This is a genomic window from Paenibacillus lignilyticus (assembly GCF_017942085.1).
GTDB classification, from domain to species: Bacteria; Bacillota; Bacilli; order Paenibacillales; family Paenibacillaceae; genus Paenibacillus_Z; species Paenibacillus_Z lignilyticus.
Window position 1 is genome coordinate 1 of record NZ_JAGKSP010000010.1, and the last position, 57349, is coordinate 57349.

52 protein-coding genes, 19 tRNA genes and 1 rRNA gene (1 of these 72 cut by a window edge) are annotated in these 57349 nt (G+C 51.7%); 56 read left to right on the plus strand and 16 right to left on the minus strand.

The features are described from left to right. The 20 genes from I8J30_RS21355 to I8J30_RS21450 form a co-directional block, all read left to right on the plus strand. Positions 1-123, plus strand: a 23S ribosomal RNA gene (locus I8J30_RS21355); the annotation flags it as partial. A gap of 135 nt (positions 124-258) precedes the next feature. Next, positions 259-335 (plus strand) — tRNA-Ile (locus tag I8J30_RS21360). A gap of 8 nt (positions 336-343) precedes the next feature. Beyond that, a tRNA-Ala gene (locus I8J30_RS21365) sits at positions 344-419 on the plus strand. Positions 420-435: 16 nt separating this feature from the next. Further along, positions 436-511: transfer RNA gene (locus I8J30_RS21370), tRNA-Asn, on the plus strand. Between the two features lie 7 nt (positions 512-518). Then, positions 519-609, plus strand: a tRNA-Ser gene (locus I8J30_RS21375). Between the two features lie 5 nt (positions 610-614). Next, positions 615-689: transfer RNA gene (locus tag I8J30_RS21380), tRNA-Glu, on the plus strand. Between the two features lie 11 nt (positions 690-700). Then, positions 701-776 (plus strand) — tRNA-Val (locus I8J30_RS21385). A 21-nt stretch (positions 777-797) separates the two neighbouring features. Further along, a tRNA-Met gene (locus I8J30_RS21390) sits at positions 798-874 on the plus strand. Positions 875-884: 10 nt separating this feature from the next. Next, positions 885-961 (plus strand) — tRNA-Asp (locus tag I8J30_RS21395). Positions 962-976: 15 nt separating this feature from the next. Continuing rightward, a tRNA-Phe gene (locus tag I8J30_RS21400) sits at positions 977-1052 on the plus strand. A gap of 22 nt (positions 1053-1074) precedes the next feature. After that, positions 1075-1150: transfer RNA gene (locus I8J30_RS21405), tRNA-Thr, on the plus strand. A 4-nt stretch (positions 1151-1154) separates the two neighbouring features. Further along, positions 1155-1239: transfer RNA gene (locus I8J30_RS21410), tRNA-Tyr, on the plus strand. Between the two features lie 13 nt (positions 1240-1252). Next, positions 1253-1328 (plus strand) — tRNA-His (locus I8J30_RS21415). A gap of 27 nt (positions 1329-1355) precedes the next feature. Continuing rightward, positions 1356-1430 (plus strand) — tRNA-Gln (locus I8J30_RS21420). A 5-nt stretch (positions 1431-1435) separates the two neighbouring features. Next, positions 1436-1508 (plus strand) — tRNA-Lys (locus I8J30_RS21425). 14 nt (positions 1509-1522) lie between these two features. Continuing rightward, positions 1523-1609 (plus strand) — tRNA-Leu (locus I8J30_RS21430). Between the two features lie 9 nt (positions 1610-1618). Next, a tRNA-Gly gene (locus tag I8J30_RS21435) sits at positions 1619-1693 on the plus strand. Positions 1694-1697: 4 nt separating this feature from the next. Further along, positions 1698-1768 (plus strand) — tRNA-Cys (locus I8J30_RS21440). Between the two features lie 22 nt (positions 1769-1790). Continuing rightward, a tRNA-Pro gene (locus I8J30_RS21445) sits at positions 1791-1867 on the plus strand. Between the two features lie 8 nt (positions 1868-1875). Then, a tRNA-Gly gene (locus I8J30_RS21450) sits at positions 1876-1946 on the plus strand. 173 nt (positions 1947-2119) lie between these two features. Here I8J30_RS21450 and I8J30_RS21455 read toward each other — a convergent pair. Together I8J30_RS21455 and I8J30_RS21460 are read right to left on the minus strand one after the other, a co-directional pair. After that, positions 2120-2515 (minus strand): VOC family protein, encoded by a 396-nt coding sequence (locus I8J30_RS21455; RefSeq protein WP_210661583.1) that lies wholly within the window; start codon positions 2513-2515, stop codon positions 2120-2122. A 125-nt stretch (positions 2516-2640) separates the two neighbouring features. Then, positions 2641-2829 carry a hypothetical protein gene (locus I8J30_RS21460; protein WP_210661585.1) on the minus strand — a complete coding sequence of 63 codons (189 nt, stop codon included), beginning with the start codon at positions 2827-2829 and terminating at the stop codon, positions 2641-2643. Between the two features lie 161 nt (positions 2830-2990). Between I8J30_RS21460 and I8J30_RS21465 the strand changes: the two genes are divergently transcribed. The 3 genes from I8J30_RS21465 (at position 2991) to I8J30_RS21475 (ending at position 5727) form a co-directional block, all read left to right on the plus strand. Next, the gene (locus I8J30_RS21465; RefSeq protein WP_240548269.1) at positions 2991-3821 is read left to right on the plus strand and encodes a serine/threonine protein kinase; all 831 of its coding nucleotides are present in this window, start codon (positions 2991-2993) and stop codon (positions 3819-3821) included. Positions 3822-3936: 115 nt separating this feature from the next. Beyond that, entirely contained in the window at positions 3937-5070 is a 1134-nt protein-coding gene (locus I8J30_RS21470; RefSeq protein WP_210661589.1) for a YecA family protein, read from the plus strand. 3 nt (positions 5071-5073) lie between these two features. Continuing rightward, a complete protein-coding gene (locus tag I8J30_RS21475) occupies positions 5074-5727 on the plus strand; it encodes a M48 family metallopeptidase (RefSeq protein WP_210661591.1) in 654 nt (217 codons plus the stop codon). A gap of 70 nt (positions 5728-5797) precedes the next feature. Here the strand turns inward: I8J30_RS21475 and I8J30_RS21480 are convergent, their stop codons facing one another. Then, positions 5798-10174 carry an endo-1,4-beta-xylanase gene (locus I8J30_RS21480; RefSeq protein ID WP_210661593.1) on the minus strand — a complete coding sequence of 1459 codons (4377 nt, stop codon included), beginning with the start codon at positions 10172-10174 and terminating at the stop codon, positions 5798-5800. 218 nt (positions 10175-10392) lie between these two features. Here I8J30_RS21480 and I8J30_RS21485 point away from each other — a divergent pair, with 218 nt between their 5' ends. From I8J30_RS21485 to I8J30_RS21580, 20 genes are all read left to right on the plus strand, one after another. Continuing rightward, entirely contained in the window at positions 10393-11076 is a 684-nt protein-coding gene (locus I8J30_RS21485; protein ID WP_210661594.1) for a PspA/IM30 family protein, read from the plus strand. After that, positions 11073-12116, plus strand: coding sequence for a TFIIB-type zinc ribbon-containing protein (locus I8J30_RS21490; RefSeq protein ID WP_338044912.1), 1044 nt, complete (start codon positions 11073-11075; stop codon positions 12114-12116). The genes I8J30_RS21485 and I8J30_RS21490 overlap by 4 nt, the downstream gene beginning before the upstream one ends. Then, positions 12113-12919, plus strand: coding sequence for a TPM domain-containing protein (locus tag I8J30_RS21495; protein ID WP_210661596.1), 807 nt, complete (start codon positions 12113-12115; stop codon positions 12917-12919). Before I8J30_RS21490 ends, I8J30_RS21495 begins: the two co-directional genes overlap by 4 nt. Positions 12920-12962: 43 nt before the next feature. Continuing rightward, entirely contained in the window at positions 12963-13961 is a 999-nt protein-coding gene (locus tag I8J30_RS21500) for an SPFH domain-containing protein (RefSeq protein WP_210661598.1), read from the plus strand. 146 nt (positions 13962-14107) lie between these two features. Then, positions 14108-14767 carry a GGDEF domain-containing protein gene (locus I8J30_RS21505; RefSeq protein ID WP_210661601.1) on the plus strand — a complete coding sequence of 220 codons (660 nt, stop codon included), beginning with the start codon at positions 14108-14110 and terminating at the stop codon, positions 14765-14767. A gap of 201 nt (positions 14768-14968) precedes the next feature. After that, a complete protein-coding gene (locus tag I8J30_RS21510; protein ID WP_210661603.1) occupies positions 14969-16273 on the plus strand; it encodes an ABC transporter substrate-binding protein in 1305 nt (434 codons plus the stop codon). A gap of 75 nt (positions 16274-16348) precedes the next feature. Beyond that, complete coding sequence (locus I8J30_RS21515) at positions 16349-17278, plus strand: carbohydrate ABC transporter permease (protein ID WP_210661605.1); 930 nt, start codon at positions 16349-16351, stop codon at positions 17276-17278. Between the two features lies 1 nt (position 17279). Next, the gene (locus tag I8J30_RS21520; protein WP_210661606.1) at positions 17280-18107 is read left to right on the plus strand and encodes a carbohydrate ABC transporter permease; all 828 of its coding nucleotides are present in this window, start codon (positions 17280-17282) and stop codon (positions 18105-18107) included. A 32-nt stretch (positions 18108-18139) separates the two neighbouring features. Next, the gene (locus tag I8J30_RS21525) at positions 18140-19315 is read left to right on the plus strand and encodes a trans-sulfuration enzyme family protein (protein WP_210661607.1); all 1176 of its coding nucleotides are present in this window, start codon (positions 18140-18142) and stop codon (positions 19313-19315) included. Positions 19316-19360: 45 nt separating this feature from the next. Continuing rightward, positions 19361-20038 carry a FadR/GntR family transcriptional regulator gene (locus tag I8J30_RS21530; RefSeq protein WP_338044913.1) on the plus strand — a complete coding sequence of 226 codons (678 nt, stop codon included), beginning with the start codon at positions 19361-19363 and terminating at the stop codon, positions 20036-20038. A gap of 79 nt (positions 20039-20117) precedes the next feature. After that, positions 20118-20492, plus strand: a complete 375-nt coding sequence (locus I8J30_RS21535) for a PH domain-containing protein (RefSeq protein ID WP_210661608.1) — start codon at positions 20118-20120, stop codon at positions 20490-20492. A gap of 204 nt (positions 20493-20696) precedes the next feature. Then, positions 20697-21800: a glycosyltransferase family 2 protein gene (locus I8J30_RS21540; protein WP_210661609.1), complete on the plus strand. Its 1104-nt coding sequence runs from the start codon at positions 20697-20699 to the stop codon at positions 21798-21800. After that, positions 21797-22405, plus strand: a complete 609-nt coding sequence (locus I8J30_RS21545) for a glycerol-3-phosphate acyltransferase (RefSeq protein WP_240548270.1) — start codon at positions 21797-21799, stop codon at positions 22403-22405. The genes I8J30_RS21540 and I8J30_RS21545 overlap by 4 nt, the downstream gene beginning before the upstream one ends. Before the next feature lie 108 nt (positions 22406-22513). Continuing rightward, the gene (locus I8J30_RS21550) at positions 22514-22741 is read left to right on the plus strand and encodes a MerR family transcriptional regulator (RefSeq protein WP_091224597.1); all 228 of its coding nucleotides are present in this window, start codon (positions 22514-22516) and stop codon (positions 22739-22741) included. A 183-nt stretch (positions 22742-22924) separates the two neighbouring features. Continuing rightward, entirely contained in the window at positions 22925-23161 is a 237-nt protein-coding gene (locus tag I8J30_RS21555; protein WP_210661610.1) for a cold-shock protein, read from the plus strand. Positions 23162-23360: 199 nt separating this feature from the next. Further along, positions 23361-25364: a glutaminase family protein gene (locus I8J30_RS21560; protein ID WP_210661611.1), complete on the plus strand. Its 2004-nt coding sequence runs from the start codon at positions 23361-23363 to the stop codon at positions 25362-25364. 99 nt (positions 25365-25463) lie between these two features. Further along, on the plus strand, positions 25464-26309 hold the full coding sequence (locus I8J30_RS21565) for an SDR family oxidoreductase (protein ID WP_210661612.1): 846 nt from the start codon (positions 25464-25466) through the stop codon (positions 26307-26309). Positions 26310-26456: 147 nt separating this feature from the next. Next, on the plus strand, positions 26457-28214 hold the full coding sequence (locus tag I8J30_RS21570; protein WP_210661613.1) for a methyl-accepting chemotaxis protein: 1758 nt from the start codon (positions 26457-26459) through the stop codon (positions 28212-28214). 191 nt (positions 28215-28405) lie between these two features. Continuing rightward, positions 28406-29566, plus strand: coding sequence for an S-layer homology domain-containing protein (locus I8J30_RS21575; RefSeq protein WP_210661614.1), 1161 nt, complete (start codon positions 28406-28408; stop codon positions 29564-29566). A gap of 62 nt (positions 29567-29628) precedes the next feature. Then, the gene (locus tag I8J30_RS21580; RefSeq protein ID WP_210661615.1) at positions 29629-31323 is read left to right on the plus strand and encodes an S-layer homology domain-containing protein; all 1695 of its coding nucleotides are present in this window, start codon (positions 29629-29631) and stop codon (positions 31321-31323) included. A gap of 68 nt (positions 31324-31391) precedes the next feature. Here I8J30_RS21580 and I8J30_RS21585 read toward each other — a convergent pair whose 3' ends face one another. Then, positions 31392-32006, minus strand: a complete 615-nt coding sequence (locus I8J30_RS21585; protein WP_210661616.1) for a TetR/AcrR family transcriptional regulator — start codon at positions 32004-32006, stop codon at positions 31392-31394. A gap of 179 nt (positions 32007-32185) precedes the next feature. On the opposite strand from I8J30_RS21585, the gene kynU reads away from it, so the two are divergent. Genes kynU through kynB form a run of 3 tightly spaced genes read left to right on the plus strand, consistent with a single transcriptional unit; the run spans position 32186 to position 34999 of the window. Continuing rightward, a complete protein-coding gene (gene kynU / locus I8J30_RS21590) occupies positions 32186-33472 on the plus strand; it encodes a kynureninase (RefSeq protein ID WP_210661618.1) in 1287 nt (428 codons plus the stop codon). 24 nt (positions 33473-33496) lie between these two features. Further along, positions 33497-34348 carry a tryptophan 2,3-dioxygenase gene (gene kynA / locus I8J30_RS21595; RefSeq protein ID WP_210661620.1) on the plus strand — a complete coding sequence of 284 codons (852 nt, stop codon included), beginning with the start codon at positions 33497-33499 and terminating at the stop codon, positions 34346-34348. 30 nt (positions 34349-34378) lie between these two features. Continuing rightward, positions 34379-34999 (plus strand): arylformamidase, encoded by a 621-nt coding sequence (gene kynB / locus I8J30_RS21600; protein ID WP_210661622.1) that lies wholly within the window; start codon positions 34379-34381, stop codon positions 34997-34999. Positions 35000-35078: 79 nt separating this feature from the next. On the opposite strand, the gene I8J30_RS21605 is transcribed toward kynB, so the two are convergent. The 3 genes from I8J30_RS21605 to I8J30_RS21615 form a co-directional block, all read right to left on the minus strand. Further along, positions 35079-36116 (minus strand): CapA family protein, encoded by a 1038-nt coding sequence (locus I8J30_RS21605; RefSeq protein WP_210661624.1) that lies wholly within the window; start codon positions 36114-36116, stop codon positions 35079-35081. Positions 36117-36492: 376 nt separating this feature from the next. Beyond that, positions 36493-37488 (minus strand): Gfo/Idh/MocA family protein, encoded by a 996-nt coding sequence (locus tag I8J30_RS21610; RefSeq protein WP_210661626.1) that lies wholly within the window; start codon positions 37486-37488, stop codon positions 36493-36495. Position 37489: 1 nt separating this feature from the next. Then, a complete protein-coding gene (locus I8J30_RS21615) occupies positions 37490-38491 on the minus strand; it encodes a Gfo/Idh/MocA family protein (RefSeq protein WP_210661628.1) in 1002 nt (333 codons plus the stop codon). A 283-nt stretch (positions 38492-38774) separates the two neighbouring features. Here I8J30_RS21615 and I8J30_RS21620 point away from each other — a divergent pair, with 283 nt between their 5' ends. Continuing rightward, positions 38775-39170: a hypothetical protein gene (locus I8J30_RS21620; protein ID WP_210661630.1), complete on the plus strand. Its 396-nt coding sequence runs from the start codon at positions 38775-38777 to the stop codon at positions 39168-39170. Between the two features lie 129 nt (positions 39171-39299). Here the strand turns inward: I8J30_RS21620 and I8J30_RS21625 are convergent, their stop codons facing one another. Both I8J30_RS21625 and I8J30_RS21630 read right to left on the minus strand, forming a co-directional pair. Continuing rightward, on the minus strand, positions 39300-39743 hold the full coding sequence (locus tag I8J30_RS21625) for a DUF3888 domain-containing protein (protein WP_210661632.1): 444 nt from the start codon (positions 39741-39743) through the stop codon (positions 39300-39302). Positions 39744-39828: 85 nt separating this feature from the next. After that, positions 39829-40275: a DUF4395 domain-containing protein gene (locus I8J30_RS21630; RefSeq protein WP_210661634.1), complete on the minus strand. Its 447-nt coding sequence runs from the start codon at positions 40273-40275 to the stop codon at positions 39829-39831. A gap of 156 nt (positions 40276-40431) precedes the next feature. Here I8J30_RS21630 and I8J30_RS21635 point away from each other — a divergent pair, with 156 nt between their 5' ends. From I8J30_RS21635 to I8J30_RS21650, 4 genes are all read left to right on the plus strand, one after another. Beyond that, positions 40432-40923 carry an HPP family protein gene (locus tag I8J30_RS21635; protein WP_210661636.1) on the plus strand — a complete coding sequence of 164 codons (492 nt, stop codon included), beginning with the start codon at positions 40432-40434 and terminating at the stop codon, positions 40921-40923. A 131-nt stretch (positions 40924-41054) separates the two neighbouring features. Next, complete coding sequence (locus tag I8J30_RS21640) at positions 41055-41909, plus strand: patatin-like phospholipase family protein (protein WP_210661638.1); 855 nt, start codon at positions 41055-41057, stop codon at positions 41907-41909. A gap of 150 nt (positions 41910-42059) precedes the next feature. Beyond that, entirely contained in the window at positions 42060-43445 is a 1386-nt protein-coding gene (locus tag I8J30_RS21645) for an MATE family efflux transporter (RefSeq protein ID WP_240548271.1), read from the plus strand. A 120-nt stretch (positions 43446-43565) separates the two neighbouring features. Further along, the gene (locus I8J30_RS21650; RefSeq protein WP_210661640.1) at positions 43566-44420 is read left to right on the plus strand and encodes an aldo/keto reductase; all 855 of its coding nucleotides are present in this window, start codon (positions 43566-43568) and stop codon (positions 44418-44420) included. 56 nt (positions 44421-44476) lie between these two features. Here the strand turns inward: I8J30_RS21650 and I8J30_RS21655 are convergent, their stop codons facing one another. Together I8J30_RS21655 and I8J30_RS21660 are read right to left on the minus strand one after the other, a co-directional pair. Beyond that, entirely contained in the window at positions 44477-45394 is a 918-nt protein-coding gene (locus tag I8J30_RS21655; protein ID WP_210661642.1) for an aldo/keto reductase, read from the minus strand. Between the two features lie 83 nt (positions 45395-45477). Beyond that, positions 45478-46317 carry an AraC family transcriptional regulator gene (locus I8J30_RS21660; protein WP_210661644.1) on the minus strand — a complete coding sequence of 280 codons (840 nt, stop codon included), beginning with the start codon at positions 46315-46317 and terminating at the stop codon, positions 45478-45480. 112 nt (positions 46318-46429) lie between these two features. On the opposite strand from I8J30_RS21660, the gene I8J30_RS21665 reads away from it, so the two are divergent. Further along, on the plus strand, positions 46430-47248 hold the full coding sequence (locus tag I8J30_RS21665) for a phytanoyl-CoA dioxygenase family protein (protein ID WP_090982727.1): 819 nt from the start codon (positions 46430-46432) through the stop codon (positions 47246-47248). A gap of 97 nt (positions 47249-47345) precedes the next feature. On the opposite strand, the gene I8J30_RS34305 is transcribed toward I8J30_RS21665, so the two are convergent. The 5 genes from I8J30_RS34305 to I8J30_RS21690 all read right to left on the minus strand — a co-directional run bounded on the left by I8J30_RS34305 (position 47346) and on the right by I8J30_RS21690 (position 51190). After that, positions 47346-47624, minus strand: a complete 279-nt coding sequence (locus I8J30_RS34305) for an ArsR/SmtB family transcription factor (protein ID WP_210661646.1) — start codon at positions 47622-47624, stop codon at positions 47346-47348. A gap of 393 nt (positions 47625-48017) precedes the next feature. Further along, positions 48018-48386 (minus strand): DUF6220 domain-containing protein, encoded by a 369-nt coding sequence (locus I8J30_RS21675; protein WP_210661648.1) that lies wholly within the window; start codon positions 48384-48386, stop codon positions 48018-48020. Beyond that, positions 48383-48916 carry a hypothetical protein gene (locus I8J30_RS21680; RefSeq protein WP_210661650.1) on the minus strand — a complete coding sequence of 178 codons (534 nt, stop codon included), beginning with the start codon at positions 48914-48916 and terminating at the stop codon, positions 48383-48385. Before I8J30_RS21680 ends, I8J30_RS21675 begins: the two co-directional genes overlap by 4 nt. Before the next feature lie 22 nt (positions 48917-48938). Next, entirely contained in the window at positions 48939-49643 is a 705-nt protein-coding gene (locus I8J30_RS21685; protein WP_210661652.1) for a response regulator transcription factor, read from the minus strand. Beyond that, positions 49640-51190 (minus strand): sensor histidine kinase, encoded by a 1551-nt coding sequence (locus I8J30_RS21690; protein WP_210661654.1) that lies wholly within the window; start codon positions 51188-51190, stop codon positions 49640-49642. Before I8J30_RS21690 ends, I8J30_RS21685 begins: the two co-directional genes overlap by 4 nt. Before the next feature lie 184 nt (positions 51191-51374). Here I8J30_RS21690 and I8J30_RS21695 point away from each other — a divergent pair, with 184 nt between their 5' ends. From I8J30_RS21695 to I8J30_RS21710, 4 genes are all read left to right on the plus strand, one after another. After that, positions 51375-52361, plus strand: coding sequence for an ornithine cyclodeaminase family protein (locus I8J30_RS21695; RefSeq protein WP_210661657.1), 987 nt, complete (start codon positions 51375-51377; stop codon positions 52359-52361). Between the two features lie 15 nt (positions 52362-52376). Beyond that, on the plus strand, positions 52377-53540 hold the full coding sequence (locus I8J30_RS21700; RefSeq protein ID WP_210661659.1) for a dipeptidase: 1164 nt from the start codon (positions 52377-52379) through the stop codon (positions 53538-53540). 11 nt (positions 53541-53551) lie between these two features. Continuing rightward, positions 53552-55681, plus strand: a complete 2130-nt coding sequence (locus I8J30_RS21705) for a CocE/NonD family hydrolase (protein WP_210661661.1) — start codon at positions 53552-53554, stop codon at positions 55679-55681. A gap of 270 nt (positions 55682-55951) precedes the next feature. Next, positions 55952-57349, plus strand: partial view of a bifunctional diguanylate cyclase/phosphodiesterase gene (locus I8J30_RS21710; RefSeq protein WP_210661663.1) — the 5' portion only. It continues 1377 nt past the right edge of the window; 1398 of the gene's 2775 nt are visible here — the first part of the coding sequence; it begins with the start codon at positions 55952-55954; the stop codon falls past the right edge of the window.

The window sequence follows — 57349 nt, forward strand, 5'->3', positions numbered from 1 at the left end:
CCCCTCAAGATGAGATTTCCCAGTATGTAAGACCCCTGAAAGACGATCAGGTTGATAGGTTCGAGGTGGAAGTGCAGCAATGCATGCAGCTGACGAATACTAATCGGTCGAGGGCTTATCCTACGAATATTCGCTCGGATGTTCAACTTCGGACAAAATCAGCTAAAACAAAACCTTCGCAAAGGTTCGTATCCAGTTTTCAGGGTGTGATCTTCACCTATATTGAATAAACACCCCACCTAGCAGTGGGTTTTTTATTGGCCTTTAGCTCAGCTGGTTAGAGCGCACCCCTGATAAGGGTGAGGTCGGTGGTTCGAGTCCACTAAGGCCAACCATTCCCTTTGGGGCCATAGCTCAGCTGGGAGAGCGCCTGCCTTGCAAGCAGGAGGTCAGCGGTTCGATCCCGCTTGGCTCCACCAAGCTATTTTAACCTATTCCCTGATAGCTCAGTTGGTAGAGCACTCGACTGTTAATCGAGTTGTCACAGGTTCGAGTCCTGTTCGGGGAGCCATTCATCTGGAGAGCTGTCCGAGTGGTCGAAGGAGCACGATTGGAAATCGTGTAGGCGCTAACCGCGTCTCGAGAGTTCGAATCTCTCGCTCTCCGCCAGATAGGGCCCGTTGGTCAAGTGGTTAAGACACCTCCCTTTCACGGAGGTAACAGGGGTTCGAGTCCCCTACGGGTCACCATTTATTTCCCCGGAGGCTTAGCTCAGCTGGGAGAGCATCTGCCTTACAAGCAGAGGGTCGGCGGTTCGATCCCGTCAGCCTCCACCATATATGTTTTACTTGTACTATCGCGGGGTGGAGCAGCTCGGTAGCTCGTCGGGCTCATAACCCGAAGGCCGCAGGTTCAAATCCTGCCCCCGCAACCAATTTTACTGCGGAGCCGTGGTGTAGTGGCCCAACATGCCTGCCTGTCACGCAGGAGACCGCGGGTTCGAATCCCGTCGGCTCCGCCATTTCTTCAAAAGTTCGGCTCGGTAGCTCAGTCGGTAGAGCAGAGGACTGAAAATCCTCGTGTCGGCGGTTCGATTCCGTCCCGAGCCACCATTTTTAAACTGCAAGTTCATATGCCGGTGTAGCTCAGTTGGTAGAGCAACTGACTTGTAATCAGTAGGTCGTGGGTTCGACTCCTATCGCCGGCACCATTATGGAGGATTAGTGAAGTGGCTAAACACGGCAGACTGTAAATCTGCTCTCCTTGAGTTCGGTGGTTCGAATCCATCATCCTCCACCATATTTTTTTCATGGCGATCGTGGCGAAGTGGTTAACGCACCGGTTTGTGGATCCGGCATTCGTGGGTTCAATTCCCATCGGTCGCCCCATTTTTAACTAAACCAAATGCTTCATGTTGGGGATTAGCCAAGCGGTAAGGCAACGGACTTTGACTCCGTCATCCCTAGGTTCGAATCCTAGATCCCCAGCCATTTATGAGCCATTAGCTCAGTTGGTAGAGCACCTGACTTTTAATCAGGGTGTCGTAGGTTCGAGTCCTACATGGCTCACTTTATCTTGTTACGCGGTCATGGCGGAATTGGCAGACGCGCTAGATTCAGGTTCTAGTGTCAGCAATGACGTGGAGGTTCGAGTCCTCTTGACCGCACCATCACCATCTGCGGAAGTGGCTCAGCGGTAGAGCATCGCCTTGCCAAGGCGAGGGTCGCGGGTTCGATTCCCGTCTTCCGCTCCATCATGGCGCCATAGCCAAGTGGTAAGGCAGAGCTCTGCAAAAGCTTCACCCCCAGTTCGAATCTGGGTGGCGCCTTGTATGTTTGTTTCACGAATCGCGGGATGTAGCTCAGCTTGGTAGAGCACCTGGTTTGGGACCAGGGGGTCGCATGTTCAAATCGTGTCATCCCGACCATATTTTCTGCGGGTGTAGTTCAATGGTAGAACTTTAGCCTTCCAAGCTAATAGCGTGGGTTCGATTCCCATCACCCGCTTACTTTTATAGAGAAAAACCTTTTGTTCCTTCGCGGATAAAAGGTTTTTTGTGTTTCGGCGGCGGTAAATAGCCGTTGTTGTTTTCCTTTCATCCTCCGGGACACGGTCGCTGCGGCGAGTGCTGTCTTTGCAATAGATAGAAAAAAGACACCGCAGAGGTGTCTTTTTCTAATTACTTGGCATTCACATCCGGCTGATGAATCCCAATGATATTGCCTTCGGTATCGATATAATACCCCTGCCAGGCCATGCCGGGCAGCGCGTATTTCGGTAACGCGATGGTGCCGCCGTGCTCTAGAATTTTCGCTTCAGTCGCATCGTAGTCGCCGACTCCCATTGTGCAGGCAAATCCATTCACGGGCTGCCCCGGTTGTGGGGCAGCACCATGGCGCTGCATCAAAGCACCGTTGATTCCCATGGCATCAGCATCGCCTGTCACGGCTCCAAAGTAAGGCATGCCGGCAAAGCTGCTGTAGTCCTCAAATGTCCAACCGAACACTTCTCCATAAAACTTCTTAGCGCGGTCCATGTCATCGACATGGATCTCGAAATGAATGACTCTTCCCATGATAACCTCCAATGATCTGGCTTCATTACTTGATTCTTGTAATAGGGTTTCCTTTCCTACTTGATCCATAACAAATTACAAAAAAAAATAAAACCCGATCCATGAAGATCGGGTTCCAGAGGTAGTTAGCTGCTATAGCTGCCATGTTTCTTCTTGTAATGTCCATGGCCATAATTGGAATGATGCGGCGGGTAATGGCCGCCTTTCTTATAATCGCTGCTGCTGTGATGCTGGTGGCCGTAATGACCGTGCGAGCCGTAATGCTTGCGGCCAAGCAGGGAGCTGATGAGGCGATTCAAAAGATGTCTCAACATACGTGTGGGACCTCCTATATGGAACTAATGTGGAAGCGTTTTAGACTTGTAAAATAATACGCAGCTCGATGAATCAGGTTTCGTTATAAATCACCCATTTGCAAATCGATTAGGAACCGAGTGGGGCACGCAGCCGTAAGTGAAAGCAGGGAGGGATGCGGATGTTAGGTGCATGGTGGCGGGAAAGGTGGCTCGGTTGGCTGGATTATCCGCTCCGGGAGGGTGCGGTTTGGGCAGACAGGTATCGAGTTGAGGAGCTCCTGGGAATGGGCAGCTATGGTCAAGCTTATCGCTGTACGGATTTGAGAAGCGGAGCCGTTGTGCTGATGAAGCGAGGCAAGCCGAGCAAACGAAGCTTGGCCCGCGAGATGCTGGAGCGAGAGAGCGAGATTCTTAAAGGACTCCATCATCCGCAAATTCCGCAGTGGCTGGATTATGCCGCGCATGGCAGAGAAATGGGGCTCGTCATGGAGCTGGTTGAGGGATATAGTCTAGAGCACGCTGTAATGGGAAGCGAGAAGATATATAGTCAGCAGGAAGCTTTGCTCGTTATTCGGCAATTGCTGCATCCGCTGCGGCATATGCATGAAGCCGGGTATGTTCATCGGGATGTGCGGATCCCGAATGTTCTGGTTAGCGGCGATAAGCTGGTTATTATCGACGTTGGCTTAGCTTGCCGAATAGGCGATGAGTCTGCTTATGAAAAGGAGGAGTGGGGCGGCGGATTTGCGGACAGCTGGGGAGCCGTGAAGCAGCGGATGCGTGTGCCGGAACCGACAAGCGACCTGTATGGACTCGGCCATCTGTTCTTGTTTCTCATGTATGCAGGTTACATGCCGCATGAAGGACAGGAGGAGCGAGGCTGGGAGGAAGAACTGAAGCTTGATCCCGCGGTACAAGACTTTGTACAAGGATTGCTGGAGAACAAATGGCAGTCGGCGGAAGCGTGCGAACAGGAACTAGAGCAGACATTGAAGTCGTTGGAAGGGTGAGCCAGCAGCGATTAAATACATGAACGAAATTGCTTAATCCTACCATTCCCTTCAATTGAGGGCCGGGTTAGGGTACAATCTATATATATTGGTTGAATTGTAAAGGGGTTTAGGTATGGATTTGCAAAAAGAAATGCTGCAGTTGAACGTGAATAATGCCATTAAAGGTTCGGTAAAGACCAGCTTGAAGGATATCCTCGGACAGCTGACCAAGGATCGGTTGAATTTCATTGCTGCCAATTGCGCGCTGTCAGGGCGCTCCAAGCTGAAGAAACAGGAGCTCGTAGATGCGCTATGCGATAGAATTACAAGTGTGTCGAAACTATATTCGGCTTTCCTTACAGCTGAGCCGCAAGAATGGGATCTTGTGAACCGGCTTCTCAAAGTACCGTACATTCAGGATAATGCGGTCTATGCCGATGCTTACTTGTTTTTGATGGATAAAGGGTTGATATTCAGCTTCCTCGAAGGGGACAAGTTGTTTTTTGTTATGCCGGAAGAAGTCAAAGCCGCGTACAACATGCTGGACAAGAACGCCTTCCAAAAACAACGCAATGCAAATCAACTGGTGCTGCGATACATGGAAGCGGCGGCTAACTTGTATGGAATTATCCCAATGACTAAGCTCATTGCGATTATTAATGACCAGAACGGTATTAACATAACGGAGGAGAAGCTCCTGGATATTCGTTTATCCGTCTCCGATAAGGTGCTGACTTGGGATATTCAGCGTGGATTCCTATTTAGCGACAGCCTGGATGGAGAAGACTTGGACGATTATGAAGCGTTCTTGGAGAGCGTGAAGGACAAGCCGTACTACATTCCCGCTAAGGAAGAACTGCTGCTATATGCGGATATTGATTATTTCGAGAAGACGCCTCAGCTGGAGGCATTGAAGACCTACATCATGCAGGAATTAGGCAAAGTGGAGAAGCTGGCGGAGGCGCTCGTGGACGATATCCAGCTCGCATGTGCGATGGAAGAGCCGCTTAGCGTCATTATGGAAGAGTTCGATCAGCGCAAAATTCGCTTGAACAAGAAGCAGCTAAAGGAAGTTACGCCGTTAATTATTAACGTGCATAACCATACGAGAATGTGGTCCAATCGCGGGTTTACACCTGATGAATTAAGTCCGAAACCGGCTCGGAATTCGAATGTGGTCCAGTTCCCGGCGGCATCCGCGAAAATCGGAAGAAACGAACCGTGCCCATGCGGCAGCGGGAAAAAACATAAGAAGTGCTGCCTGTAGGTTATGGAGATTCAACTCGAACGGCGAACGATTGACGTTCATGTCGCCTATGGGGCTGGTAAGAAGCTTTCCATCCAGATCGAGCCTTCGGGTTTCATTACGGTGAAGGCGCCTAACGGCACCAGCGACGAGATGATCATACGCGAAGTGAAACAGCATGGGCAAGCGATTGCGGCACAGCTCGATTGGATTGAGAAGTCTCGTGATGCGTTGTCGTTAAAGGAGTATCAAGAACAGGGCAAGTTCCTCCATCTGGGCAAATATTGTTCGTTGAGCGACTTAATCGATACAACGGCGGAGAACGAGGAAGAGCTTCGGCAGCGGCTGAAAAAGTTTTATTTTGCAAGCTGCAAGAAGGTTGTATCGGAACGTATTCCAGCCTTTCAGAAGCACCTGAAGGTGGCGCCAAAGTCGATCGAGATTGTAGAGTCCAGCACCAAATGGGGAAGCTGCAGCTCGAAGAAACAGCTTACGTTTAACTATCGTCTCGCCATGGCTCCGATCGAAGTCATCGACTATGTCATTATTCATGAGTTATGCCATCTTTCGCATATGAATCATGATCGGTCGTTCTGGCGACTGGTCGGGAGTGTCATGCCGGACTACAAAGAGAAGGAAGCGTATCTGGCGCGGTATGGGCAGGCTATGACGCTGTAGGATTTTACCGTCTTCGATAAAAATAAAACCACATCCTCCATGGGGGATGTGGTTTTTGTTGTATAAGGAATTACAGATTCCAAATGCGGTACAGAATAACCGCCGCTTCGGCGCGGGTGAGTGACGCGTGCGGTGCGAGGTTGCCGTTCTTGCCGTTAACAATTCCGGATTTGACCAGAGCGGCGGCGCTGTCCTGCGCATAGCCGGAAATCGTAGCGGCGTCGGCATATGCGTCCAGAGCCCCGCCGGTTCCAACCGGCTTGCCGGCAGCGGCCAGTGCACGTGCGGTCAGCACCATCATATCTTGGCGGGAGATCGTGCTGTCCGGTTGGAAGGTGTTATTTTCAAAACCGGTTGCGATTCCCAGTTCCTTAGCGATCAACAGCTCGTTGTAATAATAAGCGGATGGTTCGATATCGCCGAACATGGTGCCTTCTTTGCCCGTGCCATGCAGTTCAAGCGCTCTTACGAGAAGAGCTATAAAGTCTGCTCGCTTGATGGAAGCTGCCGGAGAGAAGTTGTTCGCAGTTGTTCCTTTGATAATGTCGTGCGACGCCATAGCATCTACGGCTTGTTTGGCCCAAGGCACTTGCGCCAGGTCACCGAAGGTCCTGAATACGGAGCCTACCGCATAGGTGCTGAAGTGAGACGTTTGGAAAACAACCGTTTGGCTTGCCGCATCATAGCGAGCATTCGGAACCTGTGTCGCGATACCTTTGCCGTCGATGTACCAAATGACGATATGATCCGGATTGCTAAGCTCTTCCGCTGTTGGCTTGTAAGGGATCGCAACCGACACAGGCGCGGCGGGATTGCTCCATGCAAGGACATTGCTGCCCGCTACTAAGCTCAGTTCGATAACCGGACGGTTGCCGATCAACTCGCGGTTTGCGGCGTTCAAACTGTCTGGTGCGGGTTTGCCGACACGGATCGATACTTGCTCGGCTTTGTCTGTCACGCCAGACAGCATGTTGCTTGGAATTTGAATCGTTGCATTCTCGGTCTTCACCGAAAGGACGAAGGCCTCTTGACCTTTCAGACTTTGCGCAGGCAGCTGCACTTCATACGACGACGCGTTCGCTTGCTTCGGCAGCTCGATGACGACTTGTTTCTCGCCGTTAGCTGCCGGAGCGGCCAGCTCCAGCGCCTTCTTCAAGTTGTCGCCGGAAATCGTGCCGATGGCGCGTCCGTTGTCCGTCTTCATCTCGGGATGAATCGAAACGACGCCGTTCCGGTTCTGGACGCTGCCTGTTTGCAGGACGACATTGCTGCCACCGCTCGGATAGGTCGCAGCAGTGGTAAGCGTAAGTACTCCGTAAACGGACGTGTCCATATAGCCGTTGCCGGTTGTATCGTTCCAGGCGGTAACGCTTTGGCGGGCACCGTCTTTCGCGTCATTAATCTGTACGTCAAAACCGAGCTTCTTGCCGTCAACCGGCGTCACCGATGTCAACGGGATTTTCACTTCAACCGTGTAGTTGGTTCCGGATACCTTCGTTGCGGATTCGAAACCCGCTGCAAGGCTGATCGGATTGAACGATGTCTCATTGTCAAAGTTTACTCTGTACTGACCGTCATCATCTTGATAGAACGATGTCTTCGCATTGTTTTGATCCACGAAAATTTCGACGGAATCTTGCTCATAGTTGTTCACGCTTGCTTTGTCGAGCTGCGCGTCGCTAACCTGTACCAATACATACAGATTCTGCTCATCCCAGAGCGCTTTGGCAACTCCGCTCGCTCCTTGCCAAGCCGTCTGATACCGGTTGATCGGGATTTCCGGGGTCTGGCCCCAAATCGCGTCAACAGTGCCGTCGACTAGCGGCGTAGCGAATTTAGCCGCAGCTTGGTTGGCTTCCGCCAGTTCAGGCTGATGTTCCTCCATGAATGCAGCCGGATCGCTTACGCCGTAATATGCCGGTTTGGCCTGCAGGTTCTTATCGAACAACAGCGGGTTGGAAGCGGCTCTCCAGCTCGTATTGTCATCCATGCCCCAGAAGGTAACGCGTACGATCGCTGCAGCATGGGCTTGGAAGATTTCGAACAGCTGCGCGTAGAGATAGCCTTGAGCATTGGCAAGCGGCTCGGAAAGCTGATAATTGCTTCCGGCCTGAATATCGAGCTCCGTAACGCTGATTTCTACGCCTAATGAAATGAACTTCTCCAAGGACAGTTCGACATTGTCCGGGTTCGTGTTCACGCCGTAGTGCGCCTGCATCCCGACGCCATCGATCAGCAGCTTGCCGGGGTGCGTCAGCGCATAGCGATCATTGATTTCTTTGACCATGTTGTAGATGGCCAGCGCTTTGTTCTGATTATCTTCGTTGTAATCATTGTAATAGAGCTTGATGTCCCAAGCCGGATGCGCGTCCAGTACTTCTCTTGCTGCCAAGAACGCCTGCTCTACATAGTCCGTTCCGATCGCATTACTCCACGGTGTTTGGCGAAGTGATGCCTTCCAGTCTGCCGGATTGGAGGGGTTATCGTTCATCGCTTCGTTGACGACATCCCATGAAATCACCTTGCTGCCGAAATGCTCCATGACCGTTTGGATATGGGTCTTCAAATTCGCGAGCGCTTCTTCGCGGCCCAGTGGAATCGTGTTGTTATCGCCATCCTTAGTCGTATTCAGCCACGCAGGCGATTGCTGATGCCATACCAGCACATGCCCGTGCATCTGCATCCCTTCAGCCAGCACTTTATCGACAAGCGCATCGGCCGCGGTAAAGGTGAAATTGCCCTTCGTAGGCTGAAGCGCGTCAGGCTTCATCGCGTTTCCTGCTGTGACGACGTTGAAATGCTGCTTCAGCAGCTCGAGTCTAACGCCATCCAGATCCTCCGCCGAGATCGCGTTGCCGATTAGAAAATCGTCTTGGTAAGTGTCCTTAATCGGAGGCAGATCCTTCTGGATGGAAATCGGGCCGGATCCCGTGCTTTCAAAGCTGATGTCATCGATATAGAAAGAAGCCGTTTTGTTAGAAGAGCTCTCTATATAGATGGTTAAGAACTCGCTGCTTACATTGTTGTATCGGTAGGTGCCTTCATACTTCACCCAGCCGTCGCTTGCGCTGATTGTTTTGCCTGCAAGCTGAACATAGTTGGCACTGCTTCCTTGACCAACCTGCGTAGAGAGCTGGAGCTGCGAGCTTGCGGGAGAGATCAGCTTCACCCAGGCCGTAATTTTATATTCGGAGCCCTTATCTACATACTTCTCCACGCGCAAGGTCGGTCCGTGCCACGAATCTGTTCGACCTTCCACTTTCAAAGCATAGGAACCTTCTTCGGAATGATTGGCCTCATTGGTGACGGTCAGCGTTTCCGTACCTGCGCGGCCTTCAAAGCCGCCTGCAGCTTGATCCTCAAAAGTAACGGTGTTGAAATCCAAAGCCGGAGGCCGCGGTTCTTCTACTTCCGGCTCTTCCGGGGTCGTATTCGCTTTCTGAGTAATGAGAATATCGCCAACGTAGAACGGAACGGTTTTACCGGTTTCGTTCGATTGAACACGCAGGCTTGCATCCTTGCTCGTATCCACCGTAAACTCTTTCGTCAATGTGAAAGCGGCACCGGCGACTAAGTTAGCGCCAGCCAAGAAGCCGTAGCTGTTAACCGTCTGCAAATAGGCTTGCGAGCCGTCAGGCACAACCGTATCCGGGTCGACATACCCCTGAACGGTTACGGAGTAGGTTTTACCGTTCTCCAGCCCAATTTCGCTGAATTTAAAATCTACCGCGTCCCAAGTATTCGCTCTGTTGCTTACGGACAGAGCGGCACCGTCGGCGTTGCCGTCGAAGACTTTGCCGTTCACTTGCGTCAAGCTCGCGCCTCCGGATTGCGTAGCAGCGCCTTTACCGCTTGCAAAAGCTTCGTGGTATACCGTTTCGACGTCTGTCGCAGGTTTCTCCGCTGTGATGAGCACGTCACCGACGTAGAACGGCACGGCTTTGCCGGTTTCGTTCGATTGAACACGCAGGCTTGCATCTTTGCTTGTATCTACCGTAAACTCTTTCGTCAGCGTGAATGCGGCACCGGCGGCTAAGTTAGCGCCAGCCAAGAAGCCGTAGCTGTTAACCGACTGCAAATAGGCTTGCGCGCCGTCAGGCACAACCGTATCCGGGTCCACATAACCTTGCACGGTTACGGTGTAGGTTTTGCCGTTTTCCAGGCCGATGTCGCTGAATTTAAAATCTGCCGCATCCCAGGTGTTTGCTCTGTTGCTAACGGATAGAGCTGTCCCGTCGGCGTTACCGTCAAACACTTTGCCTGTAACCTGCGTCAAGCTCGCGCCGCCGGATTGCACAGCAGCACCTTTGCCGGCGGCAAAGTCTTCGTGATAAACAACGGTCGTCTCTGCCGCCGCGGCTTGCACAGCTGGAGCCGAGAGGCAGGAAGGAATAAGCAGCGCTGCGGCCAGCAAGAGCGAGAGTACTTGTTTGATTGTTCCGGTCATTTATTGCATCCCCCTGCGAAATCAATTTGGCGAATATAAATGAAGCGCTTACAATGGGAAGTGGATGGAGCCTCCTTTCCGTGCTTAAGCTTGATTATAGCCTGTGTTAAAAGCATGGTTTACCAGAAGAAGTAAACAATCTATTGTACTAATTAAATATTAGAGCCGATTTGATGTAGTATAGAAGATAATGTAAGACTTCGAAGGAGGAGCATGGGATGGGAATCTTATCGAGGTTCAGAGACGTGATGAAAGCCAATATGCATGGTTTGCAAAGCCATGCGGATGACCCGGAGAAGACCATAAAGGCGTATATGCAAAGCTTACATAGCGATCTGGGCCAAGTGAAGGCGGAGACGGAGGCGGTACTGCTCGAGGAGAGCAGGGCTAAGCGGGATTTGGACGCATGCAATGCCGAGATTAAGAAGCTGCAGCGTTATGCGGAGAAGTCCGCGGAGTCCGATGAGGAGGAGAACGCGCTCCAATTTCTGGCTCTCAAATCGAAGCAGACCGAGAAATTTGCGGAGCTGGAGGCCATGTTCACCCGAGCTTCGGCGAAGGCGACGATGATGACGCATATGCAGGATAAGCTTGTGTCCGACCTGGCACAGCTGGAGGCGCGGCATGCAGAGCTGAAAGGGAAGATGGCCGATGCCCATGCGCAGCAGCGAGCCGGCAGCGAAGCGGGCGCTGCTTTCAGCGCGATGGAAGAGAAAGCCAATCAGGCGATGAACGAAGCGATGGCTCTTGCCGAGGTTAGAGCCGGCGCACAGGAAGATGATCTGGATGTATTGATCGCCGAGCTCGAGAAGAATGCAACAGCGGGTACGACTGCAGCTACTGTAACGGCATCACCTGAAGATGAGCTTGCAGCAATCAAGGAAAGATTAAAGTCGAGGTGAGCCAAGTGGCGGCGGTTATCGAGTATAAGTGTCCCAATTGCGGCAGCGGCATGGCGTTCGATGCAGGCACAGGTACGCTGTCTTGCCCCAGCTGCGGACGACAGGATCAGGTTGACCAAATCCCGGATCCGCTGAAGCAGCAGGCGTTACCGTTAGAGGATGTGAAGGAGTATCACTGTAACGGCTGCGGAGCGGTCATCGTCACCGATCAGGAGACTAGCGCAACGACATGCAGCTTTTGCGGATCTGCCGTGGTGCTGAGCGATCGGTTGTCGGGGGATTTTGCCCCGGCGATGCTCATTCCCTTCACGATCTCGAAGGAAGCGGCGATGAAGGCGTTCAAGAAGTGGTGCAGAAACGGCTTGCTTACGCCAAAAGGGTTCATGACAGCGGATCGAATCGCAGGGATGACAGGGATGTACGTCCCCTTCTGGCTCTATGACTTGAACAACGGGATTGAGGTTCACGGCCAGGGAACGAGGGTTAGAATCTATACACAAGGCGATTATAGGTATACAGAGACGCAGCATTTTAATATCTATCGGAAGATTCGGCTGAACTATGTGAGGCTGCCGATTGATGCATCGGAAAAAATGAATGATGAGCTGATGGATAAGCTGGAGCCTTTTCCTTATGATCAGTTGAAAGCATTCAAGACACCGTATCTGGCCGGCTATAGGGCGGAGAAATACAGCTATAATGACGAGCAGTTATTCCCGCGGGCTAAGGAGAAAACGAGCTCGTACATCGATGCTTATATTTCTTCAACGGTACAAGGGTATTCGAGCGTGATGTACACCGATAAGCAGATCGACACAACAGTGAAACAGGCGGATTATGTGCTGCTTCCCGTATGGATGATCAGGTACAACTATAATCGGACGGAGTATACGTTCGCGATGAATGGCCAGACCGGGAAGGTCGTAGGCAAACCTCCGATCAGCAAGGCGAAAGTAACGGCTTGGTTCGCAGGTGTTTCTGCCTTTTCATTCGTGGGGTTAAAGATCGTTTCCTGGTTGATGGGAGGCGGGTTCCTATGAGAAAACGGCCGAAGGCTCGGCTAGTGCCAGTCCTGTTCGCGATTGGTTTAATGGCCTTCATAATGATACTCGTCTTGCCCAAAGCAGCGGCGGCGGCAACGGAGAGCAAGAAACTCATCTATGATCAAGCGCATCTGCTCAGCGAGCAAGAACAAGTTGAACTGAACGCGCTGGCGAACGAATACGGGGCTGACAGAGAAACGGACATCATCATCCTGACATCCGATAATACGGAGAACCGGGATGTGCAGCTGATGACGGAGGATTTCTACGACGATCAAGCGCCCGGGTACGATAAGCCGCACGGTAATGCTGTTATTTTGACCATGGATATGAACAATCGCCAGGTTTATTTGGCGGGCTTTGGCCAAACGGAAATCGAGCTCGACAGCGGCAGGCTGGATAAGATCCGAAACGCGATTTCGCCGGATCTAACGCAAGGTGATTACGTGCAGGCATTCACGAGCTATATCAAAATTTCGCACAAGTATATGGGCTTCAAGCCCGGCGTAAATCCCGATAATATCCTGTTTACCATCTGGTTTCAGCTGGGAGCTGCCCTAGTCATTGGAGGGATTGTTGTCGGCGTGATGGTGTATCGTTCAGGCGGCCGCATTACAGTGACTCGGGCGACTTATGAAGATGCAAGCACCTCCGGCGTATTGGAACATGCGGATCAGTTCATTCGGACGACGGTGACCAAAAGCAGAATTCCGAAGAATAAAGGCCGCGGTTCAGGCGGCGGTGGCGGCGGGACCAGCAGCGGCGGTCATTCCCATAGCGGAAGCAGAGGGTCTTTCTAGCAGCGAAAGAAACCATATGGATTATAGAAGGGATGGGAAACGAATGGGTCTTTTCGGGAATCAGTTCTCAAACGTTGTGGAGTGGGAAGAGTTCAGGGAGGATATGATTTTCTGGAAGTGGAACAACCGGGAGATTAAGAAGGGGAGCAAGCTCATTATTCGCGCCGGCCAAGATGCTGTTTTTCTGAATAACGGCAAGGTCGAGGGGATATTCAAGGATGAAGGCTCCTTCCAGATCGATTCGGACATCATTCCCTTCTTATCTACGCTGAAAGGGTTCAAGTTCGGTTTCAACAGCGGCATGAGGGTAGAGGTTCTCTTCGTGAATACGAAGGAGTTTACCGTGCGATGGGGCACCCAGAACCCGGTATTGATCAAGGCTCCGCAGCTTCCGGGCGGGATGCCGATTCGCGCCAACGGGACGTTTATTTTCAAAGTGAGCGACTACATGGCGCTGATCGATAAGATTGCCGGGGTCAGACAAGATTACTTGGTCGAGGATGTCAAAATCCGAATTACTGCCGTACTGGATCAGCTGTTGATGAAGTGGATCAGCCGAGAGGGCAAGGATATGTTTAATCTGCAGGCGAATGCATCGGACATTGCGAACGGGATCCGCGAAGATCTGGATATGCAGCTGATGGATATCGGGATCGCGATCACGGGCTTCCAAGTCATGAGCTTCAATTATCCGCAAGACATTCAAGATATGATTACGAAGACGGCCTCGCATGAGATGATCGGCAATCTGCAGAAGTATCAGCAGGTGAGCATGACCGATGGCATTTCTTCGGGTAAAGTGCAGGGCGGCGGCGCTGCTGCGGACATGGCCGGCATGATGATGGGCATGAATATGGCGGGTGAAATGCTGAAAAATATGAACCAAAACCAGAATCGGCAGGCCGGGGCAGATAAGAGCGCGGACACAGCAGCGGTGCCTTCGTCCGCGGGAGGCAGCAAGAAGCCGAACTTCTGTCCGAATTGCGGGACCAAGAACGAAGGGGCCAACTTCTGCCCGAATTGCGGCCAGAAACTGGGCTAGGATAAACCGGTATAATTTAGATCATTTGTCCTAGAAAAAACAGGGATTTGATGGAAGATGTCGAAAAGGGATAGGTAATCCTACCCTACTCTAATGTGATTTGTTTCGAGGATGGTTACACTCGGATTGGAAAGCGGAGATCGACAATGAAGTATGCCGGTAGAATCGCGATTACGACTGTTGTTGTGGCGATGGTAGTGATGGCTCGGATTTATGGGAGCGTGTATTACAATTACCCACTCTTCCAATTACCTTATCTTGGTTTGCCTGCGGTAGTGATTTGTTGGTGGTTGGGCAGCCAATATGACAAGGTCCGATTTTACGCGGAGAAGGATGTATTGACCGAACTCTATAACAGGAGATTCGTTCTTCAGCAATTCCCGCGGCTTCTGGCGCGAATGGACAAAAGAAACGAAAGCTTGCGCGTGTATCTCATTGACGTCGATAATTTTAAACGGATTAATGACACGTACGGACACGATATGGGAGACCAAGTGCTCCAAGCGATTGCAACGATCTTATCGTCACATACAACCAATAAGGAAATCATCGCTCGCTGGGCAGGGGATGAGTTCCTTATCATCTCTCCCTCTTCAGATGAAGACACACGAGGCGGGGAGGCCTTGATGGTCCAAATTACGGACACGCTGAAGATCTTATCTAAAGCGTACCATATGGATGTTTCGGTATCTATCGGTACCTCCGTGTATCCGAATGATGCGCAAGACTTGGACGATTTACTTAATGCAGCAGATCGTCAAATGTATGATATGAAGTCAAGGCAGCGTAATGCCACATTCGCATGAGGATGTGGTTTTTTTCTGTTCGTTCACGCGCTGAATATTCTGAAGAAAAATAATAGTTAGAATTGCGAAAAAATGTATTGAATGATAAAGCGCTTTCATTTACACTGATGCTATCAGACAGGCAGAGTGTATGCTTGGAAGATATGGAAGAGAATTGAATACGAGTTGGAGGCTTGTTAAACCAAAAGGAGGCTATTGAAAATGGCGGCAGGGAAACAGAAAAAAATGTTATTCGGTGCAGTCGCGGGTGTAATGCTTGTAGGCGTTATGGCAGGCTGTAACGACAACGGCGGCGGGTCAGGGAAGAAAGTCACGCTGCGGATGATCGAGAGCTTAACCAGCCCGGCCCGAACAACGGTTTTGAATGAAATGCTTTCCAAGTTCGAAGCAGCCAATCCGAACATTAAAGTGGAATTGATTTCGCCTCCTTTTGATCAAGCCGACAACAAAATCAAAACCATTCTCGGGGCTAAGCAGGATCTTGACGTATTGGAAGTACGGGACTCCACTATTTCCGAATTCTCCAATAACGGCTATCTTGAACCGCTTAATGACTACGTGAAAGACTGGTCCGATTATGCGACCGAAGTCGATGTAGCCAAATCGGTGGCTTCGCTTAACGACAAGCTGTACTTTATTACGAACGGCATGTATCAACGCCAGATGTTCTATCGCAAAGACTGGTTCCAAGAGAAGGGCATTCAGCCGCCGACGAATTATGAAGAGATGGTAGCGGCCGCGATCAAGCTAACGGACGCAAGCAAAAACCGATATGGGTTCTCGTTCCGCGGAGGAGCAGGTGCTAACGGCGTTCCGGATACGATGATTCTTAACTACAACTTTGATAATATCGATCATGATGATTCGATGTTCCTGAAAGACGGCAAGTCGATGTACTCCACTCCGGAAGCGAAGAAAGCACTTGAGCTGTATGTGAAGCTTTACAATGAAGGTTCTCCGAAAGATTCGATCAACTGGGGCTACCAAGAGCAGGTTCAAGCGTTCACATCGGGAGTCACCGGTATCCTGCTGCAAGACCCTGACGCGATTCCGGCATTAATGGAGAAAATGGATGTCAACACCATCGGTACAGCTCCGATGCCGAGAGGGCCAAGCGGTAAGGCGTTTACGGCAACCGGCGGCGCAGGATGGGGGATCACCAGTTACTCGAAGAACAAGGATGCGGCCTTTAAGCTGATCTCCTTCCTGTCGAGCCCGGAACAAAATACGTATTTTGCTCAAAAGACGGCACTGATTCCTATTCATACCACGGCCAGTGAAGACGCATTCTTCCAAACGGATATGTATAAGTCGCTGCTTGAAATGTCCAGCAAGCCGGACGAATTCGTGAACCTGAAGGCAAACACGAAATATCCGGGTATTGGCCAATGGGGCCAAATTGCAATGGAAAGCGGTCAATCCATGCTGCTCGGCAAAGTATCGCTTGATGATACCTTGAAGCAATGGGATCAGTTCTGGGCGGAGCAAAGAGCAAATTTGAAATAATGGATGCACAAGGAACGATGGGTGACGAGCGGTCACCCATCGTTACCACTTAACTCTTAAAAGGTGGTGCGATTCATGAAAGATGATCAGCCTTCCATCATCGGGCGAGTGCAGGCAAGCTACCGCAATTCGCCGCGTGGCTTCATCTTTTTCAGTTTGTTACCCACAGTGGTCCTAATGCTTGTTTTTACCTACTACCCTTTCCTCCGCGGTATTGTGATGGCGTTTCAAAACTATCAGCTCTTCGATCTGACCAACGTTCATTTCATCGGCTTTGACAACTTCAAGCATATGTTTGAAGACGCTAAATTTAAACATGCCTCGATTAACAGCATCTATTGGGTGTTCATCTCCCTTATTTTACAATTTACGATCGGTTTAACCGTCGCGCTGCTATTGAACAAACGGTTCCGTGGACGGGGAATTTTTCAAGGGTTTGTTTTTTATCCATGGGCATTGTCCGGATTTCTGATTGGCCTAATTTGGAAATGGATGTTCAACTCACAGATTGGGGTCATCAACGACTTGCTGCTCCGAACCGGAATCATTCATGAGCGTATCGGCTTCTTGTCGGATCCGAATTGGGCGATGACTTCGGTCATTGTTGCGAATATATGGTATGGCATCGCCTTTTTTGCAATCATGCTGCTGGCCGCTCTGCAATCCGTGCCTTCAGAGCTCTACGAAGCGGGAAGTATGGACGGTGCTAATGGTGCGCGCAAGCTGATAAACATTACAATGCCTTATATTATGCCGACTGTTATTACGACTACGCTGCTGCGCGCAATTTGGATTTTCAATGATCCATCGATTATTTATGGGCTGACGAACGGTGGACCGGCCGGCTCCACGCATATTTTGTCCTCCCTGATGCTGGATAAAATCATGTACGGCGGCGATTATGGTGCAGCTTCCGCAATCGGCATCCTCATGATCGGCATTCTCATGCTCTATACGATCTTCTATCTAACCGTGACGAGATCTGAGAAAATGGGGGACTTTTAATATGAAGCGGCTCCTGTCGAAAGGGTTGAAGGTCGTCTTCTTGACGATCTATTTAATGGTGATGGTGTTTCCGCTCTATTGGATTGTGATCACATCCCTGAAGCCGCAGAAAGAAATCTTCTCCTTCCCGTTGAAATACTGGCCTGATCATTTGAGCTTTCAAAACTACATCAACATTATTAAAATTTCCAAGTTTCACATCTACATTGCCAACAGCATGCTGATTTCCCTAAGTGCAGCCGCGGTTGTTGTCTGCATTGCGATTCTGAGCGCATACGTGCTGGCCCGTTTCAAATTTCGCAGCCACAAACATATCATGCTGGGTTTCTTTCTGACACAGATGCTTCCCGGCTTCGTGGCGCTTGCCCCGCTGTACTTGTTAATGTCACGTTTGGATTTAATTAATACGCGATCTTCGCTCATTTTGATGTATACCGTCGGCTTGATCCCCTTTTCTACCATATTGCTTAAAGGGTTTTTCGAACGGATTCCATCCAGTCTGGAAGAGGCTGCGATGATTGACGGCTGCTCTCGATTATCGGCACTGATACGCGTCATTATGCCGGTCATGCTCAATGGGATTGCGGCAACCTTTATTTTTGCCTTTGTGCAGAACTGGAACGAATTGTTTATGGCGGTCCTGTTTATCGATGACGAATCGTTGAAGACGCTGCCTGTGGCCATGAATTCATTCGTCATGAAGTTCGATGTGGATTGGGGCGCGATGTCGGCCGGGACCGTGCTGTCCGTCATGCCGACCATTGTTTTGTTCGCCGTTGCGCAGCGCTTTATCGTCGAAGGTTTGACGCAGGGGGCTGTTAAGGGATAACGATCCGAGTGATGGAAGGAGGCGTGTAACGGATGTCCGAGAAGAAAGACCGGGAATGGCAATACACCTTGACGGCACATGATGCCGTCGATGAACGACATCACGGATCGATCAATATGCCGATCTATCAAACAAGTCTATTCGCCTTTGAGTCGTACGAAAAATTTCAAGAGGCTGCGAAGCATTCACAGACCCATCATGTTTACTCACGAGGGAATAACCCGACCGTGCGGTATTTAGAGGACAAATTAGCCGAACTGGAACATGCGGAAATGGCAAAGTGCTTCGCATCGGGGATGGCTGCGATTTCGGCCGCGATCCTCTCGGCGGTAAAGACCGGCGACCACATCGTTTGCGTGGATCAGGCATACGGACCGACACGAGCTTTCGTGACGCAGTACTTGATGCGCTTCGGCATTGAATCTACGCTGGTGGACGGAAGCTCGCCGGATAACATTCGTGCAGCGCTTCGCCCGGAAACGAAGCTGATCTATTTGGAAAGCCCAACCTCGATGCTGTTCCAGCTGCAGGACCTTACGGCCTGCGCGGAGCTGGCCCGCAGCCACGGCATCGTAACGATTATGGATAATTCCTGGGCTACCCCTGTTTTCCAGAATCCATTGGAGTTTGGTATCGACCTTGTCGTGCACTCCGTTACAAAGTACATATCCGGGCAAAGCGACAGCGTTGCCGGTGTTGTGCTCGGATCGGCGCGGCTTGTCAGTCGGATTGCGGAGGATGAATATATGCTGCTTGGCGGCATCATGACGGCGCATACGGCTGCCCTGATCACCCGCTGCTTGCGTACGCTGCCGCTTCGGATGGAGCGGCATGAGCGCAGCGCATTGAAGGTTGCGGCTCATTTGGCGAGTCAGCCTTACGTGCTGCGAGTCAATCATCCCGCGCTGCCTGCCTATCCGCAATATGAGCTGGGAATGAAGCAAATGAATGGCACGAGCGGATTGTTCTCGTTCGAATCTGCCGAGTCGCCGGAGAAGATGCGGCAATGGGCGGGACAGCTGAAGCTGTTCAAAATCGGAGTCAGCTGGGGCGGCTTCGAATCGCTTGTCACCGTCAATCCGGCCTTCGCCGGTTGTGCGGCAGAGGCTCGCAGCCTGATCCGTTTGCATATCGGATTGGAGAGCGCCGACGATTTGATCCGCGACTTGGATCAGACCTGGGCGCAGGTTTGCGATTTACAGCTATAGCAGCATTAACGGGATAGGATTCGTATATGCGAGGAGGGATTCGATGTGGCTAAGATCCAACGGCAATTGATGCCTGAGCTGGTTTCGCAGGAGATTCAAAATTATATTGAAGAGAAAGGGCTTCAAGAAGGAGATAAGCTTCCCTCGGCCGAGGCTATGGCGCAGATGTTCGGCGTCGGCCGCTCTTCACTCCGCGAAGCGCTGCGCTATCTGGAAGCGCTTGATGTCCTCACCGTCGCCAACGGAAAGGGGATCTATGTTCGCGATGTGGGCACTTATCGTTTTGCAGGTAAAATCAAAATCGAAAATGAGAAGCGATTTCTGCTTTCGATATTAGATGTGCGTCGGGCTCTGGAAGGCAAAGCGGTGGAATTGGCAGCTAAACGAATTACGCAGGCTCAAATTGATGAGCTGACGGCCTGTTTGAATGAATACAGCCGGCTGAAGGAATTGGGGAAACCGACCTCGCAAATCGACTTGGCGTTCCACCGGGGCGTTATGAGTGCGGCGTCCAATCCGATATTGGCCAGCGTGCTGGAGTCCATATCTGCCCTGTACGAGAAGTTCTTCAATGAACCGCTGGGCGAGCAAAAGTTGTTCGACGAAACATACGAGTTCCATCACACCATGTTCGCTGCGATCGCGGTTCATGACCCGGAGCAGGCGCTGGTTGAATTCAACAAGCTTATGGATTGCATCGAGAATATTATTAAAGCTTATTGATGTGAAAGCGATGAGTGGGAAAGCTCAAATCAAAGGTGATGTGGAACAGAAGTAAAGTCATGATTAGGGGGCGAAGCAGATGGCAGCTACTCCAAGCATTCTAGAGTGGACCTTGGTATCGGAGTGTCCGATACCGCAGGATGTCCATGCACTGCTTGTGACGGGAGAAATAGCGGTTACGGCTTACAAAACCTTCCGCGACACCGCTATTTTCACCAACAAAAGGTTGATTGTCAGAGATGTGCAGGGTCTCACAGGCAAGAAGATCGAAATCTACTCGCTCCCTTATTCCTCGATTAATATGTGGTCCACGGAGAACGCCGGCGGGTTCCTCGACATCAATGCGGAAGTGGAGCTGTGGACACGGGCGGGCCATATCAAAGTGAAGCTGCAAAAGGGCGTAGATATTCGCAAGTTTGATATGTTAATCGCGAACGCGCTGTTGAAAGACTAAACGTATCGCATTTGGCTGTGACAGGAGGGAGTGCCGGATCGGGTGCTCTCTTTGTTATGTTTCGCAAGCTGCCCGTGATTATTGAATTCGTAGCGATGCGAAAAAAGGGATTGGTTGGGGTTGCCCGAAATAAGTTCATAGATCCATACATCGATGCCATATATTCTACTTATAGCCATAAACCAAGTCCTGGGGGGTAATGGAATGGGGATGCTGATTATTGCTGTGCTGATGGGTGCGTGTGCTGCGGGGTTGATTTTGTTCCGCAGAAATACGATTCCCGTCGATCTTCCTAATAATCCCCCCTTGCAGCAGCGGAAGCTGTCCGTCATTATCCCGGCAAGGAATGAAGAGGGCAATTTGCCGCATCTGCTGCGTTCGCTTCGAGCCCAGACTTTAGAAAAAATCGAAATCATCGTCGTGGACGATCATTCCGAGGATCAGACGAAAGCGATTGCCGAGAGTTACGGAGTCAAAGTCATTGCGAGCCCCGAGCTGCCCTTGGGATGGACAGGTAAGAACTGGGCCGTCTGGAACGGTTACTTGCAGAGCACCGGCGAGTTGATCGCCTTCCTGGATGCCGATGTCCGGCTCGCACCGGGTGCGCTTCAAGCGCTCATTGCGGCGCGAGAGCAGGTTGGCGGGACGATCTCGGTCGTACCGTATCACCAGGCGGAGAAGCTCTATGAGAAATTAGCGATGATTCCGAACCTCTTGGGCTTGTTTGCTTTTACATCACCTATGGAACGGACGAATGCGACAAAAGGGTTATACGGGTCCTGTATCCTCACGACCAGAACGCATTATGACAAGGTGCAAGGACATGAGGCAGTAAAAGGTGAGCTGCTGGATGACTTGAATCTGGGCGCTAAGTTTATGGAAGCGGGCATTCCCGTCATGAACTACATCGGATACGATAAGGTATCCTTCCGCATGTATCCCGGCGGCATACGCAGCGAGATCGAAGGCTTCAGCAAAGGGGCTGTGCTCAGTACAAGCAAGCTCAGTTTGCGTACTACGCTGCTCGTGGCGGTGTGGTTGATTGGATTGATTTTGGTGGAGGCGACCCCGTTCTTTCTTGGCACCTCGTGGGGAATCCCGCTTGCGCTGGGGTACGTTCTTTATACCGTGCAAATTTATTATTTTATCCACTATACAGGCCGATTCGGCAAGTGGCTGCCGGCCGTTCATTTCTTGAGCACGGTATTTTTTCTGATGATCATGCTGTATTCCGTTTATCAGGTTGTTTTCTTTGGACGAGTGGCTTGGAAAGGTCGCAGCATTGATGTCGGAGCTCGGAGAAAATGATGATCATTCTATGGACGGCCCTATCTTACCTATCCGGATCGCTGATGTTCTCTTATTGGCTTGGCTTGATGGCAAAGCATAATTTAAAAGAGCATGGCGATGGCAACCCCGGAGCGCTGAATCTGTGGAGAGCGGCTGGTTATACGTACGGTTTGACGGGAATCGCGCTTGATTTTCTGAAAGGGTACATCCCGTTATTCTGGCTTGTACAGACTAACGCGGTGACAGGCGCGGGGATCATTCTTCCGGCTGTCGCGGCGATTCTCGGCCACATCTTCTCGCCTTTCTTGCGCTTGCGGGGAGGCAAGGCGATTGCCGTTTCATTCGGCGTCTGGAGCGGGCTGACGGGCTTCGCGGCGTCGCTTGCTTATGCCATTATTCTGGCAGTGCTGCTATTGTCCGGCCGACTGCTAAGCAGAGGAAAGCCGTCCACCTCGGAAGCGGATGCCTTTCAGGTCGTGCTTGGCATGCTGTTGCTGGTAATCTTCCTTTTCATTGCGAGGTATTCCGGCGCAGTCCTTCTGCTCGGCATGATCAATTTTCTCTTGTTGGTGTATTCCCATCGAAGAGAGCTGCGCGTTGTCGTTCTCAAACGATCGGACTGATTGCCCGGCTGCGCATCGCCTTTCATTTCCTGTTTCTGGTTTAGGAATAAGTCCGATTTCGTGGTATAATGAAATATTGGATGAAACAGAAACGTGAGGTTACCTTATATGCAGGGGTTTAACGACTGGAATTTAAAAGTGAAGGAAACGTTCAATGCAACGAGCAACGAAGTTGTATTAACGGTTACGGAAGCCGGCAGTTTGCTGGGCCTCTCCAAGGATCATATGAAGGTTTACGTAGAGAAACATAAACTAACCAAGGTTCCGATCATGCGGAGCGTTCATCGCTACTTGCTCCTCAAGAGCGAAATCGATGAAATAGTCGCGCAGAAATAAGATTGAACCGGTCACTATATAGGCTCCATGAAAAGGTTTCTTTCGCTAATTAAGCGATAGTGTGGTATAGTTTGATTCACGTATTGGATATGAGACTTAATGTCACATACTGAAAAGGTGCGATGTTGCCTGCTTCGGTATGTGACTTTTTTTATGAAGGCTAACGAAGGGGATGACTTGCTCATGTATTTTTCACGGAAAAGACCCATTGAGGATTTGCCGAATGAACTGACAGCCATTTGGTCATGTACGAAGGAAGGCTGCAATGGTTGGATGAGGAACAGCTACTCGTTTGAGGAAGTTCCGACATGCGCGCAATGTAAGTCTCCGATGATTAACAGTATGAAAGATCTCCCCATTCTACATAACTCCAGCTCCGAGCTGAAGACAGCATTGAAGAATGTAACGCCCAAGCCGTAATGATGGGAGCCGGACGAGAAATACCGGCAAATGCAATTATCGAAGACGAACTAGCTCGAACTTAAATCCACAACCTAAGGGGTTGTGGATTTTTCTTTGCCCGGTTTCCATTTCCCTATATACAAAAATACGTATATATATTATGTTTTATATATACATTATGATTTTCATATACATATCAAGGAGAGGATGTTCCAACATGAATCCGATTCGTCCAGCCGCAGTACCTTTGGTTACGGTAGATCCTTATTTCAGCGTATGGTCAACAACTGACCGTTTAACCGATGATTTCACCCGCCATTGGACGGGGCAACGACATGCGATGACAGGGCTTATTCGAGTTGACGGGGTGCCCTACCGCTTCGCAGGCCGCGTAGAGCCGAGAGCCGAGCGTTATTATACGGAGCCGCCGGCACTTACGCAAACCGGCCTTAAAGTGACGCCGCTCAGCACGATCTATACCTTCGAGGCAGCCGGCATCGCATTGACGGTTCGCTTCACGACGCCGCTGCTGCTGACGGATTTGGATGTGCTGTCGAGACCGGCATCCTATGCGGCGTTCGAGGTGAAATCCCTTGATGGACGCGGGCACGATGTGAGCGTGTACTTTGATGTTACGGGCGAATGGTGCGTGGATCAGACTTCGCAAGCCGTCGTTTCGGAGCTTACCGATAACAATGAATTGCTTGTGATGAAGATCAGTCATGAGAAGCAAGACTATATGAATCGTTCCGGTGACGATCATCGCATCGATTGGGGTCACTTCTATTTAACCGCTCGGAAGTCGGAGCACACGCATGCTTATCTGCATTCGGCGAATTTGCGCAAGCTCTTCGTTCGCAACGAGAAATTAACGAGTGAACCGGCTGCTTCACCCCAAGTGGTTGCGGAAGGAAATCCGGTCATGGCACTTGTTTATGATCTGGGTGAGGTTGGCGCGTCGCCGGTATCCGAGCTGGCCGTATTGGCTTATGACGATGTGTACGCCGTTACTTATTTCGGGGATCAGCTGCAGGCGTACTGGAAGAGAAACGGCCTAAGCACCGACGCTATGATTGCGGCCGCCTTTGCTGAATACGACGAGTTAATCGAGCGCTGCGCTGCATTCGATCAGGAAATTGTGGCCGACGGAGTCCAGTCGGGCGGATCGAAATACGCGGATCTTCTGGCGCTTTCTTACCGTCAGGCGATTGCGGCGCACAAGCTGGTAACCGATACGGACGGAGAGCTGCTGTTCCTGTCCAAAGAGTGCTACAGCAACGGCTGCATGGCGACCGTAGACGTGAGCTACCCTTCCGTTCCGTTGTTCCTGCTCTACAGCCCGGCACTGGTTGAGGCGATGATTCGTCCAATCATGAAATACACCCGAAGCGATGCGTGGCCGTTCGAATTCGCGCCGCATGATATTGGACAGTATCCGATCGGCAACGGCCAGGTGTACAGCGAGAACGCCAGAGAAGGACAAATGCCCGTTGAGGAATGCGGCAACATGCTGGTCATGGCTGCAGCGGTTTGTTTGGCCGGCGGTAACCAAGATTATATCTTCAGCCAAATGGACGTTTTCACGGAATGGGCAGAGTACTTGCTGGAGCATGGTTTAGATCCGGAGAATCAGCTGTGCACGGATGATTTTGCCGGCCATCTGGCCCGTAATGCGAACCTGTCGGTAAAAGCGATCATGGGCGTCGCGAGCTTCTCGATTCTGAAGAAGCTGCAGAACAAAGCCGATGAGGCAGCTCGCTACCGCAATGCAGCCAAGGAAATGGCGGATCAATGGGGAGCGCTCGCGGATGACGGCGATCACACGAAGCTTGCTTTCGGGCAAGAGGGCAGCTGGAGCTTGAAATACAATTTGATCTGGGATCAATTGTTCGGCACGGAGCTGTTTGATAAAGCGATGATTCAGAAAGAAGTTGCGTGGTATTCGAAACAAAGCAACAAGTACGGTACGCCGCTGGACAGCCGGGCAACTTATACGAAATCGGATTGGCTTGTATGGTCAGCGGCATTGGCTGACGAACAAGCGACTTTCACCGCGTTGGTCGAACCGATCTGGCAAATGCTGAACGACACGGCGGACCGCGTGATGTTCTCCGACTGGACGGACACGTTGACGGCAAGAGCGCTTAACTTCCAGCATCGCAGCGTAGTGGGCGGCATCTTCATGCGGGTGCTGAAGGACAAAGGGATCATGAAGGCTTAAGTTGCGGATATAAGGGAATATTGGTTGAGGGAGCCCGGGTGGCTCCCTCTCTCTATTTATTCAACGACAATCAGCCAACATAGGGGTGAAACCATAACGATGAGCAAAACCATACTTATAACAGGCGCTTCGGCAGGCATTGGTCTGGCAACCGCGCTTAAGTTTGCTCAAAACGGTTGGATCGTATATGCAGGTACGAGGCAGCTGGAGCGCGATCAGGAGCAGTATGCACGTTATGACAATCTTCATTTTCGGGAAATGGAGGTTACGGATCCGGATGCTATCCGTACCGTGGTCGACGAGATCAAACGGGAGCAGAAGCAGCTCGATGTGTTGTTCTGCAATGCGGGCATCGGCTATTTGCGCGCGCTGGGACAAGCGCCAATGCAGGAAATCGAGCATATCTTTGATACGAATGTGTTCGGTGTCATGCATACGATTCAAGCGGCGCTGCCCATGATGCAGAAGGCCGGCCACGGGCATATTATTGCGACGTCCAGCGTGGGCGGATTGGTGGGTCAACCGATGAATGAAATCTATTGCGCGAGCAAGTTTGCGATAGAAGGCTTGTTCGAGAGCTTGGCCACCTACTACAAGCCTTTCTTCAATATTGATGTGACGCTGCTTGAGCCGGGCGCGATCGCCACGAATTTCACCCAATCCGTTCTGGGGCATGTCGCAAGTACAGGCGGCATTCCGGAGGATGAGTATAAGCCGATCATCGACCAATATACGAAGTCGTTCTTAAGCCGAAACGCAGAGCCCCAAAGCGCCGATGCCGTTGCGGAAGTGATGTGGGAATTGGTCGCCATGGAAGAGAAGCCGCTGCGTATCCGAACCTCCGAGCGTGCGGAGCAGTTTGCCCATTATAAGACGCAGAACGATCCTACCGGACTGGACGGCGTGCGCGGGATACGTAAGCTGCAGCTTGGAATCGAAGATTGAGGCGGAAAGCCTACCAGAGACTGTGAAACGACCTTGCGAGGTCGTTTTTTGTTGTTTTGTGGGATATTTTAGGGAGTTTTGGCCGGAAAATTGTGGTAGACTAGAATGTAAGCAATTACATAGGTCTGCAGGAGGAGTATACGTATCATGTTCTTAAGCATTAGAAGCCGGCTGGCAGTGAAGTTATCTGTTCTTATTTTGGCTGCTCTCGTCATCCTGTCTACCTCTTTAATCTACTTGCAAGTCCAGAATACGAGGAAAGCAAGCGAAGAAGCCATTGGCAGCTTTGGCATGCACACGGCTGAGGCTTACGCGGGTCAATTCGATGTCAAGCAATATGAAACCTATGCGCAAGATGCTAAGGAGAACGATCTCTATTGGCAAATTCGGGATACCATGAATGACTATCGCCAGCGGATCGGCGCTTTGTACGTATACACGATTCAAATTAACGATAAAGGAGAGCCGATCATTCTGGTCGATGGCCAGCCCAGAGATGATGAGGATGCCTCTCCTATCGGCGAAGTGACGGATATGCCGAAGGATGCGATAGCGTTGGTATTAGAGGGCAAAGCGGCCAAATCCGGCGTTATTCGTAATCCCGATTATGGTACCTATATTTCAGCCTACGCGCCGCTTCGCAATGAATCAGGCACGATTATTGGCGCCGTGGGGATCGATACGGATATCTCGGTATCCACGACCATCTATAAGGAAGTATTGAAATCCAGTACGCCGTTATTTGTTATCATGGGCATTGTGCTTCTGCTTGTGTTTATATTCATAACCGTGTTCCTGTCCCGCGCGCTGCGGCCGTTAAGAATTGTCGTAAGAGGGGCGGAAGCGATGGCCGGAGGAGACTTTGCTGCCGCGAAAGGCCATCTCGGCACGACGCGAGTGAACGCGACGGATGAAATCGGACAAGCGTTCGCGGCGATGAACAAAATGAGCGACAGACTCGGCGTGACCCTCGGCAATGTAGTACGGGATATGCAGGTCACGACGCAGGATCTCATTCATTCCACGGATCAGTTTGGCTCGGAGGCGGGTCAACTGGTCGACTTGAACGAGCAGCTGGAGCTATCCATTACGCTATTGGCGGATGGCGCGCAGCATCAGCGGATCGGAGCAGAGGAAAGCGCCAAGTCGATGGAGGATATTACGTACGCGATTCAGCGCGTTTCGGAGGCTTCCTCCCAAGTGTCGAGCGCCTCTGTAGATGCGCTTGATTCCGCGGAGCAAGGCCGCAAATCCATTCACCAATTAAGAGCGCAAGTGGTTTCCATCTCCGATGTAGCCAGACAGACGAACGAATCCGTCTTAGCGCTGAATGCGTTTATGCACGAAATGGAGCCGGTACTGGCTTCCATCTCAAGCATTGCGGATCAAACGAAGCTGTTGGCGCTGAATGCCTCCATCGAGGCGGCAAGAGCCGGCGAGCATGGCTCCGGCTTTGCCATTGTAGCCGGTGAAGTACGGAAGCTGGCAGAAGCATCGTTACTGTCCGCGAATCATATTACTTCGCTTCTAGAGCAAATTGCTCAGGAGTCTGCTCATATCGGCAAGCAAATGATGGAAGGCAGCGAAGAGATGAGCCGGAGCACGGAACTCTCCGGTTATGTGGAAATGATGTTCGATCAGACGGTCGATCGGTTCCATCTGGTGAACAGTCAGATTCAGGAGATTTCCGCTGCGGCCCAGGAGGTATTGGCCGGTTCGGAAGAGGTTGCGGCATCGGTAGAGCAAATCTCGCAGATCTCGAACACCGCTGCGGACAATACCGCGTTGATTCAGCGGATGTCTGCTGACCAGCTGGCAGCGACCAAGCGAATTGCCGTTACAACGGAGCAGCTGAAGCTGCGAAGCTCCGGCCTTGAAGAAGCGATTGAGAAGTTTAAACTATAAGAGAAGAAGACCACATCCGGGAGCGGATGTGGTTTTTTATTCCGTGTCGAATGTTGGGAAGAAAGCAGCATTAACACTAGGCACTTTATCCTATTTTTTCCTACTCTTACATGGTGATTTATGGTATAACGCTAGTAGATAGATTTGCCAACACGAGAGGGGCATTAGCCGTTATGGAAGGGTTTATGAGGATGAATCGCGTAAGGAATCTTGCACTGAAATCATTGTTATGTGTTGCGTTAATTGTTGTTCTGGCATCGACGAGTCTTAATAACTACAGCTATGCAGAAGAAACGGCAGCGAGCAGTGCCGTCCAGATTACGTCCGGCCTCAAGCATATTCCGGGCGTAAAGAGCTTTAAAACCATCATTAACCGGGCAGAGCTGCCTGAGCAAGCACAATTATTTACGCATATCACCGTTCAATCCTCCAATGCTCCATTTGCTGTTAATGAAGTGGGTGTAGCAGCCTACGTAGGTTTGCCTGAACCGTATTCCGCAAGCGGCTATAATAGCAGCTTTGCGAACGGAGGTACCTATTACGCGCTGACAATTCTTTACGACGATAACCGTAACCCGCTCGCCTACAATGAAACCAAAGTTAACGTGCTTAACGAAGAACAGACGCAACCAACCCAGCCATCCCTGCCATCCAATCCGAATAACTACGGCAATGACATCGATCCGAATTACAACAGCGTCGGCGGATCACAGTTCACGGATATTACGAATCAATATTGGGCGTTCAGCGCCATTCTGGATTTGAATACAAGAAACGTCATCAGCGGCTATCCGGATGGCAAATTTAGACCGGATAAAGTGGTTACACGTGCTGAGTTTGCAAAAATCATGGTACTGGCCGCCGGACTAACTCCTGCGAAAGTAACCAAAACAAGCTTCTCCGACATTAAAGCGACGGATTGGGAAGCACCTTTCGTAGAGGCTGCTAAATCGTACTTGAGCGGGTATAAACTGTCCAGCGGTAAACTTGTGTTTAAGCCAGATGCACCGGCAACACGTGAAGATGTTGCTGTAGCGATCGTGAAGCTCAAAGGCTACAACAAGACGAAGCTGCCTGATCGCACAATTATTCAAGCGATGTTCAAGGATTACAATTCCATTTCCTCCTATGCCAAAGACTATGTTGCATTGGCGATTGAGAACAACCTCGTTTCCGGCTTCCCGGATGAGACGTTCCGTGCACAGCAGCCAGTAACGCGCGCGCAAGCAGCGGCCATGCTCTGGAGAGCGTATCAATATGGTGATGAGAACAAAGAAGAGAGCGGCGATGACGAAGAAGTCGTCGATATGGTCGATGGCGAAACAGTTGAAATCGTAGAATTTCCATCTTAAGCGAGATAGTGTCCTCTTAGGCAGGGGGACACCGTTCATTTTCATGTAAAGGGGCATAGATCATGAGGGGTTTATCCAAGCTGCTGCTGTTAATCGTCATTATTGCTTTGCTTATTCCGGCTTATTCCGCATCGGCGGCGGAAAGCCAGCTCCGTGATGTTCATATCTACAGAACGCTGTGGAAAGGTGATCCTAGAATCATCAAGCCGATTCAAGACATGTCGTTCGACTTTATCGTTTCCACGCGCGAGCATATTAATGGCTCGGATATGGTGTTTATCGATAAAGCGGGAACGGACTTTATTCTAAGGGCTGAAGGCTATCCGGATGTGCCCGCTAAACTCGTTGGCGGTTTTGGAGATCCGGCAGACACGGGCTTTGAGTTCCTTGTGGATGAACACAGCCCAATACCTGACGGTGTTCCTTACCAGCTCATCGCACCATCCATCAGCACCGAGTATGTATGGCATGTTGAGCCCGGCGTTGTCGTGGTAAAAGGCGCATCGAGCACACCAAGCAATCCGACGCCTACCACTCCGGGCAATTCGCTCGACTACGGCAATGATATTGATCCCAATTATGATCAGCCCATAAGCTCGACCTTCAAAGATGTCGCCAATAACTATTGGGCATTGACTGCAATTGAAGATCTGGCGAAACGCGGCGTATTGGGCGGTTATCCCGATGGCAAGTTCAGGCCGGAGAAAATCGTGACGAGAGCAGAGTTTGCCAAGATCATGATGCTGGCTTCCGGTGTGAAGGCGAAGAAGGTGACCAAATCCACTTTCGCCGACCTTCAGCCTTCCGATTGGGAGACGCCATTCGTTGAAGCATCGAAGCAATACTTAAACGGGTATAAGCTCTCCAGCGGGAAAGTGGTGTTTAAACCAAATTCACCTGCACTGAGAGAGGATATCACGACGGCGCTGGTTAAGCTGAAAGGTTATGACAAGACACATATGCCTGATCAAAGCATCATACAGGCCATGTTTAAAGACTTTAACGGCATCTCCAAGTTCGCAAGGGATGCAGTGGCGATTGCGATTGAGACAGGCATTGCATCCGGGTTTCCCGACGAAACTTTCCGCCCGCAGCAGCCGGTTACCCGTGCGCAGGCAGCGGCTATGTTATGGCGGGCTTATCAGTTCGGCAATGACAATAAGTCGGACGATACGGAAGACAAGGTGGAACTGGACGATAACGACAATGCTGATAATACCGAACCTGTGCAGTTGCCTGACGATGGTTCAGGTTACTCCGTTTCGGTGCAAGTGGTGGACGTGAATGGGGAAGCCGTCAATACAGGGGTTTATCTGCGTGGCGAAGATCGTGATTATCCGGTCACGAATGCCGATCGCGAGGCCGGTATTTATACGTTCAATCAAATTCCAAACGGATCCTATAAGATTATGTTTCACTATTCCGGCTACAAGCTGCAAACCTCGAATAAGATCACGGTGAAAGGCTCAAATTTGAGCAAAATAGCGCTCCGCTTATCTGTGCCGACATACACATTAAGAGGTACTGCAGTAGATGCCGGCGGGAACCCGCTTGCGGATTTGCCCGTACGACTGATCACGTCCAGCAATGACGGCAGTTATTGGCCGGGAACGGATGCGGACGGCGAGTTTAAGCTGACCGATATCGCACCGGGCAGCTATACGGTTGTAATAGGCAATGCAAGTAAGCCTGCAGCTACTTTGGCTATTGTCGTGAATGGCGACCAGTCCGGCATTATTGTGCAAGCAGGCAATTAAGAGTAATAACAATAGAAACCGGCCTCTGCAGTAGATGCAGAGGCCGGTTTTATTTTAGCTGACACTTATTAAAGATAGAGACCTGCCGTATACAGATCGGTGATGTTGACCGCAATCTCTTCGACGGAGCTTTGGTGCTCGTCCCGAACGATTTCCCACAGGTACATTTCATTCGTATAGAACCAGCCGCGTGCGATGAGCAGGTGGTTAAGGTCGGTTCGTGCCAGTCCATGTGACTGCGAATAGGCGATATCGCTGGAAATCCGCCCAATAAACTTCTCGCGGATGCCCTTCCACTTGTCGGAGATGACGGATGAGATGCCGATCGCTTGCTCGAAAACTTGCATCATATGACGCTCTGCCTCGGCCATTTTGAGAAAAGCGAGTGTTTGTTTGCGTATCGTGTGAACCGCTTCATCTCTCGTGGCCGGAACGAAGGAAATGGCGGCAATCTCATAAAATTGCTCCATAACATTCTCCATTAACACGCTTAACAAATCTTCTTTTCCCTGAAAATGAACATAAGCTGTTCCATATCCGATTTTGGCGGCAACAATCATCTGCGAAATGGTCGCTTTCTGGAAACCTTCCTCCAGAAACACCTGCTTGGCGGCAACTAACAGCTTCTGCCTTGTCAGTGCGGAGCGCAAATGTCGTTTATCTGTCGTTCTCTCTGTGGCCATCGTTCTCCCCCTCCGTCCATACCCTTCTAGAATATAAGAAACGGCTGGAAAATGAAAGGTTCGTTCAGACGTCAACGCAGCGCGGTTGCTGACCAATTTGAACATATTGACATGATGTCATATTGGTTGGTATGATCACCTCATCAAACGATTATTTTGTGATAAACGAGGGAGCGGCTATGGAAACAAATTCGTTTCAACCCACGCTAGATTACGCTAAACAATTAGATGCATTAGATAACCTTTCCCGGTTTCGCGAAGAGTTCTACGTGAAGCCTGATTCGATTTATATGGATGGAAATTCTTTGGGGCTTCTGTCGAAGCGGGCAGAGCGTACGCTGCTGGAATCGCTTGCCGACTGGAGAGAGCACGGGATTGACGGCTGGATGCAAGGCACTCATCCTTGGTTCACCTTATCGGAGAAGCTGGGCGAGATGAGCGCGGGACTGGTCGGCGCATCCCCGGAGGAAGTGATCGTCACCGGTTCGACGACGGTAAACCTGCATCAGCTGGTCGCTACGTTTTATGAGCCGCAAGGGGAGCGCAGCAAGATATTGGCGGATGAATTAACGTTCCCTTCCGATATTTACGCGCTTCAAAGTCAGCTTCGTAGTCGCGGTTATGACCCGGATACGCATCTGATTCGAGTGAAAAGCCGCGATGGCCGCTTCTTGGAAGAGGAGGATATTATCGCGGCTATGACCGATGATATTGCGCTGATCGTACTGCCGACGGTTCTCTACCGCAGCGGACAGATTCTGGATATGAAGCGCTTGACGGAGGAAGCTCATAAGCGCGGCATTCTCATCGGGTTTGACGGCTGCCACTCGGTCGGAGCGATTCCGCATTCGTTCAGCGAGTGGGATGTTGATTTTGCTTACTGGTGCAATTATAAGCATCTTGGCGGGGGGCCGGGCAGCGTCGGAGGACTCTACGTAAACCGGAAGCATTTCGGGAAGAACCCCGGCTTGGCGGGCTGGTTCGGCTCAAGAAAAGACAAACAGTTCGATATGGAGCATACGTTAACGCCTGCGGAATCGGCAGGGGCTTATCAGATCGGAACGCCCCATGTATTAAGTTTAGCGCCGCTGCTTGGCGCGCTGGAGATCTTCGCGGAAGCGGGCATTGCGAATATTCGGCAGAAGTCGCTTCATATTAATCAATATTTAATCGACCTCATCGAACATGAGCTGGGCGAATTCGGATTCTATATCGGCAGCCCGCGCGACGATGTTCGGCGTGGCGGTCATGTCAGCTTGGAGCATCCGGAAGCAGCACGGGTCTGCAAGTCATTGAAGCATAACGGCATCATTCCGGATTTCCGGGCACCTAATATTATTCGGCTTGCGCCGGTCGCCCTCTATAACTCCTATACCGAGGTATGGGAAGTCGTTCAGAAGCTGAAGAAAATTATGGCCGACAAGGAATATGAGCAGTTTAAGAATGAACGCGAAGTCGTTGCTTAACGAACATTGAGAGGGGCTTACACCATGAACAACCATGAAGAGCAGCACGGCAGCGGGAAGCTGGAGAAGGATATTCAAACCGATTTCTCCAAATCGATGTCCTACGGGGACTATCTTCATCTTGATAAAATTCTGGAAAGCCAGCATAGATGCTCGGACCACCATGACGAAATGCTGTTTATCATCATTCATCAGGCGAGCGAGCTGTGGATGAAGCTCATCTTGCATGAAGTGCAGGCGGCTACGCTATCCATCCGCAATAACGATCTGGAGCCGTCCTTCAAAATGCTGGCGCGCGTGTCCAGAATTCAGCAGCAATTGATCCAGTCCTGGAGCGTGCTCTCAACGCTGACGCCGGCTGAATATATGGGTTTCCGAGATGCGCTTGGTTCATCCTCCGGTTTCCAATCGCATCAGAATCGGTTGATCGAATTCGCGATGGGGAATAAAAACGTGCATACCTTGTCCGTGTTCAAGCATCAAACGGAGCTATACACGCAGATGCTGCAGGCATTGAACGAGCCCGGCCTCTATGATGCGGCGATTGGGGCGCTCGCAGCTCGCGGCTTGCCGATTGATCAAGAGGCGCTGGATCGGGATTGGTCGCAAAGCTACCAGCCGAATGCCAGTGTGGAAGAGGCATGGCTGACCGTTTACCGCGATGTCGATCAATATTGGGATCTCTATGAGCTGGCAGAGAAGCTCGTCGATATCGGCAGCCAGCAGCAGTTCTGGCGATTTAACCATATGACCACCGTGGAACGGATTATCGGCAATAAGATGGGAACCGGCGGTTCGTCGGGCGTGAATTATTTGAAGCGGGCGCTGGATCAGCAGTTCTTCCCTGAGCTGTGGAGCATGCGCACCAAGCTGTAAGGTTGTACGCAGGAAGGGATGGACGACGATATGAGCAACTGGATAGATATTTCGCAGCCGCTGGATGAGAAAGTTGCCACTTGGCCGGGGGACACCCCCTTCTCCTACAAAGTGAGCTGGAGTAAAGAAGAGAGCGGCTCCGTCAACGTGGGTCGGATCGTTATGAGCATTCATACGGGGACGCATGTTGATGCGCCGTTTCACTTTGACAACGAGGGTAAGCGGGTCAGCGATCTTGACCTTGATCTGTACATGGGTCAGGCGCGAGTTATCCATTTGCCGAATCCTGGATCGATCGGCGTGCAGGAACTGACCGGCGTCCAACTGGATGGGGTCACGAGGCTGTTGATCCGAACGGATGCATGGAAGGACAGGCATGTGTTCCCGCAGTCCATTCCGCCTATTGAACCGGAGCTCGCTGCTTATCTTGCGGGTTACGGCGTGCGGCTGATCGGTCTGGATTTGCCATCCGTCGATCCGCTGGACAGCAAAGAATTACCCGCTCACCATGAGCTCGCCGGGTATGGCATTCACATTCTGGAAGGGCTTGTCCTAGACCATGTGGAACCGGGGGATTATGAACTAATCGCACTGCCACTGCCATTGACTGAGGCGGATGGGAGTCCGGTTCGTGCGGTGCTTAGGCGATAATCGTTAATTGTGTTGTGATGAAGGAACAAGAAACCGCATCCCGCTGGGGGTGCGGTTTCTTTATTAGCCGACGGATCTACTAGAGCAGGGTGTGCTTCTCAACGAGCAGCGGGGACATTTGCTTCCACACTTTGCGCATTAACTGCCGATCGGCCGCGGGTTGACCGGGCTCTGGCTGCTTTAGGGTCTGAGGGATCGGGAGCACCCGATAGCTCATGCCGCTTGGCGTTGCTATTTTGGTTGCCCATGTTGGGACGTAGGTAACTTCTTTCACGCGCACCTTGCCGCTATCGTCTTTGACTACGGTTAGTTGGGCTATGGCGCCGCATTTGGTGGCTGCGTTCTTATAGAGGCGCGTGGAGGCGAAGTTGCCAAGCGAGTAAATGGCGAATTTATCGTCTTTGGTATGAAAAGCCGGCTGAAGAACGTGCGGGTGGTGGCCGAGTATGATATGCGCGCCGTTTGCGAGCAGCAGGTTCACGAGTTCACGCGATTGCTTGAGCGGCACATGGCGGCATTCTTTGCCGATATGCAGGCAGACGATGACGACATCGACCTGCTCCGCGAGTCTGCGGATATGTGCGGCTATTTTGCCGTAGGTGGCGGGAGTAACGGTGTTTACCCGCCATGCTTCGCCGGCGGGCAGGGCAATGTTGTTGGTTCCTTTGGAATAGTTGGCGATGCCGACTTTCAGGCCTTTCACTTCGACGATGATATGGTTGTCGGCTCCGGGGTCGGAAGCGTAGGTGCCGGTATGTGCCAGGCCGTTGTCGTTTAGTACTTGAAGGGTTCGGATCAGCCCCTTCTTGCCGCGGTCCATGCAGTGGTTGTTGGCCGTCGTTAAGACGCCGAACCCTGCGGACCTGAGGGCCGGAGCGAGCTCATCCGGACAGTTGAACATGGAGAAGCCCGTGGTCGCATTCGCTCGCGTATAGGCAGTCTCTCTGCCGGCGAGCGGCGTTTCCAGATTGCCGATGACCAGGTCCGCTTGCTTAAGGTAAGGGGCAACCTTCTGGAATAGGGGCTCGAATGCATAGCGATCCCCCTGCTGTTTGGCAGACCGCAGAATCGGCCCAATCATCAAAATATCACCGACAGCAGCGAGCTTAAATTCCATAGGAGGCTTCGCATCCTTTCCGCGTTTACAGCATAGGTGGTGCTCATTGTCATGGTATGTGGGTATTCGCTGTAACGAACCACACCGGTCTTATTTGGGCGAAATGAAGCGGTTAAAATAAGCAGCAGTTTTCGCATAAATAAGACCTGTAGGATTCGTTAGCGCGCCACGGCTGCGGATGAGTTGCTGGGGAGCGACACAACCCCGCGAAAAGCGCGGTGGCCAACGAGCGTAAGGAGCAGCTGCTGTACGCGGCTAAAGGTTGGAATGCCAAGCCAAAAACCCACAGCCGTATCTGAACCGCTTCCACGTTAGACACGATCTAACAATGGGGGGCAGCTCAGAAGGGACTGTGGGTTCGTCTATTCTACTGAAACTAAAGCTTAACCGGCGCTTCGAGTCTCGCCGATTCCAATGCAGCAAGCGCGACTCTGGCGGATTTCAAGCCGTCTTCACCGGTGATCGGCACGGCAGAGCCGCTGTGAATCGCGCTGATGAAGGCGTCCACGAGACCTGCGTCCATATCGTCGCCCCAGTATAACCATTGCGCTTTCGATTCTTTATTGCTGTACAGGTCGTTCTTCTGCGCAAAGGAATCGATGCTGATGACCCCTTTCGTACCGATGATCTCCATCGTGACGTCGCCCCATGTCGGGAACGAGCGGGAGCGGGACCAGCTTGGGTCCAGCGATGCAATGACGCCATTGCCGAAGCGGACATGCACCATGCCGGCATCTTCGACTTCAAGCTCCGGATGGAACAGGGTAGCCGCTTCCGCATATACATCGACGACATCGGACTGCACGAACCAGTTCATCAGGTCCATGACATGCACCGTATGGTCGAGCACAGCGCCGCCGCCGGAAGCGGATGGCACAACGAACCAATCGCCCGGCATAGAGCCGCGGTTCGTTCCCTTGATGGCCACGATCTCTCCGATATCGCCGCGGTCGATCGATTTCTTCGCTTCCACGACAGCGGGGATGTACCGGCAAGGGAAGGCCGTCATAAGCTGAACGCCGTTCACGGCGCAAGCTTGAATCATAAGCTCCATCTCCTCCACGGAGATGCCGAGCGGTTTCTCGCACATAACATGTTTCTTAGCAGTTGCAGCGGCAAGCGTCAGATCGGCATGCTTCGCGTTCTCCGAGCAAATAATGACGGCATCGATGCTGGCAGCGAGCAGCTCCTGCAAGGATTCATAATGGCGGAAGCCATATTGCGCCGCGATTGCGTTCGCGCGGTCTTGATTATCGTCCCAGAAACCGGCGATGGTCACGTCGGAGCGACGGAGCAGCTCACCTGTGTAGCTGTGGGCATGACCATGGGCAAAGCTAAGCAAGCCAACCGAGATGGATCTGGTCGTCGTCATATTAGCGTGCCTCCCCGGTAGTCGATTGTAGGCGGATCAATTGTCCGGTAGTAGCCGATTCCATGGCAGCCCGTGCAACCTCAACGGCTTTCTTCGCATCTTCAGCCGATACGATCGGTTCAGCTCCACTGCGAATGCAGTCGATAAAGTGAGCCAGCTCGATAAAATACGGATCGCGATAGGAAGGGCTTTGCGGCACCTGTACCGATTTCTCGGCAGCTGCCGCTTCCGTGCGGCGGACTTGCAGCGACTTGGTAGCGCTGCTGTCGTATTGGAGAACACCCGAAGTGCCGGCGAAATCCACGGCTGTCGTGAATGCGCCCGGATATCCCCAATGAGCTTCAAGATGGACGATAGCGGAATGATTGTGAAACCGCAGAGTAACAAGCGCATAATCAACGGAAGGCTCTGTCCGGTTTAGGGCATAAACCGATTTCACATCTCCGAAGAGGGATCGCATGTAGTCGATATCGTGAATCATGAGATCCATGATAACGCCGCCGCTTGCTTCTTTATCCGCATACCAAGGCGAGTGTTCGCCGGGATGGGAACCGATCCGTTTCGCATGAGCGACGCCGACGGTACCGATGGCTCCGGACCCGATACGCTTACTCAGATCCACGTATTCAGGGAAGAAACGAACGACATGACCAACAAACAAGCGAACGCCTTTCGCACGGCAAGCCGCGATCATCTCATCCGCATCCTCGGCTGCAGGCGCGATCGGTTTCTCACAGATGACATGTTTGCCTAGTGCAGCGACCTTCAGCACGTATTCCTTGTGGAAAGGAGTAGGCAAAGCAACCGAGACGACGTCCGCATCGACGGCGTCCATCATTTCCTCGAACGAGGTATAGTAAGCTGTTTCAAGAGAAGAAGCGACGCGTTCCGCGCGTTCTCCGTCAATATCGCACACAGCGACGAGCGTGACGCCGGGCATCCGGCTGAATGCGGCGGCGTGTACGTATCCCATTGTGCCGCAACCCAATACTACGACTTTCATGAACATGCGCTCCTTTTCAAAATAATGGTAGTCCGAGTTGGTTCACTGTCATTTTAGACGAAGTTCAGCCCATTGGATAGGGGCAATGGAACGGGAACAACCGATCCGAGTGATCCGCGGGCAGCTCGGAGCTACTCCAATCGCTTAAGTGAATGAATTTCCGGTATTCGAGTGAAATATTGCAATTTGTCTTCCTCACAATCTCTGCTATGAAATCTAGTGAATTTTTCCATGCTCCATGCTATCATTAGTTCATAAGAACCATGACTAGCGAGGTTATGATATGGCTGTAGAACTAAACGTGGCACATTGCCCCAACTGCGGAAGAGTATTTCAGAAGAATCTGCGTAATTTATGCGCAGCCTGCACAACCGAGGAAGATGGACAAATTACTTCGATTGAGCAAGTGTTAAGGCGCAACCGCCAGCTTACCAATGAGCAATTAGCTGAACAGGCTTCTGTTCCTGTGCAGCAGATTCGCTCGTATATCCGCAAGGGCAAGCTTAAACTATTCGATTATCCGAACTTATCCGATGCGTGCGATCTTTGTTCAGAGCCTACGCGCCAAGGAAAGCTCTGCGCGAAATGTGTCTCGAAACTGAAAGATGACATCATGCAGGATCGGGAGAAAGCCGTTCAGAAGAGAGAGCATGTTTTCTTATCGAAACATAGAAGATGATTGGTTTGCGGCGACTTCCGGTCGCCGCAGCATTCATCTGGGAGATTGGTTTGTAGCGGCCTCCGGTCGCCGAAGCATTCATCCAACAGCTAAACAGCCCGCCCCATTCACGTAATGGGGCGGGCTGTTCTATCTCAACAGGTCCAGATAATTAGGCGGAAAGTTAGTCCGATCAGGGCCTTTCAGGTGTACGAGGCGGATGAGCTTTATGTTGGGCTCGGCGGAAATTTGGTACGTCATCAGATCTTCGCCGACCGAAATATGCGGTCCTACAGTCGGGTAGACATGAAGGGTGATATGAAACATGAACCCTCGAAATCCTTTGATTCGCTCAACATGCGTGACATCGACCATATAGGGAAAGAGATCAGGCCCTGCAACGAGATCTTTGGCATAAACCTCGGCAAGCTTAGCCGTCATATCAGGCAGCAGGAGCAGCACTAACATGTCCTGCAGCTGCAGCTCTTTGGAATCTACCGACGGTTTATTCGGAGCAGCAGCCTGAGTAGGGGAGGTCTGATTCAGCACCACAGCCATAATCAACACAACGCATAGAAGAATTTTGTTTCTCATATCCGCTATTATCCCCAGCTAATCGCGCAACACTCGCATCGCTCACAAAAAAAACCGGCCTTAAGTTAAGGTCGGTCTCTAATCATTACGATATTTTCCGTCTCAAGCGATATTGTTTCCAGTGGAAGTACATGAAGCAGCCGAGGCAAAATCCGCATAGCGCAAGCACAACGGCTACGGTGAGCATGCCAAGCGCGACATAGGCTACAGTCAGGAACCCGAGAGCATAGGCAATTAGTGCGACAGCGAGGAATAGAATCGCCAGCAAATTGTTGAAGCGGAGCAGCTCACGGCTTTCCGTCCGAGCGCTGGCGGGGAATAATGGGGCGAATAGACGAACAAACAGATTATAGTTCACTCCATAAGTGCGGCTAATCAGTTGGACGACCAGGGGAAGAGCCAATATCCACAGCTGCCCTGTACTAACACTAAGAATAACGCTAAGCAAAATCCCAAGCTGGTTGCCGCGAACACGGTGCAAAGGAACATCGTCTACGCATTCATACGTAGGGAGAAGCGGTTGGTTACTCATCTCAAGGCCCTCCTTGTAAGTCGAATCAGTATTCTCATTATACACCAAAACCTAGTTATCGGGTAGGATTAAACGGCTATTTTTCGGATGATTTTTGCGGGACAGGTCGTTATAATAAAAAGGGTGTAAATTCGATTAGGAGGCCTTAACGACCTAATGAATGTGAAATCTTTAGCTATTTGTTTGTATGTCGTGCTGCTCTACTGGCTCTCGCTGCATGTTTCGTTCCTGGATACGCTGTTTTTCCCGACGATCGGCGCCTTTAGCTTCTTATTTCTCTCTCGTACTTATCTGATGTCGGAGCTGGGTAAGATCACCTTTGGCGCTGTTGTTTCGGCTTTAATAGGCACGATTCTGTTCTATCTCTACCCGAGCTCGCTCACTCTATTTGTGAATGCCGTCATTATCATTTGGTTGATCCGTAAATTCAATTGGAATGCACCGCCGATTGCTGCAGTTGCACTGATTCCTTTCTTCTCGCATTCTCCGCATCTATGGGCAATTCCGATATCGGTATGCGCGGCGCTGCTTGGATTAATGGGCTCTCTTGTGTTGGCGGAGGTACTGGAGCGTAAGTTCGGTCACCAATTATCAGCCATGTTCCGAAACAAACCGGCAGCAGTCGAATCCAGAGACATTGCCAGTTGATATGAATAGTTTGCGTAAGAAAGTCGGCCGCACCAGGTCGGCTCTTGTTTGTCGTAAAATTGACTCTCCCGTAAAGCGATCGGTACAATGAAGGTAGCGGACACGGAAAGACAGGGTAAAGGAGTTTGATCATGGATTCATCCATCGGTTTAGTGCTGGAAGGCGGAGGCATGCGGGGCATCTATACGGCCGGCGTGCTGGACTATTTTACAGAACAGGACATGTACTTTCCCTATACGATCGGCGTATCGGCCGGAGCCTGCATGGCGGCAAGTTACTTATCGAGACAGCTGGGCCGCAATCGCGAAGTCAATGTAGGTTGGGTCACGGATCCGCGCTATATCTCTTGGAAAAATTATTTCAGCAAGGGCGAGCTGTTCGGCATGGATTTTATTTTCGATGAGCTCCCGAACGTTATTGTTCCATTCGATTATCAAGCTTTCGAAGCGAGTAAGGAGCAGTTCGTTATTGGTACGACCGATTGCGATACCGGGGAGACGATTTTCTATCACCGCGATGATCCCGGCTTTGATCTGCTGAAGATCATTCGCGCATCGAGCTCGCTTCCGTTTATCGCGCCGATTGTGGAATATAACGGCCGAAACCTGCTGGATGGCGGGATCTCGGATCCGATTCCCCTTCGCAAAGCAGAGAGCGATGGCTTCAAGCGCAACGTAATCGTATTGACCCGAGATACGGGTTACCGCAAATCACGCAACCGTTTCGGCTGGCTCGTACGACGGGCTTATAGGAAATACCCTGAGTTTGTCAAAGTCATGCTTCGCCGTCATGAAATCTACAACGATACGTTAGCTTATATTGACGAGCAGGAGCGTAAAGGCAATCTCTTCGTCATTCGGCCCCAGCAGAAGCTGACGGTAGGTCGGATGGAGCGCGATCCGGCTAAGCTGGACGCTCTGTACAAGGAAGGCTATGAAGACGCCAAACGGTTAATGCCGGTTATGAAAGCATGGATGCAGGCATAAACTGAACGGTGCTGAAGCGGATATACATTGAAGGACCTCCAACTCGATACGGGATTGGAGGTCTTTTGGCATAGACAGGGTCAGGTGGAGGTGGGATAATAACGATTGGTATAGAGAGATGAGATGGATAAGTGATAGGAGATAGACCCTTTGATTAAAAACGATGCTGTACCTTCCTGGAAGAAGCTGAGCCTCTTTGCCCTGTCATGGCCGATTCTGGTGGATTCGGTTCTGCGTATGATGCTCGGGACTGCCGATGTCTTCATGCTCAGCCGGATCTCGGATAAAGTGGCGGGAGCTGTCGGATTTGCCAATGAAATTATTATGTTCTGTATTATGATGTTCGGATTCGTCGCGATTGGAACGAGCGTCGCGGTTACGCAGTACTTGGGGGCGGGGCAAAAAGCAACGGCCAGCCGTATCTCCGCGTTAGCCATTATGATGAATTTGATCTTCGGCGTTATTGTCAGCGTCATCGTTGTCTGCTTCAGCGAACCGGGCATGCGGCTGCTGCATCTCGACCCCTCGCAAATTGCGATCGCGAGTACTTATTTGAAGCTGATTGGCGGATTTATATGGATTGAGGCGATGTCGTACGCGGTTTCGTCCATTATTCGATCAAACGGCAATACACGGGACGTTATGTATGTGACGCTCGGCGTGAATTTGATTCATGTCGCGGGTAACTACCTGCTTATCTTCGGGAACCTTGGATTCCCGGAATGGGGCGTGACCGGCGCGGCTGTATCCACGATCGGCAGCCGAATTCTCGGCCTTATCGTATTGGTTATCCTCTTGTATCGCAAAACGCCGAGCCCCATCAGGCTCCGAGACTATATCTCCTTCGATAAGCTGTACATGAAGAAAATACTCGGGATCGGATTGCCGTCTGCCGGCGAGCATCTGGCCTGGCAGTCGCAGATGATGATGATTATGGGCTTTATCAATATCATTGGCCAACAGGCGCTCAGCGCCCATGTGTATGTCTACAATATCAGCGCCTACTTCATGGCGTTGTCGATGGCGATTGGCATGGGGACGGAAATTATCGTCGGGCATATGGTCGGGGCCGGTGAGAAGAAAGCCGCCTACTTCCGGCTGCTGCGAAGCTTGCGGATCAGCATTCTGCTGACAGCCGTAATCGTCGGCATCGCGGCGCTGTTCCGCTATCAGCTGGTCGGGTTGTTCACGGATGATCCGAAGGTCATCGCGGTCGGGGCGAGTATCCTCCTGCTCTCGATTATTTTGGAACCGGGCCGAGTGTTTAACATTGTCGTGATCAACTCGCTGCGTGCGGCGGGGGATGCGAAGTTCCCGGTCCTCATGGGTGTCTGCTCCATGTGGGGGATTTGCGTACCGTTATCCTACTACCTCGGCATTCATTTGGAGATGGGATTAATCGGCGTATGGATTTCGTTCGCAGTGGATGAATGGGTGCGCGGATTGCTGATGCTGGCCAGATGGAAGAGCGGGGTTTGGACGAGGAAGGCAATTGTGAGCCGGGAGCATTTGCCCGTGCATTCGCTTGAAGCGTAATGAAATGAAATCCACAACCGGAAGATGCGGTTGTGGATTTTTTGGTTTTCGGTGCTGACAACCGGCATGCGCTGTCCTATGATGGGGGAGAATGAGTCGGATGTAGAGGAGAGGTGCAGGATGACGAAAACCATTTCGAGCGGTGTCACGCTGAATAATGGCGTTGTTATGCCATGGCTTGGACTCGGTGTATGGCAGGGCAGACCGGAAGATGGCGCACATGTGGAGCATGCGGTGCGTACGGCGATTGAAGCGGGCTATCGAAGCATCGATACGGCAGCGGCATACCGTAATGAGCAAGGTGTCGGCAGAGCGGTTAGGGCGAGCGGGGTGCCAAGAGAAGAGATATTCGTCACGACCAAGGTGGATAACGCCAATCAAGGCTACGACGCTACGCTGAAGGCGTTCGATAAGTCGCTGGATGAGCTCGGTATGGACTACATCGATCTCTACCTGATCCACTGGCCGGTGAGTGCTCATTATATGGAAACATGGCGTGCGATGGAGAAGTTATATGCCGAAGGCAAAGTAAGAGCAATTGGCGTCAGCAATTTTCAGATAAGGCATCTGGATACGCTGCTTGCAGCGTGCAGTGTGGTGCCCGCGGTCAACCAAGTGGAATATCATCCGCGCCTGACGCAGAAGGAACTGCAGGGCTACTGCAATGGCAAAGGGATTCAGCTCGTTGCTTGGAGCCCGCTAATGCTGGGCCGATTGCTGGAAGAGCCGCTCGTTCAAGAGCTGGCCGGGAAGTACGGGCGTACCGGTGCGCAGATCGTGCTGCGCTGGGATTTGCAGAACGGCGTCGTGACGATTCCGAAATCGGCAAAGGCGGAGAGGATCTACGAGAATGCCGATATCTTCGGCTTCGAATTGTCGCTGGGCGACATGGAGCGGCTGGATGCGCTGAACCGCAATGAACGCTCCGGCATGGACCCGGATAAGTTCGAGGAGCTGTGGGGGCTGCGGAATTAAAGAAAAAGGAGCCGGGAAGTCCGAATGATCGGACCTCTCAGCTCCTTTTGTTATGCTTATGGCAAAATATTGCCTGCCGCGCGGTAGATGGCGTACCATTCTTCACGTGTCAGGTGGACTTCGCTTGCTTTGATGCAATCGAGAATCCGCTCGATGTTCATGGTGCCTGTGACCGGCTGCATTTGTGCCGGATGGCGAAGCAGCCATGCAATCGCGATCGTAGTGTTGCTCACTTCATATTTAGCTGCGACTTCATCGATGACTTTGTTCAGCTCAGGGAACTTCTCGCTGCCCAGGAATACGCCTTCGAAGAAACCGTATTGGAATGGCGACCAAGGTTGAATCGTAATGTCGTTCAGGCGGCAGTAATCCAGAATGCTGCCGTCGCGGTTGATGGACGAATCGACCGTCATGTTGACGTTGATGCCGTTCGAGATCATGTTGGCATTCGTAATGCTCAGCTGCAGCTGGTTCGCAACAAGCGGCTGCTTCACTGCTTTTTTGAGCAGTTGAATTTGCATGGGATTCTGGTTGGATACGCCGAAGTGGCGAACCTTGCCTGAGCTCTCCAGTTTATCGAAAGCTTCTGCTACTTCATGCGGCTCAACCAGCGCATCCGGACGGTGCAGCAGCAGAATGTCGAGGTAATCAGTTCTGAGACGTTTTAAGATGGCATCTACAGAGTCAAGGATATGCTCTTTCGAGAAGTCGAACGTGCCGCTGCGAATGCCGCATTTGGATTGCAGGATGATTTTCTCCCGCACATCGTCATTCATATGTATGGCGTCCGCGAAGATTTCCTCGCACTTGCCGCCTCCGTAAATATCGGCATGGTCAAAGAAGTTCGCCCCGTGTTCAAGCGAGGTTTGGACGAATCGTTCCGCCTCGGCTTTCTCTAGCCCATTAATGCGCATACACCCTACAGCAAGAACCGGCACCTCAAGGGAGCTGCTTCCGAGCTTCATCGTTCTCATTCGTTTCATCCTCCTAATTTGCGAATAGGTATAGTCCTACAGAAGATTGTGACATACAAGCCTCACGGATTCAAGCTCACCGCTTATTCCATGCGCGCTTTATACTCGGCCGGCGTATAATCGGTATGTTTCTTGAAGGATTTGCAGAAGTGTGCCGCGTCGAAAAAACCGGTATCCATCGCGATATCGGTAATTTGCAGATGGGTGGTGCGTAACAGCCGTTTGGCTTGCTCAATGCGAATTTTCATCAAATACCGTCCAAGCGGAATGCCCGTTGCCCCTTTGAAAATATGATTCAAGTACCGTTCGTTCAGCGAATAGGTTGCGGCGATATCAGCCAATGAAATATCGGAACCGTAATTCTCATTAAGCTCCTTAATGATTTCTCCAATCATCTGCTCATGCTTATTATGCTTGGGCCGCGTGCCATGATAAATATGAACGGCGCGGTAAATTTTCACCAAAATATGAATGAACAGATGCTTCAGCAGATGCGGGGAACGCAGGCCGGAGCGCAGCTCCGTAATGAGCGCGACAAAATCATCCTCCAGTCCCGGCACCGCAAGCGGATGGGAATCACGGGCGATTGTCTTGTAAATCTGGCGCAGCCGTGTGTTTAACGCGTCGTCCTTAAACCAGAACGATAAGAAGAACACTCTGAAGCTGCCGTCATCACAGCTGCTCTTGCGAATCGTATCCGGCAGGAAAAGCAGATCGCCCTGCTTCACTTCGACCTTCGCTTGATCCTGACGAATCAAATTACTGCCTTGTATATAGTAATTCAGCTCGAAGCTATGGCCGACGCCATCCCAGCCATGGTTCCGCCACAAGCCATAGGAATGTAGGTCGAGGGAGGGCCACTCCGAGTCGATAAGGGCAATGAGTTCTTCGAGTCCGGTAAGGAGGTTATCGTTTGCTGCCAAAATTATCACCAACTTTTTCTGACTTTTTTACAATTTCGATTCCATTATACAATACGCCTTGGATTCTGCAACGTATAATCAGGACATAAATCGAAAACGAGGAGTGATTCATATGTTGTTGAAATTGACTGAGCAAGAGAAGCTGACTGGTGTACCGGAGCAAGAAACAATCGAGGTAGCTATTGAGCAAATTCGCAAAAACGGATATATCGGATTTGAAAGCGTTTTGTCCAAGGAGCAAGTACAAGAGATTAAGGATGCATTCCTTCCGATCTTCAACGAATACATCGACAGATTCGGGTACAACACTGGTACGAACCGCGCACAGATGCATCTACCTTTTTTACAACCATTTGTAAATGATTACATGGTAGCAAACGCATTTGCGATGCCTGTTATCAACGCCGTTCTTGGCGAAGGCGTTCGTTGTACGTATCTGGCTTCGGATACAGCTTGCCCAGGTTCCGATTATCAAAACGTACACTCCGACGTGCCGCCGCTGTTCCCAACACTGGGTGTAGCGCTGCCGGCATACAGCTTGGTTATGAATATCCCGCTCGTGGATGTTCATGAAGAGAATGGACCGCTTGAAGTATGGCCGGGCGGAACACATCTTGACCCTGAGAGCACGAAGCATACTTCGATCGACGGCGAAATGCTGCGCGCAGCCAAATCCATGTACTCGGAGAAAGTCTACATGCCTGCGGGCTCGGTTGTTATCCGTGACATTCGCATGTGGCACCGCGGTACGCCAAACCGTACGCAAGAGAACCGCACAAACATCGCATTGATCTACAACAACGACTGGTACGGTGCAGGCGGATCGATTCACGTTCCGCAAGAAGCCTACGACCAAGCATCACCGGCTGTGAAAAGCCTGTTCAGACACGAAAGAGTCGGCGCATCTGTCAAAATGCCTTGGCAGTGGTAATCCAGACTTTGTAACCTATAGATGACAAAAGAGACACCGAGATATTCGGTGTCTCTTTGTTGATTAAACGAGCAACTTTTCGATTGGACTCCGGCAGTTAATGTGGCGATGGCAGACTGTCATCCCAGAAGTTTTCGAGATACTGTTTCAATTCGGAAAAACCTTCCCTCCTGACACCGTAGAATCGTTGGGTGCCGGCGCGCCTTACAACAACAAGGCCTGCGCCTTCCAGTGCTTTAAGATGCTGTGAAATAGCCGATGCCGAAACGGAAAAATGCGATGCGATGGCACTCGAGGTCAGTTCCTTGTCACGGATGAAATATAAAATATCTCTGCATCTGGGCTCCGCCAAGGCTTGAATGGTTGTATCAATCATGTCATTAATTTAGCATGTGCTTAAATAAGTGTACATTTAATTATTGAGGATTGTTGGAAAGGCAGTTAGGGTAGCTCGTAGTTGTATCGATGATGTCATTAATTTAGCAGGTACTTAATTAAGTGTGCACTTAAATAAAGAGGTTCGCTGGAAAGGTAGTTGGGGTAGTTAGGTAGTTAAAATAGTTAGGATAGTTCAATGCCGACCGGTTGTTGTCATCCTAGAAGCGCTTGATATTCTGCGGTACCAAGGTTCCGCTCAGGCGTGAGTGTTTCAATCATGACATTAAATAAGCGTTCGCTTAATTAAGTTCTCGCTTAATTAGGCAAACGCTTATTTAACATAGGCTAATGGGAAGGTAGTTGGGTATCAACCGTCTTATTGTGCGAGGCACTATCCGCTAATTGGCTTCCACGGGTTAGAGCGGCGAATGATCGTCAGCGTGGCCCAAAGCATTAGGAGTGCCGTAACGGGATGGATGGCGGCGATCGCGCGTGTATCTAGGTTGACGGAAATGTATTGGAAGATGATGCACACATATAATAAGGCTGATAATACAGCCCTTCTCCAGCCCATGCGGCCGATGAGGGCGAATACGATCATCCCAATCGGAACAAACTCGAAGTAGTGAATGAAGGATTTGTGCATGGACCAATCGCCATTATCGAAGACAGCGAGGCCGGCCAGAAACACCTGCGTGAATAACGAAATGCCGAACAGCCAGGCTAGTACATAATAAATGATTTTGGATAAACGGATCATGTCTGTTTAACCTCCTTTAATGGTTTGCGATATGGCCGCCGTTCGCCGCCGGGTTTCCATATCGATAACATGTACATGACGATGAGCGAAACGGTTTGCGCCGCAATGCCGATCCAAAGCAGCGTGTGATTGACGGTAAAACCCGATGTTTGCCATGCGCCAAGTCCGGCTTGCGCTGTCGGCTCGATCCCCTTCAAAGTCCATTCATACAAACCGAAGATACCGACGCCGATGCACACCAAGGTAAGCACCTCCTTGGCAATGATCCAGTTGTAACGGAACAGCTTCCACGAAGTCATTACGGACAGCATAATGCCGGTGACGGTCACTCCAATGGTGGAGGCGCGAACGCTGCTTGAGGCAAGCAAATTCATGATGGAATAACAAGCGTGCAGCACCGTACTATCGCTTGTCACGGAAGCAGTCAGCGCCAGAATGATAAACACAGCCTGCATGCCAAGCATGATGGCGGCAAAAATAATATGCAGCAGCAGAAGTATTCTGCGTCCCTGCAAGGTTAGCTTTTTCAACGTAACGCAGCTCCTCTAATGGTTATAGATTGAATCTGTAGCCGACACCCCAAACGGTCTCGACATACCGCGGCTTGGACGGATCGCGTTCGAGCTTCTCCCGCAGCTTGCTGATATGAACGGTGACCGTGGCATGATCGCCAAGCGCGTCCAGCCCCCAAATTCGCTCGAACAGTTCCTCTTTGCGGAAGACCCGGTTTGGATTCATGACGAGGAAGAGCAGCAGATCGTACTCTTTGGCTGTGAAAAGCACTTCCTCATCGTTGACGTACACGCGGCGGGATTGCCGGTCGATGCGGATGTTATGCAGCTGCAGCTCATCCTTGCGCCACTCTCCGCTGCCCACAAGCCGGTCGTACCGTGCCACATGCGCTTTGACCCGTGCAACAAGCTCGCCTAACCCGAAAGGTTTCAAGATATAATCGTCGGCTCCGAACCCGAATCCGCGGATCTTATCCACTTCCTCTTTCTTCGCGGAGACGATCAGGATAGGAATGTTGCTCGCTTCCCGAACGCGCCGGCACACCTCATAGCCATCCATGCGCGGCAGCATCAGGTCGAGCAGGATGAGGTCATAGCCATCCCCTCGAAGCGCCATTTCCAGTCCAAGATCGCCGCGGTCCGCGATGTCTGCGGAGAAGCCGCTTGCTTCCAAGTAGTCCTTCTGCACCTCGGCGATGACAGGGTCATCCTCGATAATCAAGATTCGTTTTCGAGTTCGATTCATAGCGGCTCCTCGCTTTCTTCGGATGATAACTTTACTCGCTGGACGGCGGGGAGATGAAGGGTGATTGCCGTCCCTTCGCCCTCCCGGCTGTCGGCTTCAACGGTACCGCCATGTTCTTCGATAATTTGCTTCACAATCGCGAGTCCAAGCCCGCTGCTGCCCGCATCCGGGCGGCGCGACGACTCTGCCCGGTAGAACTGGTCGAACACATGGGGCAGCGCTTCGGCCGGAATGCCAGCCCCGTTATCCGAGATGACGATAGCTGCGGTAGCGGCATGACTCGCATGGCTGGCGATCTCAATCGTCAGTACCCGCGGCGTTTTGTCCATATGTTTAATGCTGTTATTGACGACGTTAAAGATCGCCCGATGCAGCTTCTCGCGGTCTGCTCGAACGAGCAGCGGGTCGCCGCCTGCACCTGTTGCTGCCGCGTTGTTGCGGAACCGGATCTCGGCTCCGCTAAGCCGAGGGTCCAGCTTCAGCTCCTCGACGGTGAGGCTGAGGTACTCTGCGATGTCCAGCGTCTCGAACCGGAACGGCAGCTTCCCGATATCCAGCGTCGAGTAGAGCAGCAGCTCTTCGATCATCCGGTTCATATCGGTCGTTTTGCCGCCGATCATAGCGATGTATTTGTTCCGTTTCTCCTCCGTATCGGCAACCCCGCCGCGCAGGCAGTCGACGCAGCCTTGAATAGCCGTAATGGGCGTCTTCAGATCATGGGAAATGTTCGCAAGCAGCTCCTTGCGGCTCTGTTCCAGCTGCAGCTGCGCGTTAATCGAACCTTTCAACCGAATGCGCATCTCCTCGAAAGCCGATCCAAGCTGTCCGATTTCATCCTTGCGCTGCAGATGAATGGCATGGTCCAGCCGGCCTTCGCGGATCTGCCCCGCGGCATCACGCAGGGCATGCAGCGGCTTAATAATGCTGCGGGAGACGAAGAAGGTAAGAACGCCGTTCGTCAGCACGAGTGCAAGAAGCAATGCCAGCAGTACGGTTGGGATAAACCGCTTGAAGAAGCTCGCGACCGGTTCCATATCGGACACGATAATGATTGAAGCGGATTTGCCGCCAGGGAGCGTATAGTCGATTTGATCAAGGCTATTGCCTCTCGGCGGCCCCGGGTGATCGTAGCGTCGATGCCCGTTGTCATCGGCGTTGTCGCCTCGCAATTGGGCGATAACTTCCTCGGCTGAGAACCCCGGAGATGCGTAGGCCGGAGCTTCGGCTTTATCGACAAGGATGATCATGCCGGCGTCTACTTTGGCGAGCTCCGACTCCGTCGAAGCGAGGAAAGCAGGATCGCTGAGCAGCTTCGGATCATGCTGAGCCACGAACCGCAAACCGGAAGCGATCTCGCTGCGTCCGCTGAACAAGTCGCGGATTTCGGCAAACGGTACATGACGACTATGATGATCTGCTTGACCGGTTTGGGAAGTCATGTCCTGCTTGAAGACATTCGCCGCTAAGGTAACCGTAATGCCAAGCAGCAGAACCGGAACAACAATCATCGCAATATAGGAGAAAAGCAATTTCGTTCGGATGGACATGGCGTGGCAGCCTCCTTCCATTTCATTGTAGTATCTACCCGTAAATATTCCATAAACCAGTTCTAAAAAAAGTATAAACAATGCCCGGCAGCGAGCTGCAGGGGCTCATGGTGCCGGAGTCCGAGTAAAGGTAACACAGATTCTGCTATACTGGAACGAGCAAATACAGAAACAGGTGAATCGCATGTTGGTCATTACACAGAATGAAGTCAAAGAACTGCTGACGATGCAGGATTGTATCGGCATTATGGAGGAAGTACTGGCGGACCTGGCAACCGGACAAGCGGTCCAATCCTTAAGGAGCGTTGTTCCTGTGCGCGGGGGCAATTTGATGGGGCTGATGCCTGCTTACTTGAAGCGGGAGGAGAAGGTTGGCGCCAAAATCATTACCGTATTCCCCGACAATCATGCCAAGCGATTGCCCTCGCATCAAGGGTTCGTATCGCTGTTCAATGCGGGTACGGGAGGGCTCGAAGCCATCGTGGACGGCAGGCAGATTACGGCCATCCGTACGGCGGCGGTCAGCGCAGTCGCGACGAAGCTGCTCGCGCGCGAAGATGCGGCAACGCTCGCGGTGATCGGGACGGGGGAGCAGGCGCGCAGCCATATTGAAGCGATGCTGCTTGTGCGGCCGATCCGGCGCATTACGATCTGGGGCCCGAATCCGGCGCATGCGGCGCAGCTTAAGCTGGAAACCGAGCAGCGCTACGGAGGAGGAGCCAGCATTATCGTTGAAGCGATGCCAACTGCGGAGCAGGCTGTGGCAGAGGCCGATATCATTTGTACCGTTACAGCGTCGACGACGCCTGTTGTCCACGGCGAATGGATCCGAGCAGGCGCGCATGTCAACGCGGTTGGGGCATGCCGAGCGAAGGACAGGGAGCTGGACTCCGAGCTCGTGCGGCGTGCAGAGCTGCATGTCGATCGCAGGGAATCGGCGGTTAACGAAGCAGGCGATTATCTCATTCCGCTCGCGGAAGGCGTGATTACGGAAACGCATATTCGAGGCGAGCTTGGCGAGCTGCTGACAGGCAGCAGGCAGGGGCGAAGCTCGGAACAAGCGATTACGCTCTTCAAAGCGCTTGGACTCGCGAGCGAGGATTTGGCGGCAGCCGGGTTTATTTTGAAAGAAGCCATTCGTTTACATAAAGGCACGCAAATTGACTTTTAGGAGAGGGAATTCAGCATGAATCTGCAACCAGAGGGAGTATACCCTTTCCCGTTATCGGGGGAAGAAGAGGAACGGGCGAAGCAGCTTCACGAGCAAATCATCATCATTGACCTGCTGTTCCAGGGGCCGCTGTCGCCAAAGGCGATACCGGCGCATGTATCCGATCATTTGCGGGAACAATGCGAGCCCTATAGGGACCAACCGATGGAATACAGCATGATGCCGGCTAAACTCATTAAAGGCATGATCGCCCGCGGGGAGCTTGCGGAGTTCAAAGAGGAATGGTACCGTTCCGGCATTACGGCAGGCAACAGAGAGCTCGATCTGTCGAGCCCGGAGAGCGTCGTCACGAGCATGGGCGAAGTGCAGCGCCAGTTCGATGCCGTGGAATGGCTCGATAAAGCGCTGACGGCCGGAGATATCCGCGAAGCCAAGCGCAGCGGCCGGAAAGCCGGCATTGTGACGGCGCAGGAGAACGATGGCCTGGGCAAAAACCTGGATTTGCTGGACACGCTGCATCACTTCGGCCTCCGAATTCTTCAACTGACGTACAACAATCAGAACTATGTGGCTTCGGGCTGCATGGAGCCGGCGGACGGAGGCGTGAGCAAATTCGGCGAGCGTTTCATCGGCCGGATGAACGACCTTGGCATCATCGTCGACACAAGTCACTGCGGCAAACAAACGACGCTTGATGCGTGCGGCATTTCCGTTCATCCGGTGATTGCTTCGCATACCGGAGCCGAGGCGATCTACGGCCATGCGCGCTGCAAAAGCGATGAGGAAATAAAGGCGATTGCCGCAACAGGCGGCGTTATCGGCGTGTTCGCCATGCCTTGGTTCGTACACGGCGATCCGAAGGATACGACGATGGAGCATGTGCTGGACCATATCGACTACATCGTGCGACTCGTTGGCGTCGATCATGTCGGCATCGGAACCGATTGGCCGATGAGCGATGTGGAATGGGCGCTTGTCCATTTCAAGGAGCATGTGGCGCCGATGCTTGGTTTTGCTAAGGGAGACGGACCTTCCACGGAGACGGTGAAGGGGCTGGAGAAGTACAGCTATTTTATCAACTTCACGCGGGGGTTGATTGCAAGGGGTTATCGGAACGAAGAGATCGCGAAGATTATGGGCGGCAATTGGCTGCGTGTGTTCGAGCAGGTATGGGGATAGGGGGCAGCGAGATGAATATCAGCAAAATACTTCAAGAAACAACGTTTAAGCTCTATTGTGCAGGTGTGTACGAGGGACGGATTCGATTTGCGGCGGACAAGGTTATGCACGCCAAGGTAGATGCCCGGCGGCGGACGCAAATGCAGGAAAATGTATTATCCGAGCAGGCACCCTACATGCTGCCCTTGCAGCGTATCCGGCAGTTCCTTGATCAGTACGAGGAAGCGGCTTGGAGCGGGGAAGAGGTTAAGCTCGCAAACGGAGATGTGTATCATAAGCATATTCGCTATACCGCTAACGTGGAGGACCGTGAAGTAACTTCGCAAGTTTGGGCGCGGAGACTGGACACGGCACTGGATGTGGTGACCGTGGATGGACGCGTCATCGGCTTCGTGGCGCCGAACCGGTACGGGATGGAAATCCTCGTTGCCGAAGGATATGAAGCGCTGACTCCGCTCGTTGTCTACGGCTCGCCGATGTTATCGCAGGCACGGTATGGCATTCAGGAGCTGGGAACAGATTTAATCCCGATGCGGGACGGCGTTCGTCTTGCGACCGATGTGTATCTTCCTGAGGGAATCGAGCCCGGGACGAAGCTGCCGACGATTCTGATCAGAACCTGCTATGACCGCCATATGAAGAAGGATCAGCTGAAACGCTGGGCGAACAAAGGCTATGCCGTCGTCAATCAGGATGTCCGCGGCCGGGCAGACTCCGAAGGGGAGCTCGTGCCGTTCTACTATGAGCGGGATGACAGCTCCGATACGATTGATTGGATTATTGCGCAGCCTTGGTCGGACGGTAACGTGGGGATGTGGGGAGCGTCGTACCTCGGTTATGTCGTGACGGCTGCCGCAACCAGCGGCCATCCGAACCTGAAGGCGGTCGTTAACGAGGTTAACGTAGGCTCGCCGTTCGTGGATACGGTGCGTAAGGGCGGCACCGTTTGCTCATGGCCGCTGCTCTGCTGGACGTTAGCGCAGTCGGTCGGGACGCGGACGGACTTTAATATCTTCGCGGGCATCACGGTGAATCCGGAGAAGGCTGTCGATGCGAGGCCGATCCGCGACATTCCGCAGCAGATGATCGGACGAGCGTCCGGGCCTTGGGACTTGTGGAGCGAGCATCCGGAGTACGATGATTTCTGGCGGAACTGCACGTTCTCCGAACGAGGCGATCAGGTCAAGGCGCCGATGTTCGTCATCTCCGGTTGGTACGACGGCGATAGTGCGGGCGTCTCGGAAACATGGCGCATGCTGACAGAGCATGATGTGCCTAACCGCAAGCTGTGGCTAGGGCCATGGGAGCATGGTCCTAACCGAGCCCGGGATCTTATGGGCGTAAGCTTCAGCAACGATGCCGTCGTGTACGATTATGATGTGAACGTACTTCGCTGGTTCGATCGGTTCCTTAAGGGCGTGAACAACGGCATCGATCAGGAGCCGAGAGCCGCTTACTATTTGGTCGGAGCCAATGAATGGCGGACCTCCGAGGACTGGACGCCTGTTGAAGCGGAAGTGCGAAGCTTCTACCTGGGCAGCGGCGGCCGAGCGAATTCGAGTCTCGGTGACGGTGTATTGGGAGCCGCACCGGCATCTGCAGCTCAGTCGGAGCCGGATTCGTATTTATACAACCCGGATGAACCTGTTGCGGACAGCGGGGAACGTGAGCCGGAGAACATGCGCAAGCATGAGCTGCGCAGCGATATCCTTGTTTACACCGGCGATGCTTTGACGGAGGAGCTGACCGTTGCCGGCGAGTTATCCTGTGAGCTGTATGCGGCGAGCACCGGCGTCGATACGGATTGGGTGGTGACGCTGAGCGACGTGGACGAGAAGGGGAATTCCATCCGGCTGTCCAACTATATCGTGAGAGCCAAGTATCGCCATGGCTTCGATGAACCGGAGCTGCTTACGCCGGGCAAGGTGGAGAAGTATTCCATCTTCCTGCAAAACATCGCGCATACGTTTCAAGCGGGCCATCGCATTCGATTCACGATTACGTCTTCGAGCAAGCTCGTTGCATTCCCGAACACGAATACCGGACTAAATCCCTACGACGATCCGCAGCCGGTAATCGTGAAGCAGACGATTTATCATTCGGCTGAATATCCGAGCCGAGTGCTGCTGCCCGTGCTATGAAACCTACCCAAAGACCGAATTTGCCAGGCGGCGGATTCGGTCCTTTTTTATGCCGAAACCGACAGTTGTTACAAGCTTGTGACCACGTTCGGACCTGAAATGACAGTTTAGGCCATTTTTCCTAACTTTTTTTAAATAAATATCGGTTTTTGAAGGCGTTTTCACAATTTTGTGTAGAAATTTGTAAGGCTTCCATAGTATTTTTATACTAATAGATTAATTACGCATACCATCGGGTGTTCTAGAAACTAGGGGAATGGGGATCGATGTATGTTAAAAGAACAAATGAGATATTCTCGGCTTGCGAATTTAACGAAATTGATTAATACGAAGCTCGAGCTGCGTGAAGTGTTGGAGCATGTAACAACGGCGATTTCCGAGGAGATTGTACGCTGTAATTCGGTAGGCATCTACTTGCCTCAGGAGGACGGCACATTCCGGGGTTATGTCGGCAAGCCGAGCGTTATCAACGGCTGGACCATCGATATGCATGTCATCGATACCGAGATGGACCTGCTCGCCAAAGAAGTCATTGAAACGAAAAAAACGATCTATATCCCCGATACTTCCAAGGACACGCGTCCTGACCCGCGAGCGGTGCAAGGATTTCAAATTAAGTCGCTGCTGGTACTCCCCATTTCGTTCGAGCAAGAATTGTTTGGTCTTGTATTTTTATTCGACTATGGGATCCCGATGAACTTGACCCACTCCGAAATTCAAACGGTTGAAGCTTATGTGAATATGGCGGCTGTCGCGATTCAGAACGCCAAGAACTTAACGCATAAAGAAAATCTTATTTCCGAGAAGCAGCTCCTCCTTGATGTGACACGAGATTTGGCGATGTGCTCGACGATGCAGGAGAGCCTGGACAGCTGTTTCTTCTACTTAGGCAAGGTGCTCGATAATTACAATATCGGCGTCCATCTCTTGGATCCGATTACGGAGAGCCATATTCGACCGGCGAAGCTGAGCAAGAACAGCGACTGGACCGAAGAGGACTGGATCGAAGCCCACAGCAAAATCCGAATCGACGAGAGTAATGACCCGGTAATCCAAGAGGTCATCCGGACGAAGAAGGCGGTACTGATTCCGGATGTCTTCGCGGATGACCGGCCTAACCATGAAGTATGCCGTAATTTCGGCATGAAGGGGATGCTGGTGCTGCCGATCGTCTCGATGGGCGAGGTACTCGGCGTTATTCCGGTCGTCAATTTGGAGGAAGGCAGCTTTATCTTCTCGGAAGCGACGATTCAGCTCGGCCAGTCGATCGTCGATGCGACGGCTTCGACGTTATCGAACCTGCTCTACATGGAGAAGCAAGAAATCATCATCAAAGAGAGAACCTCCGAAGTGACGGTGAAGAACAAGGAGCTTGAACGCGTCGTTACGGAGCTGCGGCAGCTCAGCCGAGAGAAGGAGCTGATCCTCAACTCGGCCGGCGAGGGCATCTTCGGTTTGGATCTGGAGCGGAAGATTACATTCTGTAATCCGGCCGGCATTGCCATGTTAGGCTACGATTCGAGCCAAGAGCTGATCGGACAGGATTGCTGCATCATCGTGACCGGCCAGGATCCGCCGACCGGGATCGACGGCAATTGGAACCGGCATTATCAGGATGAGAAGTTTTGCAGAAAAGACAGCTCTGTCTTTCCGGTTGAATATGTGATC

Coding starts and splice junctions, on each gene's coding strand:
- I8J30_RS21455 (WP_210661583.1), bottom strand. CDS start 2,515: ATGGGAAGAGTCATTCATTTCGAGATCCATGTCGATGACATGGACCGC.
- I8J30_RS21460 (WP_210661585.1), bottom strand. CDS start 2,829: ATGTTGAGACATCTTTTGAATCGCCTCATCAGCTCCCTGCTTGGCCGC.
- I8J30_RS21465 (WP_240548269.1), top strand. CDS start 2,991: ATGTTAGGTGCATGGTGGCGGGAAAGGTGGCTCGGTTGGCTGGATTAT.
- I8J30_RS21470 (WP_210661589.1), top strand. CDS start 3,937: ATGGATTTGCAAAAAGAAATGCTGCAGTTGAACGTGAATAATGCCATT.
- I8J30_RS21475 (WP_210661591.1), top strand. CDS start 5,074: ATGGAGATTCAACTCGAACGGCGAACGATTGACGTTCATGTCGCCTAT.
- I8J30_RS21480 (WP_210661593.1), bottom strand. CDS start 10,174: ATGACCGGAACAATCAAACAAGTACTCTCGCTCTTGCTGGCCGCAGCG.
- I8J30_RS21485 (WP_210661594.1), top strand. CDS start 10,393: ATGGGAATCTTATCGAGGTTCAGAGACGTGATGAAAGCCAATATGCAT.
- I8J30_RS21495 (WP_210661596.1), top strand. CDS start 12,113: ATGAGAAAACGGCCGAAGGCTCGGCTAGTGCCAGTCCTGTTCGCGATT.
- I8J30_RS21500 (WP_210661598.1), top strand. CDS start 12,963: ATGGGTCTTTTCGGGAATCAGTTCTCAAACGTTGTGGAGTGGGAAGAG.
- I8J30_RS21505 (WP_210661601.1), top strand. CDS start 14,108: ATGAAGTATGCCGGTAGAATCGCGATTACGACTGTTGTTGTGGCGATG.
- I8J30_RS21510 (WP_210661603.1), top strand. CDS start 14,969: ATGGCGGCAGGGAAACAGAAAAAAATGTTATTCGGTGCAGTCGCGGGT.
- I8J30_RS21515 (WP_210661605.1), top strand. CDS start 16,349: ATGAAAGATGATCAGCCTTCCATCATCGGGCGAGTGCAGGCAAGCTAC.
- I8J30_RS21520 (WP_210661606.1), top strand. CDS start 17,280: ATGAAGCGGCTCCTGTCGAAAGGGTTGAAGGTCGTCTTCTTGACGATC.
- I8J30_RS21525 (WP_210661607.1), top strand. CDS start 18,140: ATGTCCGAGAAGAAAGACCGGGAATGGCAATACACCTTGACGGCACAT.
- I8J30_RS21535 (WP_210661608.1), top strand. CDS start 20,118: ATGGCAGCTACTCCAAGCATTCTAGAGTGGACCTTGGTATCGGAGTGT.
- I8J30_RS21540 (WP_210661609.1), top strand. CDS start 20,697: ATGGGGATGCTGATTATTGCTGTGCTGATGGGTGCGTGTGCTGCGGGG.
- I8J30_RS21545 (WP_240548270.1), top strand. CDS start 21,797: ATGATGATCATTCTATGGACGGCCCTATCTTACCTATCCGGATCGCTG.
- I8J30_RS21550 (WP_091224597.1), top strand. CDS start 22,514: ATGCAGGGGTTTAACGACTGGAATTTAAAAGTGAAGGAAACGTTCAAT.
- I8J30_RS21555 (WP_210661610.1), top strand. CDS start 22,925: ATGTATTTTTCACGGAAAAGACCCATTGAGGATTTGCCGAATGAACTG.
- I8J30_RS21560 (WP_210661611.1), top strand. CDS start 23,361: ATGAATCCGATTCGTCCAGCCGCAGTACCTTTGGTTACGGTAGATCCT.
- I8J30_RS21565 (WP_210661612.1), top strand. CDS start 25,464: ATGAGCAAAACCATACTTATAACAGGCGCTTCGGCAGGCATTGGTCTG.
- I8J30_RS21570 (WP_210661613.1), top strand. CDS start 26,457: ATGTTCTTAAGCATTAGAAGCCGGCTGGCAGTGAAGTTATCTGTTCTT.
- I8J30_RS21575 (WP_210661614.1), top strand. CDS start 28,406: ATGAATCGCGTAAGGAATCTTGCACTGAAATCATTGTTATGTGTTGCG.
- I8J30_RS21580 (WP_210661615.1), top strand. CDS start 29,629: ATGAGGGGTTTATCCAAGCTGCTGCTGTTAATCGTCATTATTGCTTTG.
- I8J30_RS21585 (WP_210661616.1), bottom strand. CDS start 32,006: ATGGCCACAGAGAGAACGACAGATAAACGACATTTGCGCTCCGCACTG.
- kynU (WP_210661618.1), top strand. CDS start 32,186: ATGGAAACAAATTCGTTTCAACCCACGCTAGATTACGCTAAACAATTA.
- kynA (WP_210661620.1), top strand. CDS start 33,497: ATGAACAACCATGAAGAGCAGCACGGCAGCGGGAAGCTGGAGAAGGAT.
- kynB (WP_210661622.1), top strand. CDS start 34,379: ATGAGCAACTGGATAGATATTTCGCAGCCGCTGGATGAGAAAGTTGCC.
- I8J30_RS21605 (WP_210661624.1), bottom strand. CDS start 36,116: ATGGAATTTAAGCTCGCTGCTGTCGGTGATATTTTGATGATTGGGCCG.
- I8J30_RS21610 (WP_210661626.1), bottom strand. CDS start 37,488: ATGACGACGACCAGATCCATCTCGGTTGGCTTGCTTAGCTTTGCCCAT.
- I8J30_RS21615 (WP_210661628.1), bottom strand. CDS start 38,491: ATGAAAGTCGTAGTATTGGGTTGCGGCACAATGGGATACGTACACGCC.
- I8J30_RS21620 (WP_210661630.1), top strand. CDS start 38,775: ATGGCTGTAGAACTAAACGTGGCACATTGCCCCAACTGCGGAAGAGTA.
- I8J30_RS21625 (WP_210661632.1), bottom strand. CDS start 39,743: ATGAGAAACAAAATTCTTCTATGCGTTGTGTTGATTATGGCTGTGGTG.
- I8J30_RS21630 (WP_210661634.1), bottom strand. CDS start 40,275: ATGAGTAACCAACCGCTTCTCCCTACGTATGAATGCGTAGACGATGTT.
- I8J30_RS21635 (WP_210661636.1), top strand. CDS start 40,432: ATGAATGTGAAATCTTTAGCTATTTGTTTGTATGTCGTGCTGCTCTAC.
- I8J30_RS21640 (WP_210661638.1), top strand. CDS start 41,055: ATGGATTCATCCATCGGTTTAGTGCTGGAAGGCGGAGGCATGCGGGGC.
- I8J30_RS21650 (WP_210661640.1), top strand. CDS start 43,566: ATGACGAAAACCATTTCGAGCGGTGTCACGCTGAATAATGGCGTTGTT.
- I8J30_RS21655 (WP_210661642.1), bottom strand. CDS start 45,394: ATGAGAACGATGAAGCTCGGAAGCAGCTCCCTTGAGGTGCCGGTTCTT.
- I8J30_RS21665 (WP_090982727.1), top strand. CDS start 46,430: ATGTTGTTGAAATTGACTGAGCAAGAGAAGCTGACTGGTGTACCGGAG.
- I8J30_RS34305 (WP_210661646.1), bottom strand. CDS start 47,624: ATGATTGATACAACCATTCAAGCCTTGGCGGAGCCCAGATGCAGAGAT.
- I8J30_RS21675 (WP_210661648.1), bottom strand. CDS start 48,386: ATGATCCGTTTATCCAAAATCATTTATTATGTACTAGCCTGGCTGTTC.
- I8J30_RS21685 (WP_210661652.1), bottom strand. CDS start 49,643: ATGAATCGAACTCGAAAACGAATCTTGATTATCGAGGATGACCCTGTC.
- I8J30_RS21690 (WP_210661654.1), bottom strand. CDS start 51,190: ATGTCCATCCGAACGAAATTGCTTTTCTCCTATATTGCGATGATTGTT.
- I8J30_RS21695 (WP_210661657.1), top strand. CDS start 51,375: ATGTTGGTCATTACACAGAATGAAGTCAAAGAACTGCTGACGATGCAG.
- I8J30_RS21700 (WP_210661659.1), top strand. CDS start 52,377: ATGAATCTGCAACCAGAGGGAGTATACCCTTTCCCGTTATCGGGGGAA.
- I8J30_RS21705 (WP_210661661.1), top strand. CDS start 53,552: ATGAATATCAGCAAAATACTTCAAGAAACAACGTTTAAGCTCTATTGT.